Origin of the sequence: Chloroflexus sp. (assembly GCF_049970315.1) — a bacterium.
In the GTDB taxonomy this organism is placed as follows: domain Bacteria; phylum Chloroflexota; class Chloroflexia; order Chloroflexales; family Chloroflexaceae; genus Chloroflexus.
In genome coordinates, this window is sequence record NZ_JBMFNE010000007.1 from 106,833 (window position 1) to 159,245 (window position 52,413).

The following is a 52,413-nucleotide window of genomic DNA, read 5'->3' on the forward strand; positions in this document are numbered from 1 at the left end:
ACAACAACATCTTAGCGTCCTTTGCGTCTTTGCGTTATATCCACTGCGTCTTTGCCCCTTTACGCCTGTCACTTGGTAGCGGCGTCGAGCGCCTCTCCTACCCGTAGCACTTCGTCGAGGGTATTGTAGAAGTGGGGCGCAATGCGCACGCCAGCGCCGCGCGGCGTCACCACAATCCCCGCCTCGTTGAGCCGGTGGGAGACAGTGTTAGGGTTCTCGACCAGCGCCACCACGATCCCACTACGATGCTCCGGTGCGGTATCCGCAGCGAGCCGATAGCCACGCTCTTGCAGATCGTCGATCAGTGCCGCCACCAACGTGCTAACCTGGCGCTCGATGTACTCGATCCCTACCTCTTGCAACATCGTCACTGCGGCCAACAGCGCCAGATTATTCGCAACATTCGGCGTTCCTAAGGTGAATCGTTCCGCAGTTTCAGGCAGAGTGAGATTGTAGTCAAGATAATTCTGCCCGCTCACACTACTGGCCGCGCCAACGTAAGCTCCCGGCACAAGATCGCAGATCAACTCGCGTCGCACGTAAAGAAACCCACTGCCCGGCGTTGACAGGAGCCACTTCTGCGAACCGCAGGCCAACATATCGACGTGCCATGCCTGCACATCAACCGGAAATGCGCCGAGGGTTTGGATCGCATCAACGACGAAGTAGATCCCGCGCTCGCGGCAGATTTGACCAACAGCCACCAAATCGTTACGGAAGCCGGTAGCAAACATCGCCGTACTGAGGGCGATCACGCGGGTACGGTGATCGATCCGGCGCATGAGTAATTCAAGATTGAGCCCACCATTGTGTTGCGGCACGACTTTGGTCAGTACGCCGCGATACGCCAACTGCTGCCACGGATAGACGTTGGCCGGATAATCACCATCGAGCACCAGTACATTGTCACCGGGGCGTAATGGTAAACTAACTGCCGCAGTATTAATACCGGCAGCAGTGTTCGGCATAAGCACAATCTCATCCGGCGAGGCAGCATTGATCAGGCGCGCAAGCCGCTGCTTTAATTCGGCGAATTGTGCGATTACCTTAGGGAAGACGGCGGTAAACGGTTCGTGGGTGGCTTGGTCGAGGTACGCTTGAATGGCAGCCTGTACTCGGCGACTGAGCGGAGAAACGGCCGCGTGGCTTAGAAAAATGTAGCGTTCGGTGATCGGAAACTCGGCTCGATAAGCGGAAAAGTCGGTTGTCATGCGGTTGTTTCCTCGAGAAAACTAGACAAAATCGCGTGATACGCTTGTGGTCGTTCCAGCATTGGTAAATGGCCGCACTGCTCAATCCAGACCAACCGGCAGTGGGGGATACGGGCGGCAGCGACCGGAGCGCCCGATGGGGGCATGATCTGGTCGTGGCGGCAAGCAATAATTAAGCTCGGCGCCCGGACGGCAGCCATTGCTGCCGTGATCGTCGGGCTACCGGCGCCGCGCGCAGTCTCTAAGGCAGTACGTTGCTCCATCGCGAGAAAATCGGCGAATGTCTCACGGAGGATGGCATGATCGGCGGGCAGCCGGTAGAAGAAACGCTTCCCGACCAGCCGCATAATCGGTTGTACATCAAGCATCCATGGGCGGCGCAGCGCCAGCCACAGTGCCATCAGATGATGGATTGAGGCGACAATACGCCGTTCGCGTTCATCACGGAAGGTACTAAAGCTGGTCAGCACAAGCCGTGTTATCCGTTCGGGGTAGCGTGCGGCTACATGGATGGCGACAGCGGCGCAGAGCGAATGACCGTTAATCGCAAAGCGTTCAATGCCGAGCGCATCGGCAAACGCTATCACCCAATCGGCCAGCCGTTCGAGTGAAAGCCGGCCACCAAGCGGTGGTGACGAACCAAAGCCGGGGAGATCGGGTGCGATCAAGGTATACCGGTCGGCCAGATCACGCAGCGTATAGTGCCAGAGCCGCGACGATCCACCCCACCCGTGGAGGAGGAGGAGAGGTGAGCCATGACCGGCACGGCGAAAGGTTGTGCGCAGACCGGTAACGGCAGTTTCGGTAGCAGATACGGCGAGCGTAGCCATACAATTGCCTCGTTTCGGGGATGGTGTCTTGACAGTGATGGTGCTCTTGTGCAATGTTGGCCCATGCGGTAGGGCGGTTTGTGGTACGAAGTAGTCATAAGGCCATCTACCGCATCTCGGTCACACGAAACCGGATGTCGGTTGGATGAACTGTAAAGAGCACTACCCAGTATCGCCTGGCTTGATATCAATTATCATACCAGATTTGGTGCTGAATGTAGCAATGATAGTTATCTATATTATCGTCAACTTGTAAAATATTTTTAGTTATCAGAGAAACGCTTGACCAATCCTAATCGCTATGCTACACTAGTGAAGCGTGCGAGAACACCAAGATATGCACCTTATAACCTGTCGTACACACTAGATGTAGTACCACTCTCTAGTGTTAACTTCTTTGCGTTCTACTCAGTTGTGAAAAACTATTTACACTTTTTGTTGTGCAATCACGGGTTCTCAGCGTATCAGCGGTCTGTCTAGCAGAGGAGCATGCTACCAATGATGAAGCACGATCTTGCACCCGCCCAGTTAACCGATATTGCCCGCACGGTGTTGAAAAAACGCTACCTTCTGAAGAACGAGCATGGCGATGTGATCGAGACCCCGGAGACGATGTTTTGGCGGGTGGCCGAGACGATTGCCGCCGTCGATGCACGGTATGGTGCGTCGTCAGAACAGGTTGAAGAGCGGGCTGAGCGCTTTTACCACCTGATGACACAGGGGTATTTCGAGCCAAACAGCCCAACCCTGATGAACGCAGGTCGCCCGCTTGGTCAGTTGAGTGCCTGTTTCGTCTTGCCGATTGACGATAATCTGACCAGCATTTACGAGACACTCAAGCATCAGGCGCTCATCCATCAGAGTGGCGGCGGGACCGGCTTTAGCTTCTCGCGCTTACGTCCACGCAACGACGTGGTGCGCAGCACCATGGGCGTGGCGAGTGGGCCGGTCAGCTTTATGGATGTCTATAACCATTCGACCGAAGCAATCAAGCAGGGTGGGACTCGGCGTGGCGCGAATATGGGTATTCTGCGCTGCGATCACCCCGATATTTTGGAGTTTATTACCTGCAAGCTCGATACGACCAAGATCACGAACTTTAACATTTCGGTCGCGGTCACCGATGCCTTCATGCGCGCCGTTGAGCGTGACGAAGAGTATGATCTGATTAACCCACGCACCGGCCAAGTCCATATCGCCTCACGCGATGGGCTGAAGCATCCGCTGACCGGTGATGTACTGGTGCCGCCCGGACAACCGATGCGCTTACGGGCGCGCATGATCTTTGATCTGATCGTGCAGTGTGCCCACGCGACCGGTGAACCTGGCCTGTTCTTCATCGACCGTGCGAATGAGTACAATCCGGTACCCCATCTCGGTGCGTATGAAGCGACCAATCCGTGCGGTGAGCAGCCGTTGCTGGCCTACGATGTGTGTAACCTCGGCTCGATCAACGTGGGGAAATTTGTCACTGCCGATAAGACCATCGATTGGGGCTATTTGCGTGAGGTCGTCCACGAGAGTACCCGCTTCCTCGATAATGTGATCGACGCCAATCATTATCCACTCGAGCAAATCACACACCTGAGCCAGCGTATCCGCCGCATCGGTCTCGGGGTGATGGGATGGGCCGATATGCTTGTGCGGCTCGGTATTCCCTACAATTCACACGATGCGATTGAGCTGGCCCGTAAGGTGATGCATTTTATCGATGAAGAGAGCAAAGTGGCCTCCGAGCAGTTGGCCCGTGAGCGCGGCCCCTTCCCCGAATGGGAGTACAGCATTTGGGGACCAGACGCTACCTGCGCTCGTCGGCCTGATGGGTCGCGGATCCGTCCGCAGCGATTGCTCCGTAACTGTAATGTGACGACGGTTGCTCCGACCGGTACGATCAGTATTATCGCCGGTTGCTCGTCGGGTATCGAACCACTGTTTGCGATTGCGTTTTGGCGGTATCAGGCCGATTCGCGTATGCTCGATATTAACCAAGATTTTGTAGCTCAGGCGAAACGTGAGGGGTGGTATAGCCCTGAGCTGATGGAGCGTATTGCCGATACCGGTCATATTCATCACCCCGAAGTGCCTGCTGAGGTGCAGCGTGTGTGGGTGACGGCCCACGACATCGCGCCTGAGTGGCATGTGCGAATGCAAGCGGCGTTTCAGGAATACACGGATAGCGCTATCTCCAAGACGATCAATTTCCCCCACGAAGCTACACCTGATCAGGTCCGTGAGGCTTATGAGTTGGCCTTCCGGCTTGGGTGTAAGGGGATTACTGTCTATCGTGATGGATCGCGCGCGAATCAGGTGTTGTCGACCGGTTCGACCGGTAAGAGTGAGAGTAAGCCGGCAGCGCAATCGGTGACTGCCACACCGGTTGAACTTACGCCGCGCCCGGTGCCGGCAGAGGGTCTACCCAGCCATTCCTTCCCGGTGGTTACCCCGCTTGGTAAGTTGCGTTTGTTCGTCACTGAGCTTGATGGTAAGCCGTTTGAGGTCTTTGCCATTATCGGGCGAGCGGGAAGTGATGTCACTGCGTTCACCGAAGCGATTGGCAGGCTGATCTCGCTGGCTCTCCGCTGTGGTGTACCGGTGAAACTGATCGCCGAACAATTGCGTGGGATCGGCGGTTCGCGCTCGGCCGGCTTTGGGCCGGATCGGGTGCGCTCGGTACCTGATGCGATTGGCAAGGTGCTGCTCGAACATTACGTGAAAGGGAATGGCAACGGTAACGGCAATGGTAACGGTGCCTATGTCGTTGGCGGTGAATACAACAATGGTGTCGCCGAGCCCCCTGCACCGAAGCCAGAGCCGATCACACACCTGCATGTTACACCAAGCCACGGTGCGATCGAGGCGGGTGAAATCTGCCCCGAATGCCAGAACGCTACTCTCCTGAACGAAGAGGGATGCCGTAAATGCCACGCGTGTGGCTATAGCGAGTGTTGATGTCGACCCCACAGGGCCGCCCCACTTGCGGCCCTGCCCATTGACCGCAACGTACCGTCTCGTTACAATACAAGCGGTGTTGTAGGGTTGCCCGGCAGTGCAACTCCTCCGATGCATCGCCCGGCGTTGTGGGCAGACGCATAGCCGTGCGTCTGTACGGGGATTTTTTGGGGAGAGAGTAATGAATATTCGCGAAGCCATTGCCGCGGTGGTGGCGCGGCGTGATCTCACGCAGGCCGAAGCGGCAAGCGTGATGGAAGAGATTATGAGCGGGACGGCAACTCCCGCTCAGATCGCGGCTTTTCTTACGGCGTTGCATATCAAGGGTGAGACCGACGCTGAAATCGCCGGTATGGCGGCGGTGATGCGTGAGAAGGCGACTCATGTCTATTTCGACGGGCCGGTTATTGATACCTGCGGTACCGGTGGTGATGGCGCACATACGTTTAACATCAGCACTACCGCCGCATTTGTCGCTGCTGGTGCCGGTTTGACGGTAGCAAAGCACGGGAATCGGGCGATGTCGAGTGTGTGTGGGAGTGCTGATGTCTTGGAAGGTCTAGGCGTTCAGATCGAGCTTGACGCTGAAGGCGTTGCCCGTTGTTTACGTGATGCCGGTATCGGCTTTATGTTTGCGCCGAAATTCCATCCGGCGATGCGCTTTGCCGGACCGGTGCGTCGCGAGATTGGCATTCGTACCGTGTTTAACATTCTCGGCCCGCTGACCAACCCGGCACGAGCACGGTATCAGGTGTTGGGAGTGGCGAGTGCGGCCCTCGCCGAGAAGTTAGCCAATGCTCTCGCACGGCTCGATACCGTGCATGCGCTTGTCGTCCACGGCGATGGTGGGGTTGATGAATTGACCCTCTCTGGTTCAAACCTGATCTTCGAAGTGCGGGCCGGGCATGTGCCACGTCAAATGATGGTTGCTCCTGAAGATGTTGGCCTGGAACGAGCGCCACGTGAAGCATTGCGGGGTGGTGATGTTGCCTACAATGTGGCATTGGTACGTGCCATCCTTAGTGGTGAAGATTGTGGGCCACGGCGCGATGTCGTTTTGTTGAATGCGGCTGCCGCTCTTGTTGCCGGTGATGTGGCGCCGGATTTGGCGACCGGCGTCAAGATGGCGCGTGCGAGTATTGATAGCGGACGTGCACTCGAACGGCTGCATCGAATGATCGCGGTGAGTCGGGGTGAGGCGTAATCACCTGATTTCTGAACATTGCTATGGCTCAAGACATACGTCTTACCCGACTGAAACGTCGGCGTTTCGCATTTTGGCGCTTAATCATAGCTAATATCATCGATGATGTACGCATTGTGCGCGAAGCGTGGTTCCCGGTGAGCGCATTAGTGCTGGTGCTTGGTAGTTGTACGCTCTACCTGCGCTGGTTTTATTTACCTGACTACTGTGATTGTCAGCCGGATACTGCGGTTGCCCTGTTTGAAACGCTCAAGTTGTTGTTGTTTCAGACCGATCTCTCACTGCCGGATGAGATTATTGGACGGACACTCTTCTTTCTGACTCCGCTGCTTGGTCTCTTCTTCCTATTGCAAAGTGCAGTTGATGTAGGCCGACTGCTGGTCGATAAGCGGACCCGGCCAGAGCATTGGCAAGCAGCGCTGGCTGCTACGTATCGCGGACACATGATCGTCTGTGGTTTAGGACGGGTTGGCTACCGTGCCGTGTTGCAACTGCTCGATTGTCGGCGCGAGGTGGTGGCGATTGAGGCCAATCCGGCCTGCGAGTTTATTCCGACACTGATCAGCTTGGGTGTGCCGGTGATCTACGGTGATGCCCGCGATCCGGCAGTGTTGATCCGGGCCGGGTTGCGGCGGGCACAGGGACTGATTGCTACAATTGACGATGACCTCAAGAATGTGGAAATTGCTTTATCCGCTCGTCGGATCCGCCCTGAATTGCCAACAGTCCAACGGATCTTCAGCCGTGCCCTCGATGCTCGGATCGAGCGCACGTTTGGCCGCAATTCGGCCTTCAGCCCGGCGGCGCTGGCTGCACCAACCTTCGCTGCCGCGCTGATGAGCACGACGGTGCGTTACGTGCTTGATCTGCCGGCCGGGTTGCTTGGGGTGGCGTACCTTACCGTGAGCAATGATAGCCCTCTGCTTGGGCCGGTGGCCGAAATGGAGCAACGGTTTGGAGTACGGCGCTTACCCGGTCCTAGTTCGCAGTTCGACATTTTGCCCAGCGAAGAGTTGGTATTAGTGGGTTCGTTGCCGGCACTCGAAGCCGTGCAATTGGCTAATCGTCCGCAGCGAGTGCGGCGTAATGGTGGCTTGATTGTATGTGGGTTGGGTAAAGTGGGGACGCAAGTGGTCCGATTGTTGATCCGAGGCGATCCATGTCCATCGCTCACCGTCATTTGCACAGTCGAGACACCCCAACGCTATATCGAAGTCTTGACCGCGCAGGGTGTGCGTGTCTTGCGCGGTGATGCTCGTGACTCAGAATTGTTGCGGGAAGCCGGTATCGAGCATGCATCGGCGCTGGCCGCTCTCTATAGCGATGACCTGCTGAACCTACAGATTGGGTTGGCCGTGCGGAGTATGTACCCCGATGTACACCTTGTCTTGCGCGTCTTTAGCGATGTGTTGGCCGACCGCTTAGCCGATCTGTTTGGGATTCACACGGCCTTCAGTACGTCGGCACTGGCTGCACCGAGCCTCGTTGCCGCAGCGCTGTTGCCGGATGTCGAAGCAGCTTTTGATGTCGGTGATCAACTGTTGGTGGTGCGTCGCCAGATCATTATCGATCGGCGGGTTGGTCAGACGGTCGCCGAATTGCGAGCCGCCGGTCAATTGCCGCTGAGTGTCCGCCGCAATGGTGATTTCCAATGGCTGCCACCCGATCAGTTTGTGATCGAGTGTGGTGATGAGTTAGAGGTGCTTACATATTTGACGTAAGATTAGCGTGTAAAGACCACCTTACCCCCGACCATCGTCAGCATCACCCGCGCTGTTGCTATTTGATCGGGCGGACCGACCGTGATGTCACGGTCGAGCAAGATCACGTCCGCCAAGTAACCGGCATCGAGTCGACCCAATTCGTGCTCGCGGAAGCCGGCGTAGGTAGCCCATGTGGTGTAGCCGGCCAACGCCTCGGTCATCGTCAACCGCTGATCGGGAAAATCCCTCTCAGGCGAGCTAACATCGAGCTTCCCGCGTGTGCAAGCCACCTGCATCCCCCGTAGTGGATTGGGATCGGCTACCGGCCAGTCGCTACCCAAAGCCATTCGTGCTCCGGCCCGCAACAGGTCTCGCCATGGGAAGCCATACCGCAAGCGTTGCCTTCCTACCAACCGCCACCACGGGTTTGCTTGATCCATCCCGAAATCGACATGCACCGGCTGGACCGAAGCGATAACGCCGAGGGCAGCAAAGCGCAGGAGATCGGCCGGATCGACGATCTCGGCGTGTTCGACCCGGTGGCGGGCATCGCGCCGGCCATTGGCCTGTTGTGCCGCGGCAAAGGCGTCGAGCGTTTGGCGCACGCCGCCATCACCGATGGCGTGAACACAGACTTGCAGTCCGGCAGCGTCGGCGCGGGTGATCAGATCGACAAACTCAACCGGATCGTAATTTGCTGTGCCACACTCACCGCTGCCATCGGCGTAAGGCGCCAACATCAACGCCGTCTTCGCTTCAACCACGCCGTCAACAAATAGTTTCACCGCATCGGTTTGTAGAAAGGGGTGGGGATGCTGGTGGGCATCAGCAGCCCACATCGTAATCCGGTGCGGGTCGGTACCGGGTGATACCGAGAGCGGTAAACGGATACGGAGGGTTAATTCGCCCGCAGCCGCCAATTCACGGTAGCGGGTGCGCTGTGCTTCGTCGCCGTCCATGTTGTGGACGCAGGTCAGACCCAAACCGGCTAGTTCGTGCAAGGCGCGACGGAGCAAATGGCGAAGCTCGGTTTCGTTTGGTTCAGGTATCCAGCGCCGCACGAGATCCATGGCTGGTGCTTCGCGTAGCTCACCGGTTGCCAGGCCATCATGCCCCATGACGATGGTACTCAAGGGGTTGCCTGTCTCAGCTCCGTGCAGGATACCCGCAATCTGCAATGCCGCCGTATTAACCCACGCCGTATGACCATCGAACGCAGTCAGCAACACTGGCCGGTTGGGAACGACGGCATCGAGGAGACGCCGATTGGGCAGTTGATCGGCGCTAAACAGACGATAACGCCAACCCCGTCCGACCAGCCATGGTAGGTTTGGATTGGCGGCAGCATAAGCAGCCAGACGAGCTTGCAGATCAGCGACGCTCTGGGCATCTTCAAGGCGCAGCATGCCAAGTGCACGTGCCCCGTTGTGCAGATGAAAATGGCAGTCGGTCAAGCCGGGCAGCGCCAACATCCCACCACCGTCGATCACATGAGTGGTAGCCGATTGCCACTGCGATGCGTTCCCATCAGGGCCAGACCAAACAATGCGATCACCATTGATGGCGATTGCATACCGACCGGGTTGGCCGGGCAACACAATATTGCGAAGGATAAGATCGATTGATGACATACGGCATTTCTTTCTAGTTAGTTGATTAGGTTAGGGCAATGTATGCAGGGATGCAAAGTAGAATGGTGGACGGGATTAGACACGATAGGCTAGGGTGCGATGCAGTAGGGGTGCAACAGTCAGGATGGGGTGGTTAGGTAGAGGTACAGCGCGTTGTCCCCTCCCTCCAACTTCACCCCCATCGCCCCCCTTTTACCCGTCCGCCCAATAGCTAGTCACCAGTGTGTACCCGTCTGTACCGTGTTGACCGACCCGGTGCGTGCCGTCACGCGTCGGTCTGAGAGTCGTCTGCCCGGTGGTAGGTACCGGGGAGGTATATTGGCGTACTCGTCATCCGCTGCTTCTTCGGTTTGTTACCGAACGAAACTCAACAACACACTCAACGTGATCAAACTGGCAAACGATGACACCACGACCGTACTGACAACCAACTGCGGATTGGTATCAAACTCAATTGCGAGAATTATCGTATTGACTGCTGTCGGCATTCCGGCCATCATCACACCAACACCAAGCGCGATCCCGTCAAGACCTATCAGGTGGGCAAGGCCAAAGGCAAGGAGCGGGGAGATGATCAGGCGGATGACGGTTGCAAAAGCGACCATTGTCGGCTGCACAATTGGTGCGCCAGCACCGAGTTGCACTCCCAGAATGAGCAGCATGACCGGTAGTGCTGCTTCACTGAGCAAAGTTACTCCCTCGAAGAGACTATGCGTGATCCCGGTTGCGGTAGCCGGGTTAAACCCCACCGCTCGTAACATCAATGCACCGGCTACGGCGTAGATTTGCGGCATATGGATCAGCCGTCGAAACACTTGTTGCCAAGTACGGCGATTTGCACCGACTGCACCGGAGGCTGCGACCACGACGCCTAATGTCTGTGCCATAATTGATTGCATGATAAAGTAGAACACACCAAGCGTAAAACCCGTTTCACCGAACGCAAACCGCGATGCCGGTAAGCCGTAGTTCCCCGAATTCATGAACATACTGGTAAGGAACAGTGCTGTCACTTCTTTTCCGGTCAGACCCAGCAGCAGAGTACTTAGCCAGACGGTTAGCGCCATTACTGCCAGTACTGCTACCGCAAAGATGAGCATCTTGCCCGCCATCGGTCCACTGAGGTCGGCGCGTACCAGAGCCACAAAGATCAATGTTGGGCTAAGACCGTAAATCATCAGGCGGTTAAGTGTTAGCAGATCGAGCGGCAAAGCGCGCCGAAGCGCAAATCCTGCTGCTGCCACGACGGCAATCGGCAAAAGCACCTCAATTAGTACTGCCAGCATAACATTTCTCACCAAGCAATCGTTTACAAGTCAAATATCATAGCATAGGTTATTGCAACCGGATGCGCGTACTGTTGGTAACGGAGGATGTACACTTGGTACCGGCTAACGATCTAGGAAATAGGAGGGATTTATTTTGGTAACAGAAGCATGGTAGACTCAAAGTACTGGCCGTAATGTTACATAAAAGTTCACCAAACGGGGATAATCTATGCAGCAACGTAGGCGATGGTGGTCAGTGCTGATGCTATTCATTCTTACGACCGTATTTCCTGTATTGCCTGCCCAAGCCACTGATAGATCAGCTCCTGCTACGTCTGCAATAGCAGAGCAGCAGCCCCTTATGCTGACCGATCCAGCAGAGGAGCCGAATCCGATAACCCTTACTCAGAGTGGGGTAAGTGTCTCGATTATACCTTCACCCAATCGATTGCGATCTGGTCAAGATTTGATCTACACCGTGTCGTATGTGAATAACAGTGGTGGGCCACTGAATAATGTGCGTATTAAGGTGACGTGGAACTTTTGGAGTGTTGCCCGCCCAACCACGCTCAATGCCGATCAGTTTCAACAACACTGCCGAGATACCGGGGTAAATGCGTGTGCACCACTGAATATCTCTGGGTCAAGTGTCGCACGGAGTAGTAGCCCAGATTACAACTCAACTACCAAGGTTGGCAGCTTTACGTACACCATTAATGACGGTAATCCGCTCGCCAACGGTGCTAGTGGTAGTTTCCAGATCGCGTTGCGGGTGCCGGAGTTTGTCTTTCCTGTTTTTGGTAAAGATCCCCGGCGGCCTTCCGCTTCAGCCGAGTTCTATGTTGGTAATGAAAGTACTGCCCGCGCCATTGCCAACGGTTCGGCATTGGTTGAAGGACCTCTCTTCAAGCTTGAGAAAGAGCGCACGGCCAGCGGCCTGACTGCGCGTATCTTTCCTACGCAAACCGGTGAGTATCGATTGCGTTTGACGAATGTTGATCGTGAAGATGCGATAACGGCTACTAATGTGCAATTAACTGACATCGTGCCGTTTGGGGCAGAGTTTGTAAGCAGTGTGCGCGGGCCTGATCGAACCAACTTCCCCCCGACTCAGATAACTATCGGTGGCCGTCCGGCATTAGTATGGACGATACCCCAGCTTCAGCTTGGCCAATCGATTGATATCTTTGTGACCTTTCGTAAGCTTGATCTTAGCCCATGCGACCGCATGACCAATCGCAAGACCGATTACTATGTCACCAGCGATGAGATGCCGTTCAAGCTGAACACGACCGAGCGCTATACAAGTGCGCCACAAACCGGTGATGTAACGTATAACGTGCGGCCGCCGGTTGAGGTGGTGTTTGGTTCAACTCAAACGGTAATTTTTGGCGAACGCGGCAGTTTTACCTTTAAGGTTCGCAACTACTGGCCGCAACCCCTCAATAACTTGCAGGTCAAGATCGAGTTGCAGCCAAATGTTCGTTACGTACCGGGTAGTGCCAGTAATGTTGGTTCATTCACCGTGCAGCCGCCGAGTGCGGGTAATGGCGGTATCCTCCTGTGGACGTTCAATATACCGGCAGGAAACATCAATACGCCAGTGGAGCAAAGCTTCTCGTTCGAAGTGACAGCGCGTTATTCGACAGCGGGCAACGGTACTGGTTCCGGTACGACCATTGGTAGTGTGGTGGTCCCGTCCGGTGTGCCGTCGAATTGTAACGTGGGGGATATAGGCGGATTCAAAGTCATGCCGCGGCTCGTGGTTGCCAAGTATTCGGAGGCTGAAAGGAGTGGTACGACCTACATCGCACGTAATAATCAGCCGTTCGAGTATGTCATCTCGCTTACCAATAACGGTTCGAGCCCGATGACCAATATCGAGGTGCATGATTTGTTACCGGCCGGTAATGGGGCTGACTTTAGTTACGTTCTGAATAGTGCAACCATTGATGATGGAGATCGGACAACTGCTAGTCCCTTTGAACCGGCGCAAGGTACAACAGTTGTCGGTTCCACCGAGCATCAAACGTTAAGTTGGAGCGGAATCGTGCTTAACCCTGGCGAAATACGCTACATCCGCTACAGTGTGATCACGCGTGGTCAGATCCAGACCCGCACCTATTGTAACGATCTCGATCAACAGCGCATGATGAACGCGTTGATCAATCCGGATACCAATCAGCCTCCTGAAGAAATCACCTTTGCGAGTGCGCGGGCCTGTGTGCGGATCATTCCAAACATTCAGGTGAGCAAGTTCTTCAGCGACGCCAACGGTGCTAATCTGGGCACGACTAAAATTATCACCGGGCCGGTGCCGGTAGGTGGGCAAGAGCTGTATTTCACACTTACCATTACCAATGCCGAAACAACGGCTACCTATACAGCCGGTCTTGTGGATTTTGCGCCACCTGAATTGGCATTTCGGTCAGTTGTCGCAACGAATTTGCCTGCCGACAAACGACAACCGGACATTGTCGGCAATAACCCGTGGGCGTGGCCCACGCTTAGTATTCCCCCTGGTCAGACCTACACGGTACGCATCCAGACGCTTTTTAATCCGGCTTGTGTCACCGCCCAATACAAGAATCAAGTCGGTTATGACTTCTTCGATTCAACAGCCGGTAGCAATGTCAGGATTTCCCCTCGACCTCCGGTTGAAGTCGTGATCGACTATCGTTGTGGTACGAACCGGCTTGATTACGAAATCAAGGTCGACCGGACAACGTTAGGTCTCCGTGATCGTGGTATCTTTACGTTAACGGTGCGCAATCTGAACACGAATGCTCCATTAAACGGGGTTCGTGCCTTTGCAATCTTGCCGCCACGCTACGTCTATAGTGAAACCAACAACAGTAACCAGTATATGTTTACCGGTCAGCGCGCGTTGTCCGATGGCCGCACCGAGTTGAGTTGGAACATAGCGCCTATTCCAGCCAGCGGTGTTGTCAATATTATCTTCTGGGCAGCGGCGGCTGATATTATTACTACGTCGGATGTGTATGCCTACGCGACTGCCGACAATTTGCTCTCGGCTACGTGTAGATCATCGAATCGTTGCACGACCTACACATATGATGGTCAGCAACATACAGTGGCATGGGAACGTGTGACGACGCAGCCGCTCCATACGTATACACCGCGTATCAGTGGGCTAACCGAGTGTGCTGTCTCCGGTGAAGAACGACTGTATTCGTTAACAATGCTTAACACCAATGTTGTGCCGTATCGGAATACTACCGTGACACTCACCTTACCAATCGGGTTGACCTATCTACGTCCCGATACCGGGATGCCGGCGCCAAGTCGTGTCATTCCGATTACCGAAGGTTCACAGGCCGGCAGTACTCAGCTTATCTGGGAAGGTTTGACCGTCCCGGCCAAACCGACGTCTGGAAACGTGAGTGAGCTGCCCTTGGCTGTCTGGCTGCGTGTCAGTCAGGTGTGGAGCGATCAGGCAACAAGGGCTGAAGTGTCTAGCCCTGATGGGGTCATTCCGATTACCGATGGTGAAGTTGATCCAACCGTGCGGATCTGCATTAATGGGCCGGCCATCGCGAAGACGGCTAGTGTGGCAACAGTACCGCTCACCGGTAGTGGGAGTGAGGAACCTACCTTCTTGTACCAAATTGAGGTCGTCAACCCGACCACGACGAGTATGACCGTCACGCTACGTGATGTATTGCCGGTTGGTGTGACGTATCGGGCGATGCTCACCGGACCGGCACCGGCAATTAGTAATAGTAACGGTCGAACTGTTCTGACGTGGACAAACCGCACGGTACCGGCTCAGAGTGGAGATATGCCCGGTCGGTTGACCGTACTCTTCCGGGTCACGGTGAACCCAGCGCAGGTGAGTGGTAATGTGGTGAATACGGTCGAGATTGTCAGTAGTTCGGTAGCGATTACCAACCAGTTCCTTGAGGCGCCGGTTGAGCTGGTGACGACTCGCTCGGTGTTTGTACCGGTGGTGATGCGTTAGGCAACGGGTGAGAGGGGCGTGTAACACGCCCCTCTTTCGCTTGGAGGATGTTGATGAATTGCTGGCATTGTAACCGGCCGGCCCACGGCGTCTGTATCTTCTGCGGTCGGGCAGTTTGTCGTGATCACGCGCAAGAGATGCCTCATATCGTAGCCCTGTTTGCCGATCGGAAAGGGAAGCACAAAGCGATTGTGACGGCCCGCGCCTTGTTTTGCGGTGTATGCGAACCGCGTGAAGACCCGATCGAATTGCCCGAATTGCGGTGATCGCCGGTGTACCATCTGGGCAAGCGAGTGGTTGTTCACCGCCGCAGCCTAAAGGTGACTCAATTTTTGCGTAACGTTATCGTGAAGATAAGTAAACCGTTATCCTATTGCCCAAATCGCCATGGTATAATGCGGTTGGGCCACGTCTGCCCCTACTTTTCCCCTGATGTTGACGAGGTGAGCGTATGCCGATGTACGAATATAGCTGTTTGGACTGTGCGCGCCAGTTCGAGCGGCTGTTGCCCATGTCTGCTACCGATCAGCTTGTTGTCTGTCCTTTTTGCCAAAGCACACACGTTCAACGCCGGTTGTCGTTGTTTGCTGCCCATAGTCGTGGAGGAACAACGGTAGAAACTGCACCGACCGCCGCCACCGGTGGCGGATGCAGTTGTAGCGGGTGTCATTGTGGGTCAGGGAGTTGATTATGCGTGTCATGATCCTTACCGCTGGCCTTGGCACCCGTCTGCGTCCCCATACCTTTGTTCGCCCCAAGCCACTGGTCAGTGTGGCCGGGAAGACGGTGTTGGCCCATATTATCGATTATCTGGCCCCGTTGCAGATCGATGAGCTGATCTGTGTGGTTGGCTATCTTGGCAATCAAATCGAAGAGTTTATGCGGGCCAACTATTCGTACCCAATGCGCTTTCTTGAGCAGAAGGTGATGCGTGGTCAGGCTGATGCAATTGCGTTGGCCCGCGAATTGACCGGCCCCTTGCTCGTGGTCTTCGGCGATGGGTTGTTGGAGTTTGATATTGAACGGCTTAACCAGCAGCCTGATTACGGCATCATTTACTGCAAAGAAGTTGAAGACCCGCGTCGGTTTGGGGTGGTTGTGGTCGAACACGGACGGATCGTGCGTCTAGTTGAGAAGCCGAGCGAGCCGATCTCGAATCTGGCCGTGGCTGGAATCTATTATGTGCCAGAAGCAAGCCGGTTGATGTCGGCGATCGACTATATCATGGAGAACAATATCCAGACCAAGGGGGAATTCTATTTGGCCGATGCATTACAGGTGATGATCGACCGCGGCGAAGAATTGCGGGCCGAGACGGTGCGCGTATGGTACGATTGTGGCACCATTGAGGCATTGCTCGATACCAACCGGTATTTGCTCGAAAATGGCCATAATCGGGCCGCTGAATATTCTAACGCGGTGATCATTCCACCCGTGAATATCGCACCCACGGCAGTTATTGAGGAAGCGGTGATTGGTCCGTATGTGTCGATTGCCGATGGGGCGGTGGTTCGGCAAGCTATTGTGCGCGACTCGATTATCAATGCCGGTGCGCAGATCCAATCGGTCATTATTACCCGCAGCTTAATCGGTGATCGAGCCCATGTGAGCGGTGTCAGCCAAGAGTTGAATGTCGGCGATATGTCGGATATTCGTTTCGGGTGAACCACTATGATTGCTTACAACTTCCATGCCGCAAGCAATGGCGCTCGCGGCGAGGCCAAGGGTGGCCGCTGGGAGTTGGCCTTGCCCGCGAGCGGGCAGGCGCCAGCATTGGTCGGGGTAGGACAGGATACTATGCTGAGTGCGGAGCGTGAGACGATCCGGCGATTGCATAGTGATGCTGATCCAACCGAAGCTCGTTTACTGACGGCAGTGTATGTTTCGCTCAAGACTCATCCGTGCGTAGTCCTGAGTGGCCGGGCCGGAGCCGGCAAAGCGGCGCTAGTGCAACATCTGATTACAGCGCTGGTTGGCTCTGACTCCGGTCAGTTTATTCGGATCGGTTCGGCCAAGTGGACAGCACAGAGTGGACAGCAGGAGTATTACCGCGATCTTCATACTCGCTTTGGCGATAGCCAGTTGAGTGAGGTGTTGGGCGAGGCCCAATCGCCCCAAGGCGCCGGTAAGCTCTACTTCGTCTTGTTTGATGGTTTAGCACCCGATGAGTTGTTCCACTACTTGCACGAACACTTGTATCTGTTACCGGTTGCTGCTAGGCCAGTAGCCGCGCCGTCGAATGTGTTGTTCATTGCCACGTTTCACCAACCGAACCAGTTGTCGGTGCGCGATGCGCAACTATTGGCCCATGCCCATCAGGTTAATGTCACCGCTTATCGGCAGCAGCCGCCCCAATTGCCACCGCCGCCGGTTGGTTTGCAACGAGCCATGATCCGCGACGCTGTCCGCGATGTGGTCGAAGCCCGCGATCGGTTGCGCCTGGTGTTCGGTGGGCCGCAGTTGCCGCAACTGAGCCCCTCGGCGCAAATTGCCGGCTTCCTGCGCTGGTATGGCCTCTCGCCCGATACCACGCTCGATAGTGATATGTGGCTGTTCTTGGCTAATAGCTTTGATCGTTACGGTAATGGTCTGTTCATTGCCGACCCGGTTCGTAATCTTCAGGTAGCCTACGACATACGAATGGTGCAGCGAGTGATGGCCCGGCTTGATCCGGCCAATGCTGCGCTTAGGCCCGAGTTGGCGCGGGCCGTTGGTTGTTGATACCTAATCCTCCTGTCGTTTCTGGCGCCGCTCTCTCAGCGCAGAGAGCGGCGTTGTTTGTTTCCGCATCTCGCCAGCGTCGATAATGTTATGCAGTGATCATTCTTGCTTAATCTTTGTTTCATATGTACATCAATTCTTGTTTATAAACATTCCATATAATCACGAATGCTCAGAACGTTTCCATCCCACGATACATTGGCGGTTCGCACCTAAGGGTAATTCTAAGGAGGTGATCATACTATGGGTGGTCGTGACGAAAAAGATAAATGGATTGTCCGTTCGCAGGCTGGGATTGGTCAGACGCTGGAAGAGGTGTTGGCACTGCGGATTTCGCGCCGTGGTATGCTCAAGACGTTGGCAATCGGTGGTTCGCTCGTCTTGATCGGTTCGAGTCTGTCGGCTGTCGAGGAAGCGTTGGCTGCGAATCCTGGCTTGAAGTTCAAAGCGGTGAAGCCTACCGACCCGGATTTTGATGACGTGGTTGTACCGGAGGGATATTATGCGCGCACCCTCATTCGCTGGGGGGAGCCGTTGAGTGCCGATGCACCCGATTTCGATGTCTGGTTGCAGACGCCGGAAGCGCAGGTGAAGCAGTTTGGCTATAACTGCGACTTTGTTGGTTTCTTGCCATTGCCCTATGGTTCCAATACCTCGAACCGCGGTCTGCTCGTGGTTAATCACGAGTACACCAATGAAGAGTTGATGTTCCCGAAGTACGATTTTGAGAACCCGACACGTAATCAGGTCGATGTTGGAATTGCAGCCCATGGAATATCGGTGGTTGAAGTGGTGCGCGCGCCTAATGGTACGTGGAGCTATGTACGAAATTCACGTTACAACCGGCGGGTAAGCGGGTTTAGTGCGACCCGCCTGAGTGGCCCTGCCGCCGATCATCCGTGGATGCGGACTAGCGCTGATCCCGGTGCCGATGCGATTCTTGGCACGCTTAACAACTGTGCCGGTGGCAAGACCCCGTGGGGTACGGTGGTGAGCGGCGAAGAGAACTTCCACCAGTATTTCGCCAATCTCAATGGCCTTGACCGCAACGACTCACGCTATGCGGTGCATCGCCGCTATGGTATGCCGACGGCTGAATCGGAGCGCAAGTGGGAACGCTTCCACAGTCGATTTGATATTTCAAAAGAGCCGAATGAGGGTTTCCGTTTCGGCTGGTGCGTGGAAATCGATCCGTATGATCCATTGCGACCGGTGGTGAAGCGCACAGCGCTGGGACGCTTCCGCCATGAAGGAGCTACCTTTGTGGTTGCGCGCGATGGTCGGGTGGTTGGATATCAGGGTGATGATGCGCAGTTTGAGTATGTCTACAAGTTTGTTACCAACGGTAAATTCAACCCGCGCAATCGCGAAGCAAATATGAATTTGCTCGATGATGGTGTCTTGTACGTGGCAAAGTTTAATCCTGATGGAACCGGTGAGTGGTTGCCGCTGGTGTTCGGGCAAGGCCCGCTGACGCCGGAAAATGGCTTCCGCTCGCAGGGTGATGTGCTGATCAACACCCGTTTGGCTGCCGATCTTGTGGGGGCAACCAAGATGGATCGACCAGAGGACGTAGAAGTCAATCCGGTCAACCAGAAGGTGTACATCGCGCTAACCAACAACACCCGTCGCGGCGCGAGCGGCCAACCCGGCGTGGACGCAGCTAACCCGCGTCCCAACAATGCGTGGGGCCACATCATCGAGCTAACCGAACGCAATGACGATCACGCTGCTACCACGTTCCGTTGGGAGATTTTCATCTTGGCAGGGCTACCCTCGCAGCCTGACACCTATTTCGCCGGCTTCGACAAGAGCAAGGTCTCGCCGATTGGCGCTCCCGACAATGTGGCCTTCGACAGTCAGGGCAACCTATGGATTGCCACCGACGGCGCGCCGCGCGCAATCAAATTCAACGATGGTCTGTTCGCTGTGCCGGTGAGCGGTTCGCAGCGGGGCAACCTGCAACAGTTCTTCTCGTCGGTGGCCGGCAGTGAGGTGTGCGGGCCAGAGTTTACCCCCGACAACCGCACGCTCTTCCTAGCCATCCAACACCCCGGTGAGGGCAGTACCTTCGAGAACCCGAGCAGCACGTGGCCCGACCGGCAAGGCTTGCCGCGGCCCAGCGTGATCACGGTACAACGCTTCGATAGTGGTGTGATCGGATCGTAGTAGCGGTATGTAGTGCAATGCCGTGCGGTGATAGTGTTGCCACCGCACGGTATTGTGCTAAGACCCAACTGGTGGTATACGGGAGGTCCACGATGGTGCAAGTACCGGCGTGGATAACACAGTTGCTAGCCGGCGTTATGCTCATCGGTGTGATGGCCGGTTGTACGTCGCAGCGACCGGTCGCACCATCACCGACGCCGGTATTAGGTGAGCGGCGCCGATCTATTCTTTGGACGTGCACCGTTGGCCGGTGGTGTGCTATGCGTGACGTGTCATACGCTCAACGCGGGCGAGCGGGTTAGCATTGGTCCTAATCTGGCCGGGATTGGTCTGCGGGCAGGTGATCGTGTACCCGGATTGAGTGCACAAGCGTATCTTGAGCGTTCGATCCAGGTGCATGATGAGTTTGTTGTTCCCGGTTACCAAGCAGGGATTGTGCGCGCAGTGGTCGGTGATGATTACGGTAATCTCTTGCCGAACGAGCAGATTGCAGCGTTGGTCGATTTTCTGTTGCACCAGCAAGCAGAAGAGGTTGCCGATGGTGGAGTTGTGGCATTTTAGGCAACGCCAACGCTTGCCTCGCCAACTCCGTTGGCAACAGCGACATGGGCTTCTTAACCCACGCCAACGCTCGTCTCGCCAGTAACACCAAGCCCTTCACCGCCTAGTGCAACGTTCACCCCTCTACCGACATTGACGCTCACTGTTTTGGCGATGGTTACCCCTGCACCAATCTTCATCCCACCTACAACGACACCACTACCGGCGTCAACATTCATCCCATTGCCGCCCACACCAACGGCCGTGGTCGAGCCGACATCAATACCGCCGGTAGTCAGTGAGGCCGGTTTAGAACAGTACCTCGGTTGCGTTAACTGCCACAATTTACATCCACAACAGGTACAGATGCCTCACTCACTCAACCCGACCTGCAACGATTGCCACCGCGGTTCATCGAGTCGGGTTGGCTGCCCAACCTGTCACAGTATGCATCAGGTTGATAATCGGCATGAGCCAATCCCCGATCTGGCATGTCAGATGTGTCATCAGTGAGGTGAGAACAGTGCGGAGGAGCAAGGCACAAGGCAGCTCCTCCGACTAATCTTTACCACGCCCGCAGATACTGCGGTGGTGGTGCGAGATCGTGACCAAGGGTTCGCGCGGCACGCAGCGGCCAATGTGGGTCGCGGAGCAGTTCGCGGCCCAGCAGTACCAGATCGGCGTCGCCATTGCGAATAATCGCGTCGGCATGCTCGGCGCGGGTGATCAGACCGACCGCAGCGGTGGCGATGTTGGCCTCGCGACGGATCTGCGCTGCAAATGGTACTTGATACCCCTCTCTGACCGGGATAGTAATGCCGAGGGCAATCCCACCGGAACTGCAATCGATCAGATCAACTCCCTGTTCGCGTAGCATGCGCGCTACCTCTACCGTATCGGCGATGGTTAAACCTTCCGGTGTCCAGTCACTACACGAGAGGCGAACAGCAAGCGGGAGATCAGACGGCCATTCTGCGCGCACTGCGGCGGTTACTTCACAGAGCAGACGTGCTCGCCCACGGAGATCACCGCCGTACTCGTCGTTGCGGTCATTGCCAAGCGGCGAGAGGAAATTGTGGAGGAGGTAGCCATGGGCAGCGTGGATTTCGACCCAGCGGAAGCCGGCGGCTCGTGCGCGCTTGGTGGCGGTGGCAAAATCGGCCACAACCTTGGCAATACCGGCTGCATCGAGCGGGATCGGGGTGGGATAGCCGGGAGCAAACGGTTCAGCCGTCGGGCCGACCACCGGCCAGCCGCCGTTTGCCAGCGCAATCGGCTTGCCGCCTTCCCACGGGCGACCCACACTTGCTTTACGTCCGGCATGCGCTAATTGAATGCCGGCCACTGCACCGAGACTCTCGATCAGCTTAACAATACGGGAGAGGGCAGCGATGTGTTCATCGCGCCAGATGCCCAAATCGAACGGAGAAATCCGTCCCTCGGGCGAAACGGCCGTGGCCTCGAGAATGATAAGTCCAACCCCGCCGGCTGCCCGTGCTCCTAGATGCATCAGATGCCAATCGGTTGGGAAGCCGTCGACGGCACTGTATTGACACATCGGCGACATGCCGATCCGGTTGCGTAGGGTGACACTGCCGATGGTCAGTGGTGTAAATAAATGTGGTTGCATGGCGCTCTCTCAGTAGTTGAATGACTACACACTGTTGTCAGTATACCTGTCCTTGGTATATACAGGCAAACGAGCAGCATGGTACAGCTCGGCTAAGGTGTGGGATTGTGCTGAGGAGACGGTGCGTGCCAGATGAAGAGCGTTGCATTGACTATCACTGCGATCGTGTAGCATAGTGCTGCGATGAGCAGGATCGGGGTAAAGCCGGCAATACTTTGGAGCTCGGCACTGATGGTGGGTCCGGCAATGTAGCCGACCGAGGCCGCCGCTCGGATAAGACCGATAACGGTAGGGTGATGTTCTGGTGGGGTTTGGCTCAGGGCGTGGGCCTCGAAGAGGGGCGTTGCCATATTCATAAGTGCGCTACGTAGCATTGCGATCAACGCTGCTATCGGGAGGACGGGGGCAAATGCTAGCGCGATCAGGCAGGGAATAGCGAGCGCCTGCGTTAGTACCACGCCTTGCATGCGGCCAATCCGCGCCGCGATTCGTGGCCCGGCGAGCGTCGCCAAACCAGTGGCGAGGCTGATGAGCGCGAACAACAGCCCGATAGCGGCGTCGGTGGCGGTGAAGCGTTGGCGAAAGAAGAGTCCGAGGTAGGGGATGAACAGCGCCGCGCCGAGTGAGATGAGCAGCGGCCCCGGGGCGAAGATGATCGCTTTGATGAGCGTGCGCCAAAGGTCACTGATCTCGCGGCGAATCGACGTCGCCGGTGTTGGTAATGGCTGTGCCGTGAGACGTAATCCCACCAACGGTAACCCAGCGAGAGCGACGATCGCTGCGCTGAGAGCGGCATTGAGCCGGTACGGCGCGATGGCATCACTCTCGAACAGCGCCACTCGCCACGCCGTCGCTAAACTGCCGGCGACCAGATTAGCGATACCGCCGATGATCAAGCTCAAGGCGGCGCTGCGGGCAAAAAGTCGATCGGGGCTGGACGTGCCGCTTAATTGCATCATGAGAGGTGGACCGGCCAGATTAAACAACACGCTGGCCGGCCCACTGAGGGCAATCCCACCGACCACCGTCCATGCTGTCAGCGGCGTGAGGTCTTCGCTGTGAGGTGACAACGCCAGGGTCAGCAGGGCTGAACCGTGTGCCAGGCATCCGAGGATCAATGTTGGACGTGCTCCCCACCGTCGCACGGCTTGCCATGCCACCGGCCCGCTGATACCACCGGCCAATACCGACACGCTGTTGAGGAGACCGATCAGCGGCAAATTACCGAATAGTGGTACTCTTAGCCGGTAAGTGCCATACCCGAGTTCGGCATAGGCAATAGTCGCAAACAACCAGCCCACCGTCAGACCGGTGGTCAACAGGCCAATGGCCAATAAATAACGATGATCGTTGCGCATATTATCGTATCAACACTGCCAACACCGGTTGTGTATTTTCAGCATGCCAAATCCTACCCTGAGACAAGCTGTGCTTCACAACCCATTCCGCGCGATGATGTCGCGATAGACATGGGCACTACGCTTCCAGACACGGCGTTGGGTAGCGTAATCGGTATAGATCAGTCCGAAGCGCTTGCTGAACCCTTTCGCCCACTCAAAATTATCGAGCAGTGTCCAGACAAAATAACCACGCAGATCGATCCCGGCGGTCAGTGCGCGATGGCAAGCTGCAATGTGAGAGCGGAGGTAAGCAACACGATCTGGGTCTTCAACGATCTGATCGTTGGGGCCGGGTGGAGGATCGTCGAACGCTGCGCCGTTTTCGGTGATGTATAGCGGAAGCGAGGTATACTCACGAGCCTTTTGTAACGCCTCAACGATACAATCGGGGTATATCTCCCAGCCCATCGCCGTCTTGGGGAGCGGCCCCGGCACCTGCTTCGTCATTAAAAACGGTTCGCGCCAGTCCAACGCATTGAAGAGCCGCGTGTAGGTGTTAATACCAAGAAAATCGATTGGCTGGCCGATAATCTCCATATCGCCGGGCTTAATCGGCGGCACGATCAGCCGGCGAGCAAAGTGAGCGACCAAATCGGCCGGGTAATGTCGGTGGAAGAGTGGTTCAAGAAAGAGCCGGTTCATTGCTCCGTCGATGCGCTGAGCAGCTTTACGGTCGGCAGGATGATCAGAGGCCGGATACTGCGGCCAGATCATGAGGACAATCCCGATCTGGGGCGGTGGTAGATCGGTGCATATCGGTTGCGGCTTGGTGGCGCGAAAAGCGCTCACTGCCAGCCCGTGTGACAGTAAAAGATGGTGTACAACGTGCAATACCCGCCACGGCACTCGCTTACCGGGCGCGTTTTCACCGTTGCCATAGCCGTAGAAGGCCTGAATAAACGGCTCGTTGTGGGTAGCCCAGAGCGCAACATCGCTACCGATCTGGCGAAAGAGATAATCAGCGTATTCGGCAAAATAAAAAGCCGTATCCCGGCTGATCCAGCCGCCGCGATCTTCAACCGCTTGCGGCAGATCCCAATGGTAGAGGGTTGCAACCGGGAGAATGTTGCGCCGGTGTAAGCCGTCGATGAGCCGGCGATAAAAATCAAGCCCGCGCTGATTGGGTTGACCGGTGCCATTGGGGAAGATGCGCGGCCATGCGATGCTGAAACGGTACGCTTTCAGCCCCATTGCCGCCATGTGGTCAAGATCTTCTTCGTAGCGGTGATAGTGGTCACAGGCGACATCACCGGTACTACCATCGGCAATGACACCGGGTCGGCGGACAAAGCGATCCCAAATGCTCTCGCCTTTTCCATCTTCGTTCCAGGCACCTTCAATCTGATAGGCAGCAGTGGCTGCGCCCCAGATAAAGTTCGTCGGAAAGCGGATTTCGTGGTTCATATCGATAACGCAAAGACGCAGAGTACGCAAAGTATAGAAACGCAAAGACGCAGAGTACGCAAAGTACGCAAAGTATAGTGTAGGATAGAATTATGAATCTTTGCGCTCTTTGCGCTCTTTGCGCTCTTTGCGTTAACTATTACGCGGCCACAATGCCCACAGGATCGCTGCGGCGGCTGCCCACCACGCCCGATTTGCTTCGCGTTCAAGTCCCCGAGTGCGCAGTTGTACCCCACCGAGGAACAGGCCGGTCGCAAGCATACCACCTATCAACCGTTCAGTTGCTCGCTCGACACGTTTCATACTGCGTTCGAGCCGGCTCAAATCCGAGCGAGTTTGCAATTCGCCGCGGTTGGCTGCACGGTAATAGGCATCCATCTCGCGGGGGAGCGCCAGCAAAATGCGGCCTAATTCACTTAGCTCTTGTTGCAACTTCTCCATCCAATTTCCGTTACGTTGTTCTTGGGCGAGCATCGCTCGTGCGAACGGACGCAGTTCTTGGAAGAGGTTAATATCGGGGTAAATTTCGGTTGCTAATCCGGCCACCATACTCAAAGCGCGCCCCAGATACAACAAGTCTTGCGGAATCTGAAATGGCAGATCGTAGATCAAGTCTTTTGTTTCGGCCATAATGGCCTCAACATCAAGATTGGTCAACTCACGCACCGTGCGGTTAAACGAGTAGCGCAACATCGTCTCGATAGCCGCCTTAATCTGACGACGGTCGGCGCCGGGTAAAATCATGTTCAGTTGTTCGAGACAATTGAGAATACGGTCGGCGTCATTGGTTGCTAACCCAAGCACCCCTTGCCGCATTATCTCCATCGTCTCCGGTGTAAGTCGTCCGACCATGCCGAAATCGACAAAGATCAATGTGAACGGTGTGCCCGCGGGTGTCTCATCCGGCGCATGGTCAATCGGCAACTGCTGTTCGAGCACAGCATTAGTCAGATGGCCGTTGTTGCCGACCGGTGAGGGAGGTGCGGTAGGCCAGCTCGGCGTAAGCGAGGTATTCGTTTCTACCCGCACAAACAGATTGCCGGGATGCGGATCGGCGTGGAAGAAGCCGTCGATAAAAAATTGTTTGAGGTAGCAGTTATTGAGACGAGACGCCAGTTCAATCCGACTAACCCCTAACTGATCAAGAGTATGTAAGTCGGTAATCTTAATCCCGCTAATCCGCTCCATGACCAACACGCGGCGGGTGGTCAGCTCGAAGATTGGTTCAGGAATATAAATGCCAGGATGATGGGCGAAGTTCTGGCGAAAGATCGCTGCTGAGCGCGCTTCTTGGATATAATCAAGCTCTTGCACCAAGACTCGCGCAAACTCGGCTAACAGCGCTTCAAGATCGGCACGGCGGCGAATGGGTGGGTAGTTCTTGATCAAACGAACTACCCACGTCACTGCGCTCAGATCCACCTCGATAATTTTGTCAATCCACGGTCGCTGTACCTTGACCGCCACTTCACGCCCATCGTGGAGCACCGCGTAATGAACCTGGCCCAGCGAGGCCGCAGCAACACATGCTGTTTCAAAGCTGCGAAAAATCTCGCTAGGCGGGGCACCGAGTTCTTCCAGAATCACTTCCAGCACGTGGCCAGTAGGGGCCGGTGGTACCTCATCTTGCAGACCAGTCAATTCGCGGCGCACCACATCAGGAATAATGTCGGCACGTGATGAGAGAAATTGTCCGAGCTTGATTTGCATCCCGCCGAGTTCAACAGCCAGCATCCGAAAACGACGGGCGATATTCACCCAGCGGCGCAGCATCGTGCGCTGCACATACCAACGGAAGATGGCAAAGCGGGCGAGAAAGACATCCCATATATAGATATGGATAACAACGCCAAGAAAGAACGACGATACCCGCAAGAAGCGCTCACGCGGGCGAAAACGGGGTGGTTCGGTTGGACGGGGGACAGCGCCGGTATTGGCGGTTTCGGTTGCTTGGAGAGAGATTGGTTCACGCATAGGTTCCTACCAGTATTTCTATTTCGATTATACCAGAGGCGAAACTCAATCTCGCGACCGATCCGCACTGAATTCATAACCTTCTACTATACAGAGGGTACGTGCTATCACTTGATGTGCTACCGACGGGGTAGTCGCCAAGCTTTGTGATAGACGACATATGGGAATGGGTGCATAGTTTTGGTATCACCGGTATTATGACCATTGACAGTGTGCGACTGTTGACCGATAGCGCTGCAATTCTGTGGCGTCGGCTTAGCCAGTTTGGTTCGCCCGATCTGCTCGCCCGACGGGTTTCGTGTGATGAATGGCTTGCGACTATGCAACCCGGCCTCTCGATGGCTGATGAACAAGCCATTCGACGCGATTATCGACGACTGACGCGGCTTCTCGCTGAACTTGAAATGCTGACCCGCTCACACGAACAGGCAATCGCGTTGATTATGGATGCAATCCGCCAATCGGATGATACTCGTGGCGAACAAGCCTCGTTGTCATCGTAGGGACATCGTGTCGTGATGTCCCTACGGTGATGGTGTTACTTGAATTGGCCGAAAGGTCGGTGTAGGGGTTGGTGGCGGAGGTGTTTCGCACGTATACGTTGCGACAATCGTCTCATGCTCTCGTTCACGTACCACAATTTTGTGTGTGCCGACATGCTCTTCCCCGATCCGCAATTCGAGACGGAATGCACCACTGCGATCACTAAACCCACCGCCTACTGGACGATCATCAAACAACACGAGTAATGCAATTTGTGGACGAGTTGTACCACTGAGTTCGAGCCGATCATTAGGAGCACAGCGGAGTAACGATGATACCGTTGGAGTTGGGAAAGCGGTGGGTAGCGTAGTTTGGGTAAACGTTGGGCGTGGGACTGCTGTTGGTTGTGGAGTGCGCATAAGAGTCACGGTTGGGCTAGGTGTGATGTTGGGGGTTGGAGTTGCGGTACTGGCATTTGGTGTTATGGTTGCGGTAGCAGTGGGTGTTGCCGTTGGTGAAGCTGGCTGTAATCCACCGGCTTGAGCAGTTTGGGTATATATTGCGGCCACCGTCGCGGTACGTCGTGCGATCACAGCCGTTTGCGTCACTTGGCAGACACTGTCAGGATACGGGCCACAGTTGATTGGAATCTCAATACATCCCGGATACGTCGGCTGCACGTCACAGCTCACTTGAGCCCATGATGGACTGGGACTACTTGCCAGTGATAGCCACCCGAACAAAATGAGCCCAACAGCAATAATACTCAACGGCCAAACATAATGTGAACAAGCCATAGTATCGCTCAGGTAAATTAACGTGCATCTGTGTTGACGGATGCCAAAGGCTCAGCCTATCATCCTACAGTAATTTTAAGTGCTCTGCGAGCGATTTTATCCCGCATCATTCATACCCGCTTTGCAACGACTACGTGGATTAGACCTGGTGGGATGTAGGTGTTCTCAGGTTCAGATCATCACACCGCGATCCCCGGCAGTGTGTGTCTGTGATTAGTGAGGGCTTCAGGGAGCTATTTCTTGCACCTGCTGCACCTCCTGCACTCTTTACCGCTGTGCCGCCCGCTCAATGACTTGAGATAGTGCTTCAAAGCGCGGTATACCCACCAACGTCTCATTACCGATCCGAAACACTGGTCGGGCAAACACACCTTCAGCCGTTGCGGCGGCGTAATCAGCCTCAACTTGGGCACGGTACGTGTGTGCATCAAGACATGCACTAAAAGCATCAGCCGGGATACCTAACCCCTGGGCAAGATCGATCGTCGTCTCACGCGTATTGAAGTAAAGTTGATTATACCGCGCATACAACTCGTGGCGCATCTCCCAGAATTTACCATGATCGGCGGCGCATTCGCTGGCTTCGGCGAGCAATTGCGAGCGCTCCCCCAATTGGAGAAGATGTCGATAGACGAGACGAGCTTTACCGGTGGCGACAAAGGCCTCGATAACCTGTGGCTCAAGATCGATAGTGTAGATCGCGCAGGTCGTACAGAGAAAGTCAGAATAGACCATAATCGTGACCGGCGCGTCAGGATTTCCGAGGTAGTGGTAGCCTTCGGGAGTCCGACCACGCGGTAGGTCGGGGTAATATGCGGTAATTATCGGCTCACTCTGTGCAGTCACCGGTGTCGATGTTGGGGCACGGGTCGGTGGCAAGGTAGGAGTAACTGGTGTGGTAGTCATTTGCTCGGTACAGGCGGTGAGAATGAGTAATGAGAGTAATAAGAAACGGTACATATGGGTTGTCCAAGATCGTTACGGTTATAGTGATGACAGTACCGTAGATATGGTCACTGTCGCCTTCAATCTACCATAGGTTGCCGCTGATCGGCAAGGTTGGCATATAACCCTGCATCGCGGATTAGACGGTATTATATCCCTCAATCACCGTTCCTACAGCTTGTACGGGCGATGCGGTGCGTGGCCGCTGCCTCGATCCGTTCCTACAGCTTGTACGGGCGATGCGGTGCGTGGCCCCTACCCCGATCCGTTCCATCCGTGGGCCACCCCCAAACCTTCCGTTCCACCGCACCCTATCCCCTAAAATCATGTATCATATCCCTCAATCACCGTTCCTACAGTTTCAGATCAACCTATGCTCACCGAAAACCTCATCACCTATACCGTTGCCGTCACGGTTCTCACGCTTATCCCTGGCGCCGATACGATGCTGGTGCTGCGTAATGCCCTAACCCGCGGTCGCTTGGCCGGCGTTGCAACCGCTTTTGGTATTGGCTGTGGCCTGTTTGTCCAGGCTATCCTCTCTGGATTGGGGTTGGCCGCAATTGTCGTGCGGTCGGCTGAACTGTACCATACCGTGAAATTGGCCGGCGCTCTGTATCTGATCGGGTTGGGGGGATGGACAATCATAACGACGTGGCGGCAACATGCTGTGCCTGAGTTCCATCTGCCCACCGGTCAAGAGCGCCATGCGTTTGTTGAGGGCGTGTTGAGTAATGTCCTCAATCCAAAAGTAGCAGTGTTTTATTTGGCGTTTTTACCGCAGTTTATTGATCCTCGTGATCCGATCCTCACCACTGCCTTGGCCCTGACGACCATCCATTTCGGGTTGAGTGTGCTTTGGTTTTCGACTCTCACTGTTGTTGTGGTCGGCGTAAGTGGGTGGTTGCGGCAAGCAGCCGTGCGCCGACGGCTCAATTACGCAACCGGTGCAGTGTTGGCAGTGTTGGGGATGCGTATGGCAGTTGAAAGTTAGGTGTTGCGAGTGATTTCGTACATGAGAATACCCGCTGCAACTGCTAGATTGAGTGAGTCGCTACGTCCACGCATCGGAATGCGTACCACAGTATCGCATGCGGCGAGTTGATCGTCGCTGAGACCTTGCCGTTCGCTCCCAAGCACCAAAATGAGTGGTCTTGGGTAAGTAGCAGTACGATAGTCGACGGCACCACGGTCTGAGCTGCCAATCACAGGTAGACTGCGTGCTTGCCGCCACGCAAGCAGTTCATCCCAACCGGCACGGGCGATCTGCTGGCTGAAGAGGGCACCCATACTGGCCCGAACTGCCGCCGGATCAAATGGGTCAACCGTTGATCCGATTAAAATGACCCCGCTAAACCCTGCACCATCGGCAGTTCGCAAAATGGTGCCCAGATTCCCCGGATCGGCGACGTCAACCAGCGCAACCCAGCCGTTGACTCCCGCCACCAGATCGGCAAGCGGAGTATAGCGAGCGCGACCCACACCAATGATTCCTTGGGGATGCTCTTTACTGGCCAGACTACCGAGCACTTCGGCGCTGACGGTCAAGACACGACCACCGCCGGCAGTGTAGTGCTCGACAAGTTCGTGGGCAAACGAGCTGGTTAGCAAATCGGGAGCGACGATGATCATCTCGAGTGGTGCGCCGCACTGAATTGCTTCGCCAACCAGACGAATACCTTCGATCAAGTAGCGACCTTGCTCATCGCGGGCTTTGCGCTGGCGTAACGCACGCAACATTTTGATAGTTGGGTTGGTAAGACTGGTGACAAGCATGGTAATCGAGTCGTGACCTACGGCAAAACCTTACCGGGATTGAGCCGCCCTTCTGGGTCGAAATGGGATTTAATCGCGCGCTGGATGGCAATTTGCGTTTCTCCCAACGCTTGTCGCATAAAAGGCCGTTTAAGGGTGCCAATCCCGTGTTCGCCCGATAGGGTACCTCCCATCTCCAGGGCTACGGCAAAGATCGCTTCGGCGCACGGCCAGAGCCGGGCCAGCTCGCTGGGGTTGCGTGTGTCAAAGAGGATGTTGGGGTGTAGGTTGCCATCACCCGCGTGCCCAAAAACAACAATCGGTAGCTCATAAGCGGCACTGACCTGCTTGATCCGGCTAACGCATGCCGCGATCTGCGGTACCGGAACGCTGATGTCTTCGCCGAGCCGGTTGGGCCGAATGCGTGCTAGCGCCGGCGCGATAACCCGCCGTGCTTGCCAGAGATTTGCCTCGTCACCGGCGGTGCGGGCGACGACCACCCGCTCGGCGCCACTCGTGCGTGCTAGTTCGGCAAGGGTCGCCGTTTCTTGATCAACTGCTTCCGGTTCACCGTCGGCCAACATCAGCAGCAATGCGCCGGCATCGCGCGGCAGGCCGATCTGGAGATACGCCTCAACGGCAGCAATTGTGGTGTCGTCCATTAGTTCAAGACTGGCCGGAATAAGGCCGGAGGCCATAATTCGCTCTACCGTTGCACAGGCCTCGTAGAGGGTGCGAAAAATTGCCATCGTTGTCCGCCGAGCGCGTGGTAAAGGGATCAGGCGGAGGGTCGCTTCGGTGATGACTGCCAGCGTTCCTTCGGAACCGACCAGCAACTGTGCAAGCCCGTTACTCTCACCTTGGCCGCTAAGGCCGTCACCATAATGCACGATCGTGCCATCGGCCAGGACTGCGGTGACGCCGAGAACATAATCGGCCGTAACGCCGTACTTGAGACAGCGCGGCCCACCGGCGTTGCATGCAATATTGCCGCCAATGGTTGAAGCAGTCTGACTACTCGGATCGGGTGGGTAAAAGAGACCGACCCGCTCGGCAGCGCGCTGGAGTTCGGCGGTAATGACCCCGGCGCCAACGTGGGCTACCTGCTGCTCGCGATCGATCACCAGTTGCTCCATCCGGTTCAGTCCGATCATGAGGCTGCCCGCCGTGGGTACCGACCCGCCGGCTAGCCCACTGCCGGCGCCGCGGGCGACTACCGATAACCCATGAGCCGCAGCGATCCGCATTAACGCTGCGACCTCATCGGTATTGGCCGGTAGAGCCACGGCGTGCGGTAGGCCGTTGGGTTGCGCAATTGAAGCATCTTGCCCGTACACGGCCAGTTGATCGGGGTGGTGAATGAGGAAGCGTTTCCCGACAACCTGTTGCATCGCGCGCACCGTATCGGCTTCCGTCACGCCAGTTGCCGGTACCAGAGAGGGGAACGTCGGTTCAGGTGGTGGCCCGAATTCGGTACAGGGTTGTCCGCCGAGCGCAGACGCTTGTGCTTTCAGGGTTGCATAAAGGGCACGATCTCGTAGAGGGCCGATATGCACACTGCCAACCCCGGCGTCGCCCCAGATTGCTACGCCTGTCAGCGAGCTGCATGTAGCGATTAAGGCCGGCAATGCACGGCGCGGGAGAGTAAAATCGAGCCGTTGGTCGGGCAGGAGCGTAGCATGTTGCTCGGCTAGTTGCTCCCAATGGTACCAGCCCATTGCTGGATCGGGCATAAGGGTCACTTGTGCCTGAGCTACAGCCGCGGCCAAGATACTGGCTTGGCGCTCTATCACGGTGGGTAAACCGGCCAGCTCGATCAGCAATATGCCGGTTGCATCGAACGCCAATCCTCGGATACTCAATCCCTCGCTGATAAGGTAGGCGGAGAGCGTCAAGAGACGATCTATCGGTCCATGTACTGCGTACAGCGCCGTTGCTACCGGTAACGGGCGTAGGTTGAACGTCAGTTCGCGAATCATTCCCAACCGTACACCCTGCCCGGCCAAGGCCCGGTGCAGGTTATAACCGGTCGCTCGCTTAAGCGTTGGACCGCCAATCGTCAGCAATTTGCCACCTTGCTCCAGCGTTGCTGCTCGCACATAACGTCCGATAGGCCCGCTATGCAATCGATAGCGTCCGCCACTGTTACAAGCCACCAACTCGGCGAGGGTCACCTCGGCGCGTAACGATACAATCGGCAGACACAAGCCATACGCAGCGAGCGCCTGATTGAGTGCTGTGGCTGTGGCACTCGCCGGCGTGCTCGCCAATAACGCTCCGGCGTGAATGGTAAAGGATGATGGTGTGGTTGTCATACCTATGATAGTGTTGACGGATTATAATCCACGATGATCGCCAAAGCGGCCACAATCTCGTCCATGGTCGTTGCCGATACACGCCCAATTTTTCGTTGTAGCTGGCTCGTTGCAATACTGCGGAGGAGGAGCAAATCGGCCGCGTGTGGTGTGCCGAGTTGCTGTGGCCACCCTCCATCCAGCCGGTGGATCCAAATACTGTGGGTGAAGCGATCATCCCAAGGCTGCAACGGTACGACTAAACGGATCGGCAGGTTGCCTAACGCATCAGTGCTCAGAATTAAGACCGGCAGCGAGCCATCGGTACCGAGATCGGCCTGCCAAATCTCGCCACGCTGGTACTTACCGGGAATGCTCACGTGTTTCGACCTCGTTGGCTACATTGGGAGACGTTTGATAGAGATCGACCATTTGCGCCGCTTGGGCAGCGAGAACCGCATGGCGCTCGGCCAGCGGTTGACGGAGCAAACGGTGACACAGACTGTCTTGCCGGCTCGATTCGGTCAAGAGATCGATTTCCTCGCCGAGCAGAGTTTGCGCCTCTACCGGATCGAGCAATTCCTCGGCTACTGCTCGCAGCACCATTCGACGCAACCAGAGCGGCTCTTCCATCGGCAAGGGTTCTGGCTCGTTGGTTCGCCAACCCTGCTCACCGATCTTGACCATCCACGACCGGTAGAGGCGCTGATTGATAATACCCAACGTCTGCATCCGGTAAAGCAGTGCTTGGATACTCATGCCGAAATGGCGCTTGAGCAACAGGAGTTCACCGAGATGAAGGTGATGGCGATGTTCTCCTACATGAGCACGGAGCGTTGTTGCCGGAGCGAGAAATGCTGATGCAAAGCGAAATGCCGCTTTTTCCTCATCAAGTTGACTTGTTGGCTGCAAGACTAAGTGACCTAACTCGTGGGCTAGGTTCATTCGCCAGCGTGCCCCATCGAGGCTGCGCCGACCGATCACCGCAGCGGCCAATGACTCACCGCGTTCATCGCGGGCGATGGCCGCAACGCCGTCGAAGCCGTTGTCTGCATCGAGGGCGATGACATGCAAGCCGTGATCTTCCAAGATGTCGGTGAGATTGGCCAGTGGCGTTTTGCCCAAATCCCACCGCATCCGCAGATCATCAGCAGCAGCTTCGGCAGCTTCGATTTGATCGATTGGGTAGCCATAGATGGGAACATCCAACCGAATCGGTTCACCAATGAGGCGCTGGAGCCGCAGTCGTGCGCGCAACTGTTCGGTCGCCAGTGCTGTAATGTGATCGTGATAGCGTTTGCTCAGGGTGGCCCGTTTGCGGTAGGCAATCAACTCGATCTGGGGGTTAGTACTGTCGAGGAGATCGGTCGGTCGTACACCAAGGGCTTGGGCGAGTCGTTGTAAGACGATAGGTGATGGTTGCGCCTGACCGTGTTCGTATTTCGAGATGGCTTGCCGAGTGACGATACGGTTGGTTGCCTGTGCCAGATCGTCGAGCGTCATTCCACGTGCCAGTCGGAGCTGGCGTAAACGTTGGTTGATCATGACCAAACGTCTCCTTTCAGTTGAAAATTATCGTTGATGGTAAGCGATTTGTCAACCGACGACGGGCTTGCTTGTCGCTGTGCGGCCTTACAGTTCATTCCTCCTAATTCGGCCCATCCGCAGTGCGGTCAGTTTTGGCAACGATTGCGCCGTGATCAGAGGTTGGGCCGTGTCAAGACCATCGCCTGAGACGACGAGGCGATTGAACAGAGGGCGTGTCGCAGGCTAAGGTAGACTTGTGCGTTCTCTTGATAGGCTTGAACGGTATGCTCGCCTATGCGCTTCGTTTTCCGTTTCCGGCAACTCGCAGAATGACCATAAGCTACGTAACCCTGACGGTCGTGTTGCTGCAAATAGTGATTGAGCAGCTCGGCTGCTTTATCTATCTAGTAACCGCTGCACAGCAAGCAATATCGCGCACGTTGATTCTGGTCATATCCCTTTCACAGCAACCTCTTTGTGCTCTGCCCTACTTCTCATGCTGCAACAACTCTTCCACCAAGCGCCAGCGCAGCAGTTTACCGATGAAACTACGCGGCAGTGCTTCGCGAAACTCGATTTTCTCCGGCATCACCGGCAGATTCAGCCGACTGCGCAAGAACGCAAAGACCTCTTCTTCACTCACCTGCTCACCGGGCCGCGTGACGACAAACGCCCGCACCTCTGTCCGGCCGTCGGGGATCGGGACACCGACCACCGCTGCGTCAATAACGGTTGGGTGTTCGTACAGGGCCTCTTCGAGATCGCGTGGGTAGATGTTGTAGTCGCCGGCGATAATCATCTCTTTCTTGCGCTCGATGATCTGGAAATAGCCATCAGGCAACATGCGAGCCACATCGCCGGTACGCAGCCAACCATCGGGTGTGATGGCATCGGCAGTGGCCTGTGGGTTACGCCAATATCCGGCCATGAGTTGTGGGCCGCGCACCAGTAGCTCGCCAATGGCACCGGCCGGTACGTCGTCGCCACTGTGCATATCGACAATGCGGGCTTCGGTGTCGGGGAGCGGCAGCCCGATGCTACCCACCCGCCGCTGCCCACGCAACGGGTTCGCGTGCGTCACCGGTCCGGCTTCGCTCAAGCCATAGCCCTCGACCAGCCGACTACGGGTGATGCGCTCGAACCCTTCTTGCACCTCAATGGGCAGTGGTGCAGCACCACTTAGACAACTTTTCAGCGACGATAGACCGTATTTGCGCACGTCGCGTACTTCGTTCAACGCCGCGTACATCGGTGGCACACCGGGAAAGAAGGTGGGACGTTCACGGCGGATGGCGTGGAGGACATTGTGCGTCTCGAAGGTCGGGAGCAAGATCAGGGTCGCGCCGAGGACAATGCCAACATTCATGCAGGCGGTCATGCCGTAGGCGTGCGAGAAGGGAATTGCGCACAAGACCCGCTCGTTTCCCTCGTCGGCATCGGCGTACCATGCTCGTGTTTGGTAGGTGTTGGCGTAGAGGCTGGCGTGGCGGTGCAAGACACCTTTGGCCTTGCCGGTGGTGCCGCTGGTGTAGAGAATAACCGCCGGATCATCGGCGCGTACTGTTGGCAGATCATCGTTGGTGTTGGCAGCCAACACATGCTGAAACCAATGAGCGTGCGCTGCTTGTTCAGCGGGTACACGGTGGCCTTCGCGTTCTTGCCGGAGTAAGGTGAAGATGATGCGTTGGCTCGACGGCAGATACTCTTTGAGGTTGGTGTAGATGAGGCGGGGGAAGGGGAGTTCGGCACGGACCTGCTCGACCAGTCGGTAAAACATGCTCAACGCGATCACGGTCGTTGCTTCGGAGTCGCGCACTTCATGCGCGAATCCTTCGGCGTCGAAGATGGGGTTGGCCAGCACCACAATGCCGCCCGCCAGTAAAACACCATAATAGGCAATGACCGCCTGTGGGATGTTCGGTAACAAGATCACGGCCCGCTCACCGGGTTGGAAGCCGATTGCCAACAGGCCGCGGGCGAAGCGCTGGGCTTCTTCCCAAAGATGTGCATAACGTAGGTTCCGGCCATAAAAGGCAATAGCGGTCGTTTCGGCAAACCGTTCTGCGGCGCGTTGCAATAATGCCGGTAATGGTTCGGGGGTCAGCTTGAGGGTGTGCGGTACACCGGGGTCGTAGTGACGCAACCACGGGCGAGTCGCCAAGAGTTCAAGGGTCATGCGATAGTTCCTCTACGGTTTCACAACAGTGTGCCGTCTGATGTATTAGATTGTGGAACAGGTTGTGTATTCTGATTATCAGCCGTATCACCCGTCACGTCAATATGGCGGGATACCATGATCCCCTATCGATGCGGTTACTCACGCCAGACTCTTGGCCCTTCCAGAAACCGGTCGATCAGACGATTAACCGCATCAGGTCGTTCCAGATGGGGCAAATGGCGAGTGTAACGCACAATTTCGAGCCGGGCATTGGGCATAAGCTGTTGACTCTCACGGGCCTGTGCCACCGGCGCAATAAAATCCCACTGGCCGGCAATAATCAGGGTTGGGGTTGATACGTGTGGCAATATGGCTCGTCCGTTCCAGCGAAAGAGGGTACCGGCCAGTATTTTCTGAATAACCTTGACCGGCGCGTAGGTCTTGGGCATCAAGATGGGGCGTAGCCGTTCGAGCATCGCGAGAGAGATCGGCAGCTTCACAATCCGCTCGTGCAAGGGGTGCAAATGCATCTCCGGCCCGGTGGCAATCAGGATGAGGCGGCTCACCCGCTGTGGTTGACTGGCGGCAAACGTGATCGCAATCGGCCCGCCAAACGAATGTGCCATCAAGATGAATGGCTCGGTAACTTGCAAGCGGGTCAGTATTTGCGTGAGGTCCCAGAGAAACTCTTCCAGCGAATAGGCCGAATTGACCACCTCAGAGCGGCCGTGGCCGCGCAGGTCAGGAGCGATTACGCGGTAGTGGGGGGCAAAATGTGCGATTTGCGGTGCCCACTGCTCAAGGTTCCCGGCGCAGCCGTGAATACAGACAATCGTCGCTTTGCCGGTTCCTTGCAATGGTCCGACATCAACCACGCTTAGCCGAACCGGTGCAGTGCCGGTTAGGTGGATCTCTTTGCGGTACGGTTCGAGGTTCATAACCTTATCTCTGGGGTAGTGCTGCCGGATCGCCACTCCCCACTATACACGCCGGTTGGTACGTGGTGAGACGTTGCAGTGCGACGAATCTGTTCTATTCTATAGAAGTGTGATCTAGAAACCGTCGTAACGCACGGGTAAAGGCGCGCGGACGTTCGTCCATAGGGTTATGCAGACTGGCCGGGATCATCACGTACTGCGCGCCGGGAATACATGCCGCCAGCCGACGGGCGTGGGTAGGTGGGGCGAGACTATCGAGCTGGCCGGTCATCACGAGAGTTGGCACCTGAATCTGTCGTAGCCTATCGTCGGCGCGAGTTGCAAAGAGTGAACGCAAAATGCGGTACAATCCTTCTGGATCGAAGGTGGCAAGGTATGATGCCCGCCGCAGCCATGGGCGTATCCAGCCACCACCATGCTCGTGTGGGATGCGCTGGCCAAGCGGACGAAACGTGCGCCCGATAGTTTGGGTCAAGCGGAAGACGGCCCAACCCACATTGGGCAAAAGATAGGTGCGGGTATAAGCCGGCATGCGGTAAGCATCAACTGCCGCGTCGATGAGGGCCAGCCGGGCAACCAATTCGGGATAGCGCAGGGTTACTTCGACCGCTACGCTTCCGCCCATAGAATGACCGACGAGAATAATCTGGGAGAGACCGTGATCGTGGCAAAACTCGGCGACAAGTGCGGCGATAGCTTCGATCCGGTCGGCTCGCCCGATCCGGCTTTCACCGTGACCGGGCATATCAAGGGCAAAACAGCGGTAATCACGGCCAAGATCGCGCAAGGCGCTCCACCACAATTCTTTGAAGGCACCCCAGCCGTGGAGAAAGACGATGGCTGGCCCATTCGTTCCCGCTGTGAGAAAACTAATCCCAAGTCGGTCGTGAAAATGGCGTTCGATTACGACGTCAGCTTTGAGTGAAGTTGGTTGGCGCATACGTCAAACTTGAACTGAGAAAGAGACCGTTACCGAGTATAATACCATTATGGCAAACGTTCTGGTTGCAATGAGTGGTGGCGTTGATAGTTCACTGGCAGCCGCTTTATTACAGGAAGCCGGTCATCAGGTAACCGGCGTAACCATGCATTTGTGGGATGATGATGAGCAGGGATTGCGCGAGAGCCTGTGCTGTGCGGCCGAGGCGGCCACGAGCGCGCGACGGGTGTGTGCCCTGCTTGGCATCCCTTTTTACGTGTTTAACTATCAGCGCGAGTTTCGCCGTCACGTTATCGAGTATTTTATCCGTGCATATACCCACGGTCTGACGCCCAATCCGTGCGTCGAGTGTAACCGTATGATTAAATTCCGTGCCCTGCTCGACCGGGCACGGGTGTTGGGCTTTGATGCAGTGGCTACCGGTCACTATGCGCGCATTGTGCGCGACGATCGTGGCCGGTATCAGCTTTGGCGGGCAGTCGATACCGAGAAAGATCAGTCGTATATGCTGCACATGCTGGGGCAGGCCGATCTCGCACGTTTACTCTTCCCTATTGGTGAATATACAAAGCAACAAGTGCGGGAAATGGCCGCAGCGCGCTGCTTACCTAGTGCCAATCGTGAAGAGAGTCAAGACATCTGTTTTGTGCCTGATGGCGACTATCGTAACTTGTTGCGGATCGAAGCCCCAGAGAGCTTAATCCCCGGCCCAATCGTCGATCTCGAAGGACGCGAGATCGGGCGTCATCGTGGTCTCCCACTCTACACCGTCGGCCAGCGGCGCGGTTTGGGGTTAGGTGGAGGCGAGCCGCGCTACGTGGTCGCGATTGATCCGGCCCGCAACGCGCTAATCGTCGGGCCGGTCGAGGCACTCAACCGCGAGCGATTCATCGTGACCGATGCCAAGTGGGTAGATGATGCACCACCGGCAGAGACGTTTCACTGTCAGGTACAGGTGCGTGCCCATGCCGAACCGCTGCCTGCCCGTGTTTCTGCACAGCCGGATGGACGCTGGCTGGTCGAACTCGAACGACCGCAGCGTGCCGTTAGCCCCGGCCAAGCTGCCGTCTTTTACGACGGGGCGCGGTTGTTGGGTGGTGGTTGGATTGCCCGCCCGGAGGTAGGATGAGTGTACTTTCGCCGGCAGCTCTCCTCTTGCTGTTATTGACAACGACCCATGCCACGTTGGCCCATGCACTGCTAGGGCGAACGTGGCGGCAATTACCGATCTTTTGGGTGGCCGCAGCAGCCGGTTGCCTCATTGCTACTGTCCTCAGTTGGCGGTTTCCACTGAACCTACCGACGCCGGCAGGTGTGCCAATGCTGGAAGCCTCACTGTTGGCGTGGGTAGTATTAATAGTTGTTTCACGCTTACGCCTATGATATAATTTGGCGCATTAGAGTGCCCTCTCAGCTGCATCATGTGCGGCCCGGTATGGAGGTGGCCCCGTGTTACGTTGGATTGGGATTGGTATCGGTCTGCTAACCGCAGTATTATTCGGGTTCATTATTGCTGCCATCTTCCTCGGTGAAGGGTTTCGTGCAGCATGGCGCGATGTATTCATCGTGATTCTCGCGGCGTTGCAATTGATTAGTGCTGTTTTGTCGATTGCGATTCTCATTGCCATCCTGTACGCAGTGGAACAGATCAACCGGTTAGCGCGCAATAACGTGATTCCCAAGCTTGATGAGGCGCTATCGAAAGCGAATGAGGCTTTAGATACGACGCGCGCGATTGCCAATAATGTGCGCGAATCGGCGCAAACGGCGACGACGGCAACGACCTATGTCGCCGAACGGGTCGTCTCACCAATTATCCGTATTTCAAGCCTGGTCACCGGTGTACGCGCAGCCGCAGTAACATTGGCCCGGCGCGGAAAGCCCGAAGAACCGGCCTCATAATCCCCCTATTCGATACATTACCGTGCCTACCGGTATGGTAAGATAGAAACTAGTACGAGCCTGTGCATAGCAGGTCGTTCGGCGAATGGTAGAACGAAGATGAGCAAGGCGCAGTTTAAATACGGTGGGCAAGCAGTACTCGAAGGAGTGATGATGCGCGGTCGTCGGCAGGCAACGGTTGTCGTGCGTCGGCCTGATGGCAGCTTTGCTCGGCTCGATCTGCCAATACCAGCACGTCACGCTCGCTGGCAACGGTGGCCATTGTTGCGCGGATTTGCCGCTTTGGCCGAAGCATTGACGATTGGGCGTAAAGCGTTGGATTTCTCGGCTACGGTCGTTGCTGCTGAGGAAGAAGATCGGTTGTCGCCATGGATGCAGACGCTGATCTTTGCTGTGACGATGGTCATCGCAATCGGTGTATTTGTCGTTCTGCCGTCGTTGGTTGCCAACGCTATCGGCCAACTGGGCGCGCCGGTGTTGCTGCGTGAAGTGATCGAGGCGCTGATTAATCTGGCCCTCGTTATTGCCTATATTGCTGCGATTAGCCGTATTCCCGATATTGGCCGGGTGTTCGGTTATCATGGCGCTGAACATAAAGTTATCAATGCGTATGAAGCCGGTTTGCCGCTAACGGTTGAGTCAGTGCGGCAGTGTAGTCGTATCCATCCGCGCTGTGGAACTAGCTTTTTGCTGGCGGTGGCGCTGATCGGGTTTCTTATCTTCTTATCGGTGGCCGTTTTGCCGGTATGGCAGCGGATTGTCGCTCGGATCGTGTTGATTCCATTGGTGGCAGCAGTAGCTTTTGAAGTTCAACAACTCGCCGCAAACTATTATCATTTGCCATGGGTGCGTTGGTTGTTGACGCCAACGTTGGCTGCCCAATACCTGACAACTCGTGAGCCAGATGATGATATGATTGCAACGGCCATCGCTGCGTTGGAGCCCGTGCTTGCCGCCGATCAGGTTGTGGGCGCTCAACCGGCGGTCACGGTTGATGTTGTTTCTGGTTTGGCCGATACGCAGCCAACCATGTAACAATCGTTGTAACAATCGTCCGTCACGCATGACCCGCGATTGCGGAGGAACGTATGGCGCTAGTAGGGAACATCCGCGATTTTAGCTTATCAGATTTTCTTTCACTCGTTGATCGCGGGTATAAAACGGGCGCCCTGCATCTGTCATACCAGGATCAAACGGCACGCCTCTACTTTGATAAGGGAAAATTGCTACTGGCTGCTCGGCGTCCAGAGGACGAGAAACCGGAGTTGTTGGTGCGGTTGGGGGTGCTGAATGCCGATCAGGTGGCACAGGCTTGTCGGGCGTTGGCCGCGTACGGGAATGGTGCCACGCTCAGCGAGGTTGTCATTGAGGCTGGAATGACAAGTGCCGAGCGGTTACAACAGGCGTTGATGAACCATACCGAGCAATCGGTCTACGGTTTGTTTGCGTGGCCAGAAGGGGATTTTCTCTTCGAGCATAATCAGCGTCCGGCGCCTGATGCGCCGTTAGTGCCGGTGCCGATCTCGATCGATCATCTCATTATGGAAGGAGTGCGCCGGATCGATGAATGGGAACGGATCCGTGACCGAATTCCTTCGACCGATCTGGTGCCGCGCTTTTTGGCCCCACCGGGTGAAAAGCTCAAGGGTATGCGCCTCGCCCCGGATGAGTGGAAGGTGTTTGCCCGTATTAATGGCCGTGATACGTTGGCCGAAATTGCCCAAAAGACCGGGTTGAGTGATTTTGATGTGTGCCGTGCGGTCTACGGTTTCTTGACCGCCGGTATGCTGGAGTTGGTGAAACGTCAGCGTGTTTTGGCAACCGGTATGCCGCCGGTTGAACAGCCGCGTTTGAAGAAGAGCCTCGTTAACCGGATCATCAATCGGATCCGCAGCATGTAGCTGGGGCCGGAGCATCGGAGCGGAGGGCTGTGTGCAGACGGTAAAGATGGTGATCAGCGGTGCCGTGAACGCCGGCAAGACCGAGTTTATCAAGACGATCTCTGAGATCGAGGTCGTCTCGACGGAGCGCCGGGCGACCGACGATACTCGGCTGATCAAGAAGGAAACAACTGTCGCGATGGATTTCGGGCGCATCGCGATCTCTGATGATCTCGTGCTCCATCTCTTTGGGACGCCGGGACAAAAGCGATTCGACTTTATGTGGGAGATCCTTGCTGAAGGTATGCTGGGTCTGGTGATCCTCGTCGATAGCACGCGCCCGGAGACGTTCCGTGAGACGAACCGGATCATCGATTTCTTCGTGTCGTATCGCGATACGCCATACGTGATTGCTGCCAATAAGCAGGATCGTCCGAATGCATGGTCGCCGGAAGAGTTGCGGTTGGCTCTGCGTCAGCCGCCGCATATCAAGGTGTTGCCCTGTACGGCGACCGATCGCGAGAGTGTAAAGAATGTCTTGCTCGAGTTGCTCTATGTGATTCAAGAGCGGAGCGAAGATTGATGCGCCATGCTTTGGGGGGCCGGTGTTCGCATGGCCGCATGGCTCCTTCGATCGGTAGCGGCTAGCTCGTAGCAACGTTTGTATCTCCTGAGATGTGGCGTGTATTCCATCAGAGGGCACGGTTGACCGTGCCCCTTTTGGTCTGACGATGTGCCGAGCGGTTGGGGTCGCTCCGCTGGTTTTGTCGCTTGTTCGTGCGACGCTGTTCATTGACAGCTTACTCGTCTTGCGTTAATATGGCTTTGCAATGCGTTCTAAGAAATTATGCGCATTGCAAAGCCATAAACTGTAACTGGAAAGTCTAAATGGCCGTTTATCGCGTCAGTAACGCGTACAGGTCTTGACAGATACGGTATACTGCGTTGTGAAGAGCTACGAAAGGTGTGGAGTATAGAGGGAGGAGTTCATGCAGAAGACGGACTTCATCAAGGCTGTGGCCGAACGAGCAAAGGTTTCGCAGAAGGAGACGAAGCAAATCATCGATGCTGCGCTCGAGGTGATCACTGAAGCGTTGGCGCGCGGTGAGAAAGTAACGTTGACCGGCTTTGGTACGTTTGAGGTGCGCTCACGGCAGGCGCGTGAGGGTGTGAACCCGCAGACCCGCGAGAAGATTCACATCCCCGCTACCAAGACCCCCGGTTTTAGCGCGAGCAGCACGCTCAAAGAGGCGGTGAAGGGTTAGTATTGTGGCGTAGGGACACAGTGTATTGTGTCCCTACGATTGTGTCCTCGTCGGTATGTTGTCGCGTTTCCCCCTATTCTGACCCTACCTCACGGTATCGTTACCGGTTCCGCCGTGATGACCCAGTTGTGAAACATTGCATCTAAGCTACAGGCGCAGGCCTCTTCAGCAGCACGGAGGAGATCAGGGCCGGCGATTTCGCGATAGCGAGCAGCCGCAACGTACCCTTTCAAGAAGTCATTGAATGCTGCTTCGCCGATCTGTTGGCGGAGGGCGTGAAAGAAGAGTGCCCCTTTGGCGTAGACAACCGGCACGTAGCGGCCGTTGACTAACTCCGATGGCGGTGTCGCTAATGGGGCATCACCGCTACGTTCGCGCAGTCGCCGATAGGCGGCACGGAAGGCGTCTAGTTCGGTTTGAGCTTGGGTGAGATTATCGGTCATCTCATAATACAGGATTTGACTGTAACTGGCCAAACCCTCATCGAGCCAGGCTTCACCTTGTGCATCGTTGCCTACAAGACCATACCACCATTGATGACTGATCTCATGGGCAATGGTCGTTTCGAGCAAATGGTCGTTGCGCCGGTATAGGCGCTGTTCGATCAGCACAACACCCGGATATTCCATTCCATAAAATTGGGTCAGCGCCGCTTGGATGATCTCGAACTCGGCATACGGATACGCACCAAATCGTTGGTTGAAGATGCGCAAAGCTGTGGTTGCGATTGCCAGACTACGGGTACCGGCGTCAGGATCGTTGGCCTGGACGTAGCTAATGACTCGTGTTCCGTCAACGTCGGCGCTGGTTGCTACCAGCCCCTGTAGGGCTGCGAGGTAGAACTCACGCTGTGGTCCGCTGACAAAGCGTACCCGTTGGCGACCGTCGGCGAGTATGTGTTGTTCGAGTTGGCTGCCGCTCGTCACCAATTGCCAATCTACCGGTGCTTCAACCGTGACATCGTACAGCGCAATCGCACTCACCGTAAAATCACCGCGTGACACAATTGGACGGGTGTCCCAACCGATGCCTTCGATGTAGCGGGCCAGCATTGGATAAAACGAAGCGATTGACCATACCCCCGCTTCAAAATTGTAGGCGCCGAAACTCTTCCGGCTGGCGTTACGCGGGGTACGGGCGGTGAAGGTCATGGCCACGGTAGTACTCTGGCCGGGAGCAATGGGGTGTGGGATCTGTAACCCGATCAGTGTGTCGTTATGGAGGGTACGTGAAGGGACGGGAATGTCATCAATCCGAGCCGACGTCACATCGAGCCTGCCGCCAAAATCGGGGTGATTGGGGTAGAGATGAAACCAGATCGTATCGAAATCGACCGTTGTGCGATTGGTAAGCCGCACAGTTAGATTGCCACTGAGTTGTAATGCCGCCGGATCGAGCTGAATCTGCATCGTGTAGCGATCCCAGTCTTGATAGGTGAGATCGGTAATATAATCCGGCTGCATGGCAATGGTTTGCGCTGTAATGAACGGATCGACGACCGCGGTAGCCATGGCTGGTTCGTCGCGAAAGACGGCCGGTTGTATCCACGAGCCGGAACCGATCAGGGTGATGACAATAAGCAGTATGAAGCGTATCATGCTCTTAATCATAGCATGCCTTGCCCGGCACCGAATATCTGATGGCGCGACACTCTATCTGTGTTCCAACCGGTATCGGTTGTGCTACCATGCAGGACAGCAACGAGCGTATGGGGATCACCGATGTTAAACCGTCTTTTTGGTCGCGGTAACCGTCAGCAGACCGATACCCGTCTATCGGTCGTTCGTGGCGATCGGCCCGGTGTACCGATACGGTTGAAGGTAGCGATGATCGTTCACGATCCGCCAGTTCCCGAACGAGGTGGGGCAGTGCTGAGCCGGGTGATGGGCTGGTACGATGCCGATATGTTGGCCGAGCAGTATATTGCCGATCTCCGTGCGTGTTCGGGGGGGATTGCCGATTACCAGATTGTGATGCGGCGATATTATACCGACTTTCCGGTCAAAATTGATGGTTTTCGGTACAATAGTGCGATGTATTTGGCGGCTTGGGAACGGCGTATCCCGTTTCATCAACCCGATGAAGCCGATTATGAGCGATTACTCGACCAAATCGGGTTGGCTAATGAGATTGCACGTGGTGAGATTGATGAGCTTTGGCTGTTTGGTTTTCCCTATGCCGGCTACTACGAAAGCCGGATGATCGGCGCCGATGCCTTTTGGTGTAATGCCCCGCCTTTACGTTTACCCGATGTGCAACGCCGCTATATTGTCATGGGGTTTAACGTCGAACGTGATGTAGGATGTATGCTCGAAAATTTTGGCCATCGCGTCGAGTCGATTATGGCCCACGTCTATCGCCACCATCCCCCAGAGCGTAATCTGTGGGTACGTTTCACCCAACTCGATGAGTGTGGTAACGTTCATTTTGCTCCCTCAAGTGAGCGTGACTACGATTGGGGTAATCCACGACCGGTGTGGTCACGGGCCGATGCGTGGTATCAGTTTCCCGACCTGAATGCACCGGCCCGACTAATGCACTGTACCGAGTGGGGTGGCGGTGATATGCGTTTGCATCATCTCTGGTGGCTCGATCACCTGCCGCGGGTTGCTGGTGAGACCGATGGCGTGCTCAATAATTGGTGGCAGTACGTATTGCAGCCATGGATAGTAGTATGAAGCCGGTTGCGCAATTGGTGCAACGCTGGCAGCAGATGATACACTATTTCGGTAGTGGGCAGCGCACGCTATAGAGTCGGATTAGGCGTATGTTATGATCGTCACACACCGGCAGTAACACGTATGCTAGCGCGGGCAGGTGCCCAGATTGTGGCAATGCCGGCTGATGATGATCTCATGGGCGATCCACGGTTTCCACGCACGCATGCTGCTGATACGGTTTTGCGCGCGGTTGAGAATCGGGTTGCTATAGTTGTCGGGAACACCATCGGGATGGCGTTGGCCGTTGATCCGGTCGGCCGCATTGTGTTTGCGATCATGATCAACCAGCCCGTAGCAGAAGCCGGACAGGTATTCACCGTTCCTGAACGGCCCCTCTACACGGCTGCTGGCGATTGGTTTGGTTGGTTCAGCATCGTTGCCGTTGGCAGTTGGTTACTGGTCAGTACCACACGGCAAACGAGCGGTGCTACACTGAAGCACCCCGGTCGTAGGCGCTAGAAGATAATCTGGTCGGCATTAACCTGGTCGAGGCTGCTCCATGGCGAGCGCACTTGTTCGGCGCGTAATTGGCCGCGCCAACTCAAGATCAACAGTATTGCGCCGGCCACCGCGATCAGCGTCAGTGCGCTGAGGTAGACGGCGATATAACCATTTGCAACGACCCCGCTCATACGTCCGATCACATCGCGGGCCAAGCCAGCACTAATCGTGCCTATCCCTTGGGCTAAGGCCTGGGTAATGCCCCAGAGCGCGATAAAGAGACCAGCATGAGCGCGGTCGCACAATCCCATCACCAGCGAAAGACCACCGACGATTAACATCCCGCGTCCCATACCGATGAGAGCAATCCCGCCCAGGAACTGACCGATATGATCGGGGGTCGTTGATAGACTAATCGTCGCGAAACCAAGAATGCCCAACAACGTCGAACTACCGAGTAGGCGCAGTGCCGAATGACCACGCCAGAGCAGCCAACCGGTCAGCACGATGGCGGTAAGCATACCGCCGCCCCACACTGCGGTCAAGCGGGTCGTTTCGGCGACGGTCATACCCAATACCTGCCCGCCATACGGTTCGAGCAAGACATCATGAACGGCGAAGCCGGTTGTAGCGAGGGCCAGCACGATAAACAGATTACGTAGTGGACGTTGAGCGGCCAGCATCCGCAGCGATTCACCGAGCGTTTCGCGTACCCGCACCGGTGTAAAGTCGACCAACTCACCGTTTGGCTTCAGCCGCTCTTGATCGAGCATTGACATAAATGTGAGGAAGACAAAGGCAAGCGCCGAGCCTTGCATGACTTGTATCAGGCGAGTATGACTGTAGTCAAGCAACAGCTCGCCGATCAACAGCGATCCGACAATCGTGCCCAAGACTAGCGCCACCCACAACACACTCAACACCCGCCCACGCTCTTCCGGTGGCGTCACGTCACTGACAATCGCGAGATAGATCGTCTCGGCAATATTGACCCCTAACCCGTAAGCAAAAAAGATGGCAAAACAAACGATGACTGCGAGGGGAAAAGGTAAAAACCCTTCACCACTGAGCAAAATCAGCGAGAAAGGTGCGGTCGCTAAACCGCCGTAGGTAAGCATTGCACCTAACACAAGATACGGTGTACGCCAACGCCCGGCAGCGCGATGGATGTCAGAACGATAGCCAAAAATGGCACGGGCTGGCGAAATAAAATAGTGCAGCGCCAACAAGGAACCAACCAGAAAAGCGGCGATGCCTAACTCATTGATCAGAACGCGGTTGAGCGTACCGGTGAGTGGCGCTAGTGAAAGCCCCATCCCAAATTGGAACAGACTCAGGCGAAACACACGTAGCCACATTCGCACCCGGGGATGGGCTTCCAACCAGTGTTGCACCTGACGCACCGGACGCAGCAAGGTATCTGCCATCGCCATAGCAAGGCTCCTCGTGCTAAAAGCAAGGTTGTAGTGTCATATTATAGCACGCACGGACATGCAATATAAAATATGGTATGCATCAATAGGAGCGAAACAGCTCTGCGGGATAGTGCTTCTGTGGTATGATGATAAGCACAACTTGTTTTTCGCTACCACATCGTATGATTCTATGAATCGCATTACCGAAACCTTTGCTCGCCTACGATCATCTGGGCGAATCGCCCTGATGCCATACCTGACGGTTGGTTTTCCCGAACGGGAAAGCACGCTTGAGTTGGTGCCGGCGTTGGAAGCGGTGGGAGCCAGTCTGTTTGAACTGGGCATCCCTTTCTCGGATCCATTAGCCGATGGTGCAACCATCCAGCGCGCGACGCAGCGTGCGTTGGAGAACGGAGTGACGATTGCCGATTGTATTACTACGGTGGCCCAACTACGTGCTCGGAATGTCAAGGCTCCGTTGCTCTTAATGGGCTACTACAATCCGTTGTTACGTTATGGCCTCGAACGGGCTTGCGCCGACTTAGCCGCTGCCGGTGGTGATGGTTGGATCATTCCCGATCTGCCGCTTGAAGAGGCGGCCGAGTTGCGCCCAATCGCGGCTGCCCACCATCTTAATCTCATTATGTTCATTGCGCCAACCACACCGCCGACCCGGGTCACGCAGATTGTGACTCACGCGAGTGGCTTTCTCTATATCGTGTCGTTGACCGGTGTTACCGGCGCCCGGCAGACGTTAGCTGCTAACCTTGCCGATCTGATCACCACAGTACGTCAACAAACCGATCTGCCGCTCGTGGTCGGTTTTGGTATCAGCCAGCCATCCCATGTCGCGGAGGTGGCTCGGTTGGCCGACGGGGCAATTGTGGGGAGTGCGTTGATCGACCGGCTTGAACGGTTGGCCCCATCGGAGCGGGTATCCGGTGCTATGGCCTACATCCGTGAATTGGTGAGCGCGACCGAACGTGTACATTAGCACGGCGCGTATGAGGTGGTGTCGAGCTAAAGGGGTGTTCTCAAGCCGTTTGAGGAGAGGAGGAGATCATGGAAGCGCGAGCATACGTGTTGATCGAGGCCGAGTCCGGAAAGATCGGCGAGGTGCTGACTGCATTGCGCGCGATTGATGGTCTGATCGCGGTTGATGCTGTGACCGGCCCGTATGACATCGTTGCTACCGTCCAAACCCCTGATCCGCGTCAGATCGGTCGGCTGGTTATGAACGATATTCACGCGATTAGTGGGGTGAAGCGAACCATCACGTGTATGGTTATCGGGTGAGATCGCGTGGGTGAGAGGAGCTGTGTGATGGCCGAGTATGTGTTGGAGAGGGGCAAGGTTCACCACAAATGGGACAATAGTCTACCACCGGCAATCGAGATTGAGTCAGGTGACGTTGTCCATTGTGAGACGGCGGAAGTGACAAATAATCAGGTGACACCCGGGTGTGACGCAAGCGTATTGATGAATCTCGATTTTTCCCAACTTTACCCGTTGGCCGGCCCGATCTTTGTCAAGGATGCGCAGCCCGGTGATATTCTTGCAGTTGAGATTCTCCGTCTCCAACCGCTTGATTGGGGGTGGACGGGTATCATTCCTGGTTTGGGGTTACTCGCCCAAGATTTTACAGAACCTTATATCCGCCACTTTGATCTCAGTAACGGTCAAACGGCGCCGTTACGCGATGATATTCATATTCCACTCCAACCCTTCTGCGGTACGATGGGGGTTGCGCTCGATGAACCCGGTGCATTTGATGTCTTGCCAACCGGAAAAGGCGGTGGCAATATCGACACGCGCCACCTCAATGTCGGTGCAACATTGTATCTGCCGGTGTTTGTACCCGGAGCACTCTTTTCGGCGGGTGATTGCCACGCAGCGCAAGGTGATGGCGAAGTGTGTGTAACCGGGATCGAGTGTCCGATGCAATTTTCGCTGCGTTTTCACGTGATCAAGGGACGCTCACTCAAGCCGTGGCGTTATCATTTTCATACGCCGCCTGGCCCGATTCAACCGGCTTACGATGCTCGTGGCTATTACGTGACGACGGCAATTGGGCCTGATTTGATGGAGAATGCCCGCAATGCGGTGCGTGATATGATCGAGTGGTTGACCGACAATTATCAGCTTAGTCGGGAAGATGCATATGTGTTGTGTAGTTTGGCCGGCGATCTACGGATTAGCCAGATCGTTGATGCGCCCAACTGGTGTGTATCATTCTACATGGCACTGAGTGTGTTTCGGTCATAACATGTCTGGCGGAGAAACTGTATTGGTTCGCACGTTGTGCGAAAGGTTAAGCTAAGATACTGCGGATGGTATGGTAGCGATACGAACAGGGTTGGGTGTGAACACTAACCGTCTGGTGGTTGTGTTTAGGCTGAGTTGACGGTCCGCGCTTTCTCGCTACCATACCGGGTAGTCTGTATATCTGTGGGTACGGATGTGATGGCACACGATCCTTCACCTGCGCGCCGATTACGATGGGCTGTACGTGGTGCGTTGATACTGGCGTTCGTGGCAATGGTGTTGGGTGGGCTGTTTACAGCCGTGATCGGTCTATTTACCGGACAACTCTCCCCGGACGCCGGTTGGGAACAGTGGCTGTCTGTGCTACTCCCTTCAATTCTGATATGGGGCATTGGCGCACTCCCGTTTGGTGCTGCATTAGGCTTTTTTGCCTCACATATCTGGCGTGAAGGTTGACTCTTCGCCTTAACCGGGGTATAATCAAGGCGCGTTCGGGGCGTAGCGCAGACCGGTAGCGCACCTGAATGGGGTTCAGGAGGTCGCTGGTTCAAATCCAGTCGCCCCGACCATACGGTGAACGCTGGCAAGTGTTGCTTGCCAGCGTTTACGTATTTTTGTGCATTTTCTTCGTTCCGTAAACGGTCTTTTCGGCGGCGATACCGTAAAAATGAGTGATTGTTCTTGACACCTCCCATTATTCAGCGCTATACTGCAAGCATGTGGCGAACACCATTCGCGCTGCTATTGCGTTCCCTCAACGCATAACTTCTCTTTTTCAGGCGGCGCCAACACATCATGTGGGAGGAACCGGGATGGCGACTATTAGCCTGCAAGATGCCTATACACAAGCCAGAACATTCCTCGAGGCAAACCAGATTGAGCAGGCAATTGGCCTGACCCAGCATATTCTCACCTACCATCCCGATAATTTGGAAGCGCAGCGGATTCTCGGCGAAGCGTATTTAGCACAACGCGATTTGTCGGCTGCGATTGCTACGTTTGAGCAAGTGTTGCAGGCCGATCCAGAAAATATCCCGGCCCACGTTGGTCTTGGCATGGCGTATGAGTGGCAAGGCCGTCTTGATAAGGCAATTGCTGAATTCGAGCAAGCGCTAGAAATTCGGCCTGACATGCCCGAATTACGCGCTCAGTTGGTGCGCCTCTACACCGAGGCTTGGGGTAGCGAGCACGCCGCGTTGCGCCTCAGCCGCTCTGGTTTGGCACGCCTGTATGCGCGTGGTTATATGCTGCCACAGGCGATCAATGAATTTAAGCACTTTATCGCTGAACATCCTGAACGCCTTGATGCCTGGGTTGGTTTGATCGAGGCCCTGTGGCGTCATAGTCAACTCGATGAAGCTGCCGAAACGTGTCGCAAAGCGTTGCAGCTTAGTCCTCATTTGCTGAAAGCCCATCTTGTCCTCGGTACAATCTTGCTTCAGAAGGGCGACCAAAGTGGGATCGAACATTGGCGAGCTGCGCAACGACTCGATCCCTATCAGACGGTCGCTAGTGTGTTGTTTGAGAAGTTGCCGGTCGGTGTGCCGATTCCCGATGTGTCACTACCGGCATGGGACGAAGCAGAGTGGCGGGCGAAGCGGGCTGCCGCTGCTTCGCCGGCAGCAACCGCACCGGTTGATGATTTCTTTGCTGACGAGAGTTGGCTGACACCGGCGGTACAGCCGGCTCCGGTTGCTGCCGGTGTTTCAGATGATGATTTATTGGCGATGCTACTCTTCTCACCTCCGACCACCCAGGTTGTGGAGTCGCGACCCGCGGTCGTGGGGGGAGATGAATTTGATGCTTTTAATTTGTCCGGTGCAAAGGTGACCCCTACCGGCTTGACTCTCGATGAGATTGGTGTGCAAGTTTCAGAGCCATCTGCCGAGCCAGAACTTCAGCCGTTCTCGCTGGCGGATTTGGGGTTGTCGGCGGAGGAGATCGCGCAGTTCGAGGGGACGGCGGCGCCAAGCGCGTCCGCTGAGCCGGAACTAAAGCCGTTCTCGCTGGCGGATTTGGGGTTGTCGGCGGAGGAGATCGCGCAGTTCGAGGGGACGGCGGCGCCAAGCGCG

Annotated in this window: 46 protein-coding genes and 1 tRNA gene; 28 read left to right on the plus strand and 19 right to left on the minus strand. The window is 55.8% G+C overall.

Features of this window, described 5'->3' with window-relative positions:
* Positions 1–68 precede the first annotated feature (68 nt).
* Complete coding sequence (locus tag ACP5OT_RS07140; RefSeq protein WP_424674988.1) at positions 69–1,211, minus strand: aminotransferase class V-fold PLP-dependent enzyme; 1,143 nt, start codon at positions 1,209–1,211, stop codon at positions 69–71.
* Positions 1,208–2,041, minus strand: coding sequence for an alpha/beta fold hydrolase (locus tag ACP5OT_RS07145; RefSeq protein WP_424674989.1), 834 nt, complete (start codon positions 2,039–2,041; stop codon positions 1,208–1,210). The genes ACP5OT_RS07140 and ACP5OT_RS07145 overlap by 4 nt, the downstream gene beginning before the upstream one ends.
* A 498-nt stretch (positions 2,042–2,539) precedes the next feature.
* Between ACP5OT_RS07145 and ACP5OT_RS07150 the strand changes: the two genes are divergently transcribed.
* The 3 genes from ACP5OT_RS07150 to ACP5OT_RS07160 all read left to right on the plus strand — a co-directional run bounded on the left by ACP5OT_RS07150 (position 2,540) and on the right by ACP5OT_RS07160 (position 7,915).
* The gene (locus ACP5OT_RS07150) at positions 2,540–4,990 is read left to right on the plus strand and encodes a vitamin B12-dependent ribonucleotide reductase (protein WP_428111103.1); all 2,451 of its coding nucleotides are present in this window, start codon (positions 2,540–2,542) and stop codon (positions 4,988–4,990) included.
* Between the two features lie 181 nt (positions 4,991–5,171).
* Positions 5,172–6,194, plus strand: coding sequence for an anthranilate phosphoribosyltransferase (trpD, locus tag ACP5OT_RS07155; RefSeq protein WP_424674991.1), 1,023 nt, complete (start codon positions 5,172–5,174; stop codon positions 6,192–6,194).
* A 23-nt stretch (positions 6,195–6,217) separates the two neighbouring features.
* Positions 6,218–7,915, plus strand: a complete 1,698-nt coding sequence (locus tag ACP5OT_RS07160; protein WP_424674992.1) for a potassium channel family protein — start codon at positions 6,218–6,220, stop codon at positions 7,913–7,915.
* A 2-nt stretch (positions 7,916–7,917) separates the two neighbouring features.
* Here the strand turns inward: ACP5OT_RS07160 and ACP5OT_RS07165 are convergent, their stop codons facing one another.
* Both ACP5OT_RS07165 and ACP5OT_RS07170 read right to left on the minus strand, forming a co-directional pair.
* Entirely contained in the window at positions 7,918–9,528 is a 1,611-nt protein-coding gene (locus tag ACP5OT_RS07165) for an amidohydrolase (RefSeq protein WP_424674993.1), read from the minus strand.
* Between the two features lie 353 nt (positions 9,529–9,881).
* Positions 9,882–10,814, minus strand: a complete 933-nt coding sequence (locus ACP5OT_RS07170) for an AEC family transporter (RefSeq protein ID WP_428131746.1) — start codon at positions 10,812–10,814, stop codon at positions 9,882–9,884.
* A gap of 343 nt (positions 10,815–11,157) precedes the next feature.
* Here ACP5OT_RS07170 and ACP5OT_RS07175 point away from each other — a divergent pair, with 343 nt between their 5' ends.
* The 8 genes from ACP5OT_RS07175 (at position 11,158) to ACP5OT_RS07210 (ending at position 20,721) form a co-directional block, all read left to right on the plus strand.
* Positions 11,158–14,778 carry a DUF11 domain-containing protein gene (locus ACP5OT_RS07175; RefSeq protein WP_428131748.1) on the plus strand — a complete coding sequence of 1,207 codons (3,621 nt, stop codon included), beginning with the start codon at positions 11,158–11,160 and terminating at the stop codon, positions 14,776–14,778.
* A 53-nt stretch (positions 14,779–14,831) separates the two neighbouring features.
* Positions 14,832–15,044, plus strand: coding sequence for a hypothetical protein (locus ACP5OT_RS07180; protein ID WP_424674996.1), 213 nt, complete (start codon positions 14,832–14,834; stop codon positions 15,042–15,044).
* A 191-nt stretch (positions 15,045–15,235) separates the two neighbouring features.
* Positions 15,236–15,466 carry an FmdB family zinc ribbon protein gene (locus tag ACP5OT_RS07185; protein ID WP_424675015.1) on the plus strand — a complete coding sequence of 77 codons (231 nt, stop codon included), beginning with the start codon at positions 15,236–15,238 and terminating at the stop codon, positions 15,464–15,466.
* Between the two features lie 2 nt (positions 15,467–15,468).
* Complete coding sequence (locus ACP5OT_RS07190; RefSeq protein WP_424674997.1) at positions 15,469–16,443, plus strand: sugar phosphate nucleotidyltransferase; 975 nt, start codon at positions 15,469–15,471, stop codon at positions 16,441–16,443.
* Between the two features lie 6 nt (positions 16,444–16,449).
* The gene (locus ACP5OT_RS07195; protein ID WP_428131751.1) at positions 16,450–17,499 is read left to right on the plus strand and encodes a hypothetical protein; all 1,050 of its coding nucleotides are present in this window, start codon (positions 16,450–16,452) and stop codon (positions 17,497–17,499) included.
* A gap of 243 nt (positions 17,500–17,742) precedes the next feature.
* A complete protein-coding gene (locus ACP5OT_RS07200) occupies positions 17,743–19,668 on the plus strand; it encodes a PhoX family protein (protein ID WP_424674999.1) in 1,926 nt (641 codons plus the stop codon).
* A 207-nt stretch (positions 19,669–19,875) separates the two neighbouring features.
* On the plus strand, positions 19,876–20,229 hold the full coding sequence (locus ACP5OT_RS07205; RefSeq protein ID WP_428131754.1) for a c-type cytochrome: 354 nt from the start codon (positions 19,876–19,878) through the stop codon (positions 20,227–20,229).
* A 153-nt stretch (positions 20,230–20,382) separates the two neighbouring features.
* On the plus strand, positions 20,383–20,721 hold the full coding sequence (locus ACP5OT_RS07210; protein ID WP_428131757.1) for a hypothetical protein: 339 nt from the start codon (positions 20,383–20,385) through the stop codon (positions 20,719–20,721).
* 52 nt (positions 20,722–20,773) lie between these two features.
* Here ACP5OT_RS07210 and ACP5OT_RS07215 read toward each other — a convergent pair whose 3' ends face one another.
* From ACP5OT_RS07215 to ACP5OT_RS07230, 4 genes are all read right to left on the minus strand, one after another.
* The gene (locus ACP5OT_RS07215) at positions 20,774–21,838 is read right to left on the minus strand and encodes an NADH:flavin oxidoreductase/NADH oxidase (RefSeq protein WP_428131759.1); all 1,065 of its coding nucleotides are present in this window, start codon (positions 21,836–21,838) and stop codon (positions 20,774–20,776) included.
* 92 nt (positions 21,839–21,930) lie between these two features.
* Positions 21,931–23,196 carry an MFS transporter gene (locus ACP5OT_RS07220; RefSeq protein WP_424675003.1) on the minus strand — a complete coding sequence of 422 codons (1,266 nt, stop codon included), beginning with the start codon at positions 23,194–23,196 and terminating at the stop codon, positions 21,931–21,933.
* Between the two features lie 75 nt (positions 23,197–23,271).
* Entirely contained in the window at positions 23,272–24,642 is a 1,371-nt protein-coding gene (locus ACP5OT_RS07225) for a GH1 family beta-glucosidase (protein ID WP_428111120.1), read from the minus strand.
* A 132-nt stretch (positions 24,643–24,774) separates the two neighbouring features.
* Entirely contained in the window at positions 24,775–26,616 is a 1,842-nt protein-coding gene (locus ACP5OT_RS07230) for an ABC1 kinase family protein (protein WP_424675005.1), read from the minus strand.
* A 146-nt stretch (positions 26,617–26,762) separates the two neighbouring features.
* On the opposite strand from ACP5OT_RS07230, the gene ACP5OT_RS07235 reads away from it, so the two are divergent.
* On the plus strand, positions 26,763–27,119 hold the full coding sequence (locus tag ACP5OT_RS07235) for a hypothetical protein (RefSeq protein ID WP_424675006.1): 357 nt from the start codon (positions 26,763–26,765) through the stop codon (positions 27,117–27,119).
* 21 nt (positions 27,120–27,140) lie between these two features.
* Here ACP5OT_RS07235 and ACP5OT_RS07240 read toward each other — a convergent pair whose 3' ends face one another.
* Entirely contained in the window at positions 27,141–27,779 is a 639-nt protein-coding gene (locus tag ACP5OT_RS07240; RefSeq protein WP_424675007.1) for a hypothetical protein, read from the minus strand.
* Between the two features lie 384 nt (positions 27,780–28,163).
* Positions 28,164–28,856 carry an Rcas_1661 family thioredoxin-like (seleno)lipoprotein gene (locus ACP5OT_RS07245; RefSeq protein ID WP_424675008.1) on the minus strand — a complete coding sequence of 231 codons (693 nt, stop codon included), beginning with the start codon at positions 28,854–28,856 and terminating at the stop codon, positions 28,164–28,166.
* A 358-nt stretch (positions 28,857–29,214) separates the two neighbouring features.
* Here ACP5OT_RS07245 and ACP5OT_RS07250 point away from each other — a divergent pair, with 358 nt between their 5' ends.
* Positions 29,215–29,835: a LysE family translocator gene (locus ACP5OT_RS07250; RefSeq protein WP_424675009.1), complete on the plus strand. Its 621-nt coding sequence runs from the start codon at positions 29,215–29,217 to the stop codon at positions 29,833–29,835.
* Here ACP5OT_RS07250 and ACP5OT_RS07255 read toward each other — a convergent pair.
* The 7 genes from ACP5OT_RS07255 to ACP5OT_RS07285 form a co-directional block, all read right to left on the minus strand.
* Positions 29,832–30,617 carry a TrmH family RNA methyltransferase gene (locus ACP5OT_RS07255; protein ID WP_424675010.1) on the minus strand — a complete coding sequence of 262 codons (786 nt, stop codon included), beginning with the start codon at positions 30,615–30,617 and terminating at the stop codon, positions 29,832–29,834. The genes ACP5OT_RS07250 and ACP5OT_RS07255 overlap by 4 nt on opposite strands.
* A gap of 17 nt (positions 30,618–30,634) precedes the next feature.
* The gene (locus ACP5OT_RS07260; RefSeq protein ID WP_428111124.1) at positions 30,635–32,911 is read right to left on the minus strand and encodes an FAD-binding oxidoreductase; all 2,277 of its coding nucleotides are present in this window, start codon (positions 32,909–32,911) and stop codon (positions 30,635–30,637) included.
* 2 nt (positions 32,912–32,913) lie between these two features.
* A complete protein-coding gene (locus ACP5OT_RS07265; protein ID WP_424675012.1) occupies positions 32,914–33,270 on the minus strand; it encodes a type II toxin-antitoxin system PemK/MazF family toxin in 357 nt (118 codons plus the stop codon).
* Positions 33,254–34,435, minus strand: coding sequence for a helix-turn-helix domain-containing protein (locus ACP5OT_RS07270; RefSeq protein WP_424675013.1), 1,182 nt, complete (start codon positions 34,433–34,435; stop codon positions 33,254–33,256). Before ACP5OT_RS07270 ends, ACP5OT_RS07265 begins: the two co-directional genes overlap by 17 nt.
* 469 nt (positions 34,436–34,904) lie before the next feature.
* On the minus strand, positions 34,905–36,593 hold the full coding sequence (locus ACP5OT_RS07275) for a long-chain-fatty-acid--CoA ligase (protein WP_428131761.1): 1,689 nt from the start codon (positions 36,591–36,593) through the stop codon (positions 34,905–34,907).
* A 137-nt stretch (positions 36,594–36,730) separates the two neighbouring features.
* On the minus strand, positions 36,731–37,513 hold the full coding sequence (locus ACP5OT_RS07280; protein ID WP_424674841.1) for an alpha/beta fold hydrolase: 783 nt from the start codon (positions 37,511–37,513) through the stop codon (positions 36,731–36,733).
* Between the two features lie 94 nt (positions 37,514–37,607).
* Positions 37,608–38,453: an alpha/beta fold hydrolase gene (locus ACP5OT_RS07285; protein ID WP_424674840.1), complete on the minus strand. Its 846-nt coding sequence runs from the start codon at positions 38,451–38,453 to the stop codon at positions 37,608–37,610.
* 49 nt (positions 38,454–38,502) lie between these two features.
* On the opposite strand from ACP5OT_RS07285, the gene mnmA reads away from it, so the two are divergent.
* The 7 genes from mnmA (at position 38,503) to ACP5OT_RS07320 (ending at position 43,500) form a co-directional block, all read left to right on the plus strand.
* Complete coding sequence (gene mnmA / locus ACP5OT_RS07290) at positions 38,503–39,582, plus strand: tRNA 2-thiouridine(34) synthase MnmA (protein ID WP_424674839.1); 1,080 nt, start codon at positions 38,503–38,505, stop codon at positions 39,580–39,582.
* Positions 39,579–39,836 carry a hypothetical protein gene (locus ACP5OT_RS07295; protein ID WP_424674838.1) on the plus strand — a complete coding sequence of 86 codons (258 nt, stop codon included), beginning with the start codon at positions 39,579–39,581 and terminating at the stop codon, positions 39,834–39,836. The genes mnmA and ACP5OT_RS07295 overlap by 4 nt, the downstream gene beginning before the upstream one ends.
* Positions 39,837–39,902: 66 nt before the next feature.
* Positions 39,903–40,355, plus strand: coding sequence for a hypothetical protein (locus tag ACP5OT_RS07300; RefSeq protein WP_424674837.1), 453 nt, complete (start codon positions 39,903–39,905; stop codon positions 40,353–40,355).
* A gap of 99 nt (positions 40,356–40,454) precedes the next feature.
* Positions 40,455–41,390, plus strand: a complete 936-nt coding sequence (locus tag ACP5OT_RS07305) for a DUF1385 domain-containing protein (protein WP_424674836.1) — start codon at positions 40,455–40,457, stop codon at positions 41,388–41,390.
* 53 nt (positions 41,391–41,443) lie between these two features.
* Positions 41,444–42,256, plus strand: a complete 813-nt coding sequence (locus ACP5OT_RS07310; RefSeq protein ID WP_424674835.1) for a DUF4388 domain-containing protein — start codon at positions 41,444–41,446, stop codon at positions 42,254–42,256.
* Positions 42,257–42,287: 31 nt separating this feature from the next.
* Positions 42,288–42,818: a GTP-binding protein gene (locus tag ACP5OT_RS07315; protein WP_012256561.1), complete on the plus strand. Its 531-nt coding sequence runs from the start codon at positions 42,288–42,290 to the stop codon at positions 42,816–42,818.
* A gap of 406 nt (positions 42,819–43,224) precedes the next feature.
* Entirely contained in the window at positions 43,225–43,500 is a 276-nt protein-coding gene (locus ACP5OT_RS07320; protein WP_287905153.1) for an HU family DNA-binding protein, read from the plus strand.
* Positions 43,501–43,589: 89 nt separating this feature from the next.
* Here the strand turns inward: ACP5OT_RS07320 and ACP5OT_RS07325 are convergent, their stop codons facing one another.
* The gene (locus ACP5OT_RS07325; protein ID WP_428131764.1) at positions 43,590–45,098 is read right to left on the minus strand and encodes a M1 family metallopeptidase; all 1,509 of its coding nucleotides are present in this window, start codon (positions 45,096–45,098) and stop codon (positions 43,590–43,592) included.
* A 123-nt stretch (positions 45,099–45,221) separates the two neighbouring features.
* Here ACP5OT_RS07325 and ACP5OT_RS07330 point away from each other — a divergent pair, with 123 nt between their 5' ends.
* Together ACP5OT_RS07330 and ACP5OT_RS07335 are read left to right on the plus strand one after the other, a co-directional pair.
* Entirely contained in the window at positions 45,222–46,178 is a 957-nt protein-coding gene (locus tag ACP5OT_RS07330; protein WP_424674833.1) for a hypothetical protein, read from the plus strand.
* A 54-nt stretch (positions 46,179–46,232) separates the two neighbouring features.
* Positions 46,233–46,679 carry a nitrilase-related carbon-nitrogen hydrolase gene (locus tag ACP5OT_RS07335; RefSeq protein WP_424674832.1) on the plus strand — a complete coding sequence of 149 codons (447 nt, stop codon included), beginning with the start codon at positions 46,233–46,235 and terminating at the stop codon, positions 46,677–46,679.
* On the opposite strand, the gene ACP5OT_RS07340 is transcribed toward ACP5OT_RS07335, so the two are convergent.
* Positions 46,676–48,094, minus strand: a complete 1,419-nt coding sequence (locus ACP5OT_RS07340) for a BCD family MFS transporter (protein WP_424674831.1) — start codon at positions 48,092–48,094, stop codon at positions 46,676–46,678. The two genes, ACP5OT_RS07335 and ACP5OT_RS07340, sit on opposite strands and share 4 nt — an antisense overlap.
* 172 nt (positions 48,095–48,266) lie before the next feature.
* On the opposite strand from ACP5OT_RS07340, the gene trpA reads away from it, so the two are divergent.
* The 6 genes from trpA to ACP5OT_RS07370 all read left to right on the plus strand — a co-directional run.
* Positions 48,267–49,070 carry a tryptophan synthase subunit alpha gene (gene trpA, locus ACP5OT_RS07345; RefSeq protein WP_424674830.1) on the plus strand — a complete coding sequence of 268 codons (804 nt, stop codon included), beginning with the start codon at positions 48,267–48,269 and terminating at the stop codon, positions 49,068–49,070.
* A 68-nt stretch (positions 49,071–49,138) separates the two neighbouring features.
* On the plus strand, positions 49,139–49,372 hold the full coding sequence (locus tag ACP5OT_RS07350) for an Lrp/AsnC family transcriptional regulator (RefSeq protein ID WP_015941527.1): 234 nt from the start codon (positions 49,139–49,141) through the stop codon (positions 49,370–49,372).
* A gap of 27 nt (positions 49,373–49,399) precedes the next feature.
* Positions 49,400–50,341: an acetamidase/formamidase family protein gene (locus tag ACP5OT_RS07355; protein WP_015941528.1), complete on the plus strand. Its 942-nt coding sequence runs from the start codon at positions 49,400–49,402 to the stop codon at positions 50,339–50,341.
* Positions 50,342–50,539: 198 nt separating this feature from the next.
* Positions 50,540–50,797 carry an ABC transporter ATP-binding protein gene (locus tag ACP5OT_RS07360; protein WP_424674829.1) on the plus strand — a complete coding sequence of 86 codons (258 nt, stop codon included), beginning with the start codon at positions 50,540–50,542 and terminating at the stop codon, positions 50,795–50,797.
* Between the two features lie 36 nt (positions 50,798–50,833).
* Positions 50,834–50,910, plus strand: a tRNA-Pro gene (locus ACP5OT_RS07365).
* Between the two features lie 243 nt (positions 50,911–51,153).
* Positions 51,154–52,413 (plus strand): tetratricopeptide repeat protein (locus ACP5OT_RS07370; protein WP_428131768.1); only part of this gene is annotated, 1,260 nt, incomplete at its 3' end.

Coding starts and splice junctions, on each gene's coding strand:
- ACP5OT_RS07140 (WP_424674988.1), bottom strand. CDS start 1,211: ATGACAACCGACTTTTCCGCTTATCGAGCCGAGTTTCCGATCACCGAA.
- ACP5OT_RS07145 (WP_424674989.1), bottom strand. CDS start 2,041: ATGGCTACGCTCGCCGTATCTGCTACCGAAACTGCCGTTACCGGTCTG.
- ACP5OT_RS07150 (WP_428111103.1), top strand. CDS start 2,540: ATGATGAAGCACGATCTTGCACCCGCCCAGTTAACCGATATTGCCCGC.
- trpD (WP_424674991.1), top strand. CDS start 5,172: ATGAATATTCGCGAAGCCATTGCCGCGGTGGTGGCGCGGCGTGATCTC.
- ACP5OT_RS07160 (WP_424674992.1), top strand. CDS start 6,218: ATGGCTCAAGACATACGTCTTACCCGACTGAAACGTCGGCGTTTCGCA.
- ACP5OT_RS07165 (WP_424674993.1), bottom strand. CDS start 9,528: ATGTCATCAATCGATCTTATCCTTCGCAATATTGTGTTGCCCGGCCAA.
- ACP5OT_RS07170 (WP_428131746.1), bottom strand. CDS start 10,814: ATGCTGGCAGTACTAATTGAGGTGCTTTTGCCGATTGCCGTCGTGGCA.
- ACP5OT_RS07175 (WP_428131748.1), top strand. CDS start 11,158: ATGCTGACCGATCCAGCAGAGGAGCCGAATCCGATAACCCTTACTCAG.
- ACP5OT_RS07180 (WP_424674996.1), top strand. CDS start 14,832: ATGAATTGCTGGCATTGTAACCGGCCGGCCCACGGCGTCTGTATCTTC.
- ACP5OT_RS07185 (WP_424675015.1), top strand. CDS start 15,236: ATGTACGAATATAGCTGTTTGGACTGTGCGCGCCAGTTCGAGCGGCTG.
- ACP5OT_RS07190 (WP_424674997.1), top strand. CDS start 15,469: ATGCGTGTCATGATCCTTACCGCTGGCCTTGGCACCCGTCTGCGTCCC.
- ACP5OT_RS07195 (WP_428131751.1), top strand. CDS start 16,450: ATGATTGCTTACAACTTCCATGCCGCAAGCAATGGCGCTCGCGGCGAG.
- ACP5OT_RS07200 (WP_424674999.1), top strand. CDS start 17,743: ATGGGTGGTCGTGACGAAAAAGATAAATGGATTGTCCGTTCGCAGGCT.
- ACP5OT_RS07210 (WP_428131757.1), top strand. CDS start 20,383: ATGGTTACCCCTGCACCAATCTTCATCCCACCTACAACGACACCACTA.
- ACP5OT_RS07215 (WP_428131759.1), bottom strand. CDS start 21,838: ATGCAACCACATTTATTTACACCACTGACCATCGGCAGTGTCACCCTA.
- ACP5OT_RS07220 (WP_424675003.1), bottom strand. CDS start 23,196: ATGCGCAACGATCATCGTTATTTATTGGCCATTGGCCTGTTGACCACC.
- ACP5OT_RS07225 (WP_428111120.1), bottom strand. CDS start 24,642: ATGAACCACGAAATCCGCTTTCCGACGAACTTTATCTGGGGCGCAGCC.
- ACP5OT_RS07230 (WP_424675005.1), bottom strand. CDS start 26,616: ATGCGTGAACCAATCTCTCTCCAAGCAACCGAAACCGCCAATACCGGC.
- ACP5OT_RS07245 (WP_424675008.1), bottom strand. CDS start 28,856: ATGTACCGTTTCTTATTACTCTCATTACTCATTCTCACCGCCTGTACC.
- ACP5OT_RS07250 (WP_424675009.1), top strand. CDS start 29,215: ATGCTCACCGAAAACCTCATCACCTATACCGTTGCCGTCACGGTTCTC.
- ACP5OT_RS07255 (WP_424675010.1), bottom strand. CDS start 30,617: ATGCTTGTCACCAGTCTTACCAACCCAACTATCAAAATGTTGCGTGCG.
- ACP5OT_RS07260 (WP_428111124.1), bottom strand. CDS start 32,911: ATGACAACCACACCATCATCCTTTACCATTCACGCCGGAGCGTTATTG.
- ACP5OT_RS07270 (WP_424675013.1), bottom strand. CDS start 34,435: ATGATCAACCAACGTTTACGCCAGCTCCGACTGGCACGTGGAATGACG.
- ACP5OT_RS07275 (WP_428131761.1), bottom strand. CDS start 36,593: ATGACCCTTGAACTCTTGGCGACTCGCCCGTGGTTGCGTCACTACGAC.
- ACP5OT_RS07280 (WP_424674841.1), bottom strand. CDS start 37,513: ATGAACCTCGAACCGTACCGCAAAGAGATCCACCTAACCGGCACTGCA.
- ACP5OT_RS07285 (WP_424674840.1), bottom strand. CDS start 38,453: ATGCGCCAACCAACTTCACTCAAAGCTGACGTCGTAATCGAACGCCAT.
- mnmA (WP_424674839.1), top strand. CDS start 38,503: ATGGCAAACGTTCTGGTTGCAATGAGTGGTGGCGTTGATAGTTCACTG.
- ACP5OT_RS07295 (WP_424674838.1), top strand. CDS start 39,579: ATGAGTGTACTTTCGCCGGCAGCTCTCCTCTTGCTGTTATTGACAACG.
- ACP5OT_RS07305 (WP_424674836.1), top strand. CDS start 40,455: ATGAGCAAGGCGCAGTTTAAATACGGTGGGCAAGCAGTACTCGAAGGA.
- ACP5OT_RS07310 (WP_424674835.1), top strand. CDS start 41,444: ATGGCGCTAGTAGGGAACATCCGCGATTTTAGCTTATCAGATTTTCTT.
- ACP5OT_RS07320 (WP_287905153.1), top strand. CDS start 43,225: ATGCAGAAGACGGACTTCATCAAGGCTGTGGCCGAACGAGCAAAGGTT.
- ACP5OT_RS07325 (WP_428131764.1), bottom strand. CDS start 45,098: ATGATACGCTTCATACTGCTTATTGTCATCACCCTGATCGGTTCCGGC.
- ACP5OT_RS07330 (WP_424674833.1), top strand. CDS start 45,222: ATGTTAAACCGTCTTTTTGGTCGCGGTAACCGTCAGCAGACCGATACC.
- ACP5OT_RS07340 (WP_424674831.1), bottom strand. CDS start 48,094: ATGGCGATGGCAGATACCTTGCTGCGTCCGGTGCGTCAGGTGCAACAC.
- trpA (WP_424674830.1), top strand. CDS start 48,267: ATGAATCGCATTACCGAAACCTTTGCTCGCCTACGATCATCTGGGCGA.
- ACP5OT_RS07350 (WP_015941527.1), top strand. CDS start 49,139: ATGGAAGCGCGAGCATACGTGTTGATCGAGGCCGAGTCCGGAAAGATC.
- ACP5OT_RS07355 (WP_015941528.1), top strand. CDS start 49,400: ATGGCCGAGTATGTGTTGGAGAGGGGCAAGGTTCACCACAAATGGGAC.
- ACP5OT_RS07360 (WP_424674829.1), top strand. CDS start 50,540: ATGGCACACGATCCTTCACCTGCGCGCCGATTACGATGGGCTGTACGT.